Here is a 57504-nt window from a genome sequence, read left to right as displayed (position 1 = left end):
GCGGCAAAGTGATGCGGGTGCCGGCGTCCAGTTGCACTTCGCAACCCTGGCTGTCGACACGGCTGACGTTGCCCTTGAGAAAACCCATTTTCGGCGTGCCGAGAAAACCGGCGACAAACAAGTTGGCCGGTTGGTGATAGAGGTCCAGGGGCGAGCCGACTTGCTCGATCTTGCCGCCGTTGAGCACCACCACCTTGTTGGCCATGGTCATGGCTTCGACCTGGTCATGGGTCACGTAGATCATCGTGGCTTGCAGGTCTTTGTGCAGGCGCAACAGTTCCAGACGCATCTGTACCCGCAGTGCCGCGTCGAGGTTCGACAGTGGTTCGTCGAACAGGAAAATCTTCGGGTTGCGCACGATGGCCCGGCCGATCGCTACGCGCTGACGCTGACCACCGGACAGTTGCTTGGGTTTGCGCTCCAGCATCGGCCCCAGCTCGAGAATGCGCGCGGCTTCGCTGACTTTCTTCTCCACTTCAGCCTTGGGCACGCCCGCCAGATCGAGGGCGAACGACATGTTCTTGCGCACGCTCATGTGCGGATACAGGGCATACGTCTGGAACACCATCGCCAGATCGCGCTTGGCCGGGCTGACCTCAGTGATGTCGCGGCCATCGAGTTCGATGGTGCCGCCGCTGACTTCTTCCAGGCCGGCGATCAGGCGCAACAGGGTGGATTTGCCGCAGCCCGACGGGCCGACGAACACCACGAATTCCTTGTCGTACACTTCCAGGTCGATGCCTTTGATGATGGAAAAGCCTTCGAAGCCTTTCTGCAGATTCTTGATTTTCAGGTTGGCCATGGTGGTGGGCCTCCACTGTTGGTTATTTGGTTGAACCTGTAGGAGCGAGCTTGCTCGCGATGAACTCACAGGCGACACGTTTGTTGAGGCAGCCCGCGTTAACGTTTACGTCCATCGCGGGTAAGCCCGCTCCCACAATGGGCATTCATTTCACGGCGCCGAACGACAGGCCGCGCACCAGTTGTTTCTGGCTGATCCAGCCGAAGATCAGGATTGGTGCGCAGGCCAGGGTCGACACCGCCGACAACTTGGCCCAGAACAATCCTTCGGGGCTGGAGTACGAGGCGATCAATGCGGTCAGTGGCGCGGCTTTCGATGAGGTGAGGTTCAGCGACCAGAACGCTTCGTTCCAGCACAGGATCAGCGACAACAGGACGGTAGAGGCCAGCCCGCCCTTGGCGATCGGCAGCAACACGCGGACCATTTCCTGCCACAGGGTCGCGCCATCCAGCCGAGCGGCTTCGAGGATGTCTTTGGGGATGTCCTTGAAGTAGGTGTAAATCATCCAGACCACGATCGGCAGGTTGATCAGGGTGTAGATCACGATCAGCGCGATGCGCGTATCCAGCAGACCGAAGCTCTTGGCCAGCAGGTAGATCGGCATCAAGACGCCCACCGGTGGCAGCATCTTGGTCGAGAGCATCCACAGCAGCGTACCTTTGGTGCGTTGGGTTTCGTAGAACGCCATCGAGTAGGCCGCCGGCACCGCAATCAGCAGGCACAGCGCGGTGGCGCTGAACGAGATCACCACCGAGTTCCAGGCGAAACTGAAGTAATCACTGCGCTCGTTGATGTGCAGGTAGTTCTCCAGGGTCGGGGTGAAGATGAACTGCGGCGGCGTGGCGAACGCGTCGATTTCGGTCTTGAAACTGGTCAGCACCATCCAGAAGATCGGGAAAAAGATCAGGATCGCGATGGCCCAGGCCAGGGTGCCGAGCAGCAGGCTTTGCAGGCGACGGGATTGTTGAAGGGTCATGGCGCGGGCCTCAGGCTTTATCTGTCAGGTTTTTGCCGATCATTCGCACCAGCACGATGGCCGCGATATTGGCGATCACCACCGCAATCAAGCCGCCGGCGGAGGCCATGCCGACGTCGAACTGCACCAGCGCCTGGTTGTAGATCAGGTAGGCGAGGTTGGTCGAGGCGTAGCCGGGGCCACCATTGGTGGTGGTGAAGATTTCGGCGAACACCGAGAGCAGGAAGATGGTTTCGATCATCACCACCACGGCAATGGGCCGGGCCAGGTGTGGCAACGTCAGGTGCCAGAAAATCGCAACGGGCCCGGCACCGTCCAGGCGCGCGGCTTCCTTCTGTTCCTGATCGAGGGACTGCATGGCAGTCATCAGGATCAGGATCGCGAAGGGCAGCCATTGCCACGAGACAATGATGATGATCGACAGCAGCGGGTAATGCGCCAGCCAGTCCACCGGTTGCGCGCCGAACAGTTTCCAGACGTAGGCGAGCATGCCCGACACCGGATGGAAGATCAGGTTTTTCCAGATCAGCGCTCCGACCGTGGGCATGATGAAGAACGGCGAGATCAACATCACCCGCACGATGCCTCGGCCGAGAAATTCACTGGCCTCCAGCAAGGCACTGATCAACACGCCGAACACCACGCTGATCAGCAGCACGCTGCCCACCAGCAACAGGGTGTTGGTGGCCCCGGGCAGGAACCCCGAGTCCGTCAGGAAGTAGGTGAAGTTCTCCAGCCCGACGAATTCGTTTTCACCCGGATTGAGCAGGTTGTAGCGAATCATCGAGAAGTACAGCGTCATGCCCAACGGCACGATCATCCACAGCAGCAGCAACGCCACCGAAGGGCTGACCAGAAACCAGCCTGGGTTGCTCAACCGGCTTTTACGCAGCGGTTGAGGGATTTCCATGTGAGCTTTGGCAGTTGAGGTATTCATGGTGATCACGACCGTTTGGGTGCAGATACATGTTCAGGAAAGAACAACATTCCTGACATAGACGCGAACCCTGTGGGAGCGGGCTGGCCCGCGATGGCGATTGAGCCGTCGACATCAATGTTGAATGTGCCGGCCTCATCGCTGGCAAGCCAGCTCCCACAGGTTAAGTGGCGGTTACTTGGGATAACCGGCGCGCTTCATCTCTCGCTCTGTGGTTTGCTGCGCCGCCGTCAGGGCCTGGTCGACCGTCATCTGACCGATCAGCGCCGCGGAAAACGACTTGCCGACCTGGGTGCCAATGCCCTGGAACTCGGGAATGGTCACCAACTGAATGCCGATGTAGGGCACCGGTTTCAGCGTCGGCTTGCTCGGGTCTGCGGCTTTCAGTGACTCCAGCGTCACCTTGGCAAACGGCGCGGCACTCATGTACGCCTCGCTGTAGGTCGAGGCCCGGGTGCCTGGCGGCACGTTGGCGATGCCGTCTTTTTCTGCAACCAGCGCACTGTATTCCCTGGAGGTTGCCCAGGCGCTGAAGGTTTTCGCCGCATCCTTGGCCTTGGAACTGGTCGGGATCGCCAGTGCCCAGGAGTACAGCCATGCCGAGCCTTTGTCGGTGACCTGATGCGGGGCGTAGGTGAAGCCGACGTGATCGGCCACTTTGCTTTGGGTCTTGTCGGTGACGAACGAGCCGGCGACGCTGGCATCGACCCAGATCGCGCATTTGCCGCTGTTGAACAGCGCCAGGTTTTCGTTGAAACCGTTGCTCGATGCGCCCGGCGGGCCGGATTTCTTCATGGTGTCGACGTAGAAGTTCAGCGCGTTTTTCCACTCGGCGCCGGTGAATTCCGGCTGCCATTGCTCATCGAACCAGCGCGCGCCATAGGCGTTGGCGAGGGTGGTGATCAACGCCATGTTCTCGCCCCAACCGGCCTTGCCGCGCAGGCAGATGCCGTACTGCTCTTTATCCTTGTTGGTGAGTTTGCCGGCGAACTCGCCGATCTGTTCCCAGGTCGGGCGCTCGGGCATGGTCAGCCCGGCGTTCTTGAACAGGTCGGTGCGATAGTAGGTGATGGAGCTTTCGGCGTAGAACGGCAGTGCGTACAACGAACCCTTTACCGACAAACCTTCACGCACCGAGGGGAACACATCGTCGAGGGCATAGCTCGCCGGCAGGTCCTTCATCGGTTCCAGCCAACCCTTGGCGCCCCACAGTGCCGCTTCGTACATGCCGATGGTCAATACGTCGAACTGCCCGCCCTGGGTGGCGATGTCGGTGGTCAGGCGCTGACGCAGGACGTTTTCTTCAAGCACCACCCAATTGAGCTTGATCTCCGGATGTTCGGCCTCGAAGGTTTTCGAGAGCCTTTGCATGCGGATCATGTCGCTGTTGTTGACGGTGGCGATGGTCAGGGTCTGGGCGCCGAGGCTGACGCTGCTGAGGGTCATGCAGGTGAGGGCAAGCAGAGCTTTTACAGAAGGTTGCATCGTGCACTCCTTTTCTGCTCCCGAGGGGGGACAGAAGGACGGTTATTGTTTTTGTGTCTTCCGCTTGTAGGAAGAATCTGCGCTGATTACAGCCTTCAATTCACGGCGAAACAAATCATCCGTCGCACTTGAATCGATACTTTTTTGCACTGGGGTTTAGAGCGGTAGACGCAGGGAAGGGCTTTTCAGCGGTGAAGTGATATCGAATCCGTACAGGTTTTCGACACCAGGCAGGTCAAAACCTGTGGGAGCTGGCTTGCCAGCGATGGCGGTGGATCAGTCGATAGAGATGTTGGTTGCGCAGGCCTCATCGCTGGCAAGCCAGCTCCCCCGGGGACGGGTGATGTCAGCCGTGGTTTTGCTCGGTCAGACGCTGTACCACCAACCGCCGGTAATGGGACGGCGTCATGCCCTTGAGCTGTTGAAAACGCCGGTTGAAGTTGGAAATATTGTTGAAGCCCGATTCGAAACAGACGTCGGTCACCGGTTTGTCGCCGTCGGCCAGCAACTCGCAGGATTTACTGATGCGCAGGCGATTGACGAATTCGATGAAATTGCGCCCGGTGGCCTGTTTGAACACCCGGCTGAAATAGGTCGGTTTCATGCCCAGGTGCTCGGCGACTTCTTCAAGCGGCAACTCCCGCGCGTAGTGGGCAAAGATGTAATCCACCGCGCGGTTGGTGCGGTCGATGTTGTGCTCGTCAGCCAGTTGCGGCGTCGTGGCGCCGGACAACAACTGATAGTCGTCAGTGGCTGCGAGCAATCCCAGCAGAATGAAAAAGTGCCCCAGCCGCGTCACGCCCTGCGTATCGGCGATGCGTTGCATCAGGTCCATCGCCTGGCGGATGGTGTGCTTGCAACGAAATTCGATGCCGTACTGCGCCCGCTCCAGCAGCGGGGCGAGGGTCTTGAGCTCGGCGAACACCTGATAGCCGCTGTCGAACAACTCATCGGTGAAGTTCACCAGCATGTCGCGCTTGGGCACCACTTCGTCTTCGGCCACCTGGCTGATCCAGTTGTGCGGCAGATTCGGGCCGGTCAGGAACAGGCTTTCGGGGTAGAAGTTGCCGATGTAGTCGCCGATGAACACCTTGCCGGAGCTGGCGACAATCAGGTGCAACTCGTATTCCTTGTGGAAATGCCAGCGTACCAGCGGGCAGGGAAACCCGTGCTGGCGGTAGATGATGGACAACCCGTTGTGGTCATCCATCAGCTCATAGGAAGGGTCGGTTACTCTGGCAGTACGAGTCATGTCGGCACGCTTTTCTTGTTAACGCACCGTGATCATGCCCTTTGCGCAGTGGCAAATGCCAGTTTGCCGCAATATGACGTCTAGCGAGACCTTGTGGACTCATGGAGCGCGTGGCCGTAAACGGCTTTCATGCTGCTGGCGCTCCAGCAATAGCGGACGATGTCGGATTCTTCGAAAAAATCGGTGCTGATGATGCAGCAGCGCGTGCCCCGGCTTCGTGTGGTGCTGAACCATTCGTAGATAAAAACCATCGTAGGGGCTTCTGCCAGCGTTATTACGTCCTGTCTATGTTGGAGCGCCGTAGGTCATATAACTTTTTCTGGAACGCGATTCTTTGCCTCAATCCATTGCGCCATGTACTGGGTGCTCTTGTGTTGATGGTGGCGCAACATGCTGCCGGTAAAGTTATCCCGGCGGATCTGCGCCAGATACCGTTGGCAATACTCCAGCTTTTCAATCAGGGCCGGGCCATGGGTGGACTGCTGGTAGCGGCTGGCGAGCAGTGCCTGGGCCTGGCACTGGGCTTGCTGCCAATCAGACTTGTCGGTGTGCAAGCGCACCGCGTTACTGGCGAACTCGCGGGCGGTTCGGCACACGGCTCCGGGCCAGGCTTGCGAGCCGTGCATGGCTTCGGCGCCTGTTGGCGTGGTGACAGTCGGCGTACCGCAGAGCATTGCATCAACGATTTTGCCTTTGATTCCCGCGCCAAAACGCAGTGGCGCCAGGCTCACCCGAGCCGCCGACATGACCTGCAACGCATCTTCCGCCCAGTTCATCACGTGAAAGCCCTGGCCGGCATTGTGCAGCGCGGTTGCCTTGGGCGGCGTGTAAGCGCCATAGATATGCAACTGCGCGCCAGGCAACTGCTCGCGGATCATTGACCAGATGACGGTTTTCAACCAAAGCACCGCATCCCAGTTGGGCGCATGCCGAAAGTTGCCAATGTGCAGGAAGTGCGCACGGTCTTCGAACGGTACCGGCAGCTGGTTCGGCAGATCAACCATCAGCGGGCACCAATGCAGCAGGCTTCGCGGAAGGTTGAACTGCTCGACCAGCAACTCGATTTCCACCTCGGAGATCATCAGGTTCAAGTCACAACGATAAATCGCGGCGATCTCCCGTTTGGCCAGATCGGTATCGGCCATGAACTCGAACTCTTCGCGCAACGCCGGTGCAAACAAGTCCGTGAAGTCATTGGCGTCATCACTGGCCTTCAATCGCGCCTTGAGTCTTTGATGCCGGGCATCGCGCAGACTTTGCAGGTCGGACGTTTCCAGCACGCGCAGTGCCTGGGGACAATGTTTCTCGACGCGCCAGCCAAACTGCTCTTCCATCATGAAGCGATCGAACAGCACCACATCCGGGGCCAGTTCGCGGACGAACGTGTCGAAGCTGCTGTTATTCAACTCGATCGGCACCTCACGAATACCCAGCGCCGTCAGGTCAGCCCGGTGTTCGCCGCTGCCGGCCGGGCTGCTGAAGGTGATGTCCCAACCCTGCTGCAGGAATGTCTCAAGGATCTGCATCATGTGGCCGCCGGCTGCGGAGGAGCGGGGCTCGGGCCAGACGTAACCAATGACCAGGACTCTGGTTGCGCGAGGTTCACTCATGTACGGGGTTTCCTTGGAGCGTGCAGGGGGCAGACAAATTTACGAGGGGGCGGTATTAGACCATGGCCGGTAGCAGGTTCACTCGAGAATGCTCTTGACCTTGTCCCGCAACTGATCGATGGAGAAGGGTTTGCCAATCACATGCATCCCTTCGGGCACTTCGATGCTTTCGGCATAACCGCTGGCAAACAAGACCGGTAGATCGTGGCGCAGCATGCGCGCCTGAGCGGCCAGTTCTCGGCCATCCATCACTGGCAGGCCGACATCGGTCATCATCAAGTCAATGTGCTGGTCCTCGTCATTGAGAAAATCCAGCGCCTGCTCACAGCCATCGGCTTCAAGAACTTTGAACTCCAGCTCCTCCAGCACATCGACAATCAGCATGCGCACGATGGCATCGTCTTCGACGACCAGGATGATGGAGGAGTTGGCAGGCATGGCGGACATCTCGAAAAGTGGGGAGGGTGGCCAGTCGATCGAAATCGCCGGCCTCTTGCATGAGTAAATGGCGACTGCCGACAAGTTCCCGACAGGCTGTAAAAAGAGTAGTGAGACAGTAGCGGTAAGGATAACCGCTCCTGTAGGGCCAAAGCAGCTGAGAGGTAGGATTTTGCGCGAAAATGCATCAGAAAATTGGATCAATGCGCCGGTTATGGGGCAAACTCCTTGGTTTTCACCAGTTGGACAAGGCTTGACTATGACCTCTGAGTCTTCAGTTGATGAGCAACGGTTCCGCAAACTCCTGAGCCGCAACATCAGCCTGCCGCTGGGTGTTGGTGTTATCAGTGCTGTGTTCTTCGTTTCGTTGATCATGTACCTGCTGTCGACGATCCAGTGGGTCGAACACACGGACCGGGTGATCAATAACGCCAATGAAGCGCTCAAGCTGACGGTCGACCTGGAAACCGGCATGCGCGGTTTCCTGCTCAGCGGTGACGAGAAATTTCTCGAGCCCTACGAAACGGCAAAGCCGAGAATCGAGGTCGTACTCACGACCTTGCTCGATTTGACGGGCGACAACCCGGCCCAGACCGACCGTCTGCACCGGCTGCAGGCCTTGCAACAGGAATGGGCCAACTATGCGCAAAGCATGATCGATTTACAGCGATCCAGCGGCGATTACCGCGGCGCGGTTCGGGCTGGAAAAGGCAAGCGCTTGACCGATGAGATCCGCAAGCAATTCGAAGACGTGATCGACATGGAGCAGCAACTGCGCACCACCCGCAACGATGAGGTGAGGCGCACGACGGTCTGGAGCATCGGACTTTACCTGTTGTTCATCGCCGCCATCAGTGGCTTGCTGGCTTATATCGGCCGGCGCGACCTGCTCAATCTGTCCACCAGTTACAGCGCCAACCTTGCCGCGCAGCAGGCCAGCGCCCGTCGCCTGGAACAGCAGGCCTGGCTGCGCAATGGCCAGACCGAGCTCGCTGAGCAGGTACTGGGGCAACTGAGCCTGAATTTGCTCGGGCGCAACATCCTGCAGTTCTGCGCGCAGTACCTGGGCAGCGCCGTGGCGGCGCTGTATGTCCGTGAAGAACACGGCGGCCTCAGGCGCGTGGCGTCCTACGGTTTTTCGCGTGAGCAGGAAGCCATCGATCAGCAGATCTACAGTGACGAAGGCATTGTCGGCCAGGTGGCACAACAGGCGCGCCTGATCCGCCTCGACAACGTCCCGAGCGACTACTTCAAGGTTACTTCCGGCCTCGGCCAGGGCTTGCCACACAGCGTGCTGGTGGTGCCGACCAGCGACGACGACCGGGTCAATGGCGTCATCGAACTGGGTTTCCTGCGCCCACTGAACGACCGCGACATCGAATTGCTTGAGTTGATAGCGGCCAACATCGGCACCTCCATTGAGGCCGCGCGTTATCGCCAGCGCCTGCAGGAAGTGTTGGCCGAAACCCAGCAACTCAACGAAGAGCTGCAGGTGCAGCAAGAAGAGCTCAAGACCGCCAACGAAGAACTCGAAGAACAGTCGCGGATCCTCAAGGAGTCCCAGGCGCACCTGGAAACCCAGCAGGTGGAGCTGGAGCAGACCAACGAGCAACTCGCCGAACAGGCAACGATTCTGGCCGAGCAACGCGACGCCATGGACCTGAAGAACACCGAGCTCAATCAGGCCCAGCATCAACTTGAAGAGCGCGCTGAAGAGCTGCAGCGCTCCAGCAAGTACAAGTCGGAATTTCTCGCCAACATGTCCCACGAACTGCGCACGCCGCTCAACAGTTCGTTGATCCTGGCCAAATTGCTGGCGGAAAACCCTCAGGAGAACCTCAGCGCCGAACAGGTCAAGTTTGCCGAATCGATCTATAGCGCCGGTAATGACTTGCTCAACCTGATCAACGACATACTCGATATTTCCAAGGTCGAGGCCGGCAAACTGGAGATCCGCCCGGAAAGCACCAGCGTCGCACGTCTGGTGGACGGCTTGCGCGGGATGTTCCAGGCATTGGCCACGGACAAGCAGCTGGAGTTTCACGTCACGCTGGAAGACAGCGCTCCCGCGTTGATCTTCACCGACCGCCAGCGCCTGGAGCAGGTGATCAAGAACCTGCTGTCCAACGCGGTGAAGTTCACCGAAAAGGGCAGTGTCAGTCTCAGCGTTGCCTCGGCGCCCAACCACGGCATTGCCTTTAGTGTCCGCGACACCGGGATCGGCATCGCCGATGATCAGCAGGAAAGCATTTTCGAAGCCTTTCGCCAGGCCGATGGCACCACCAACCGCCGCTACGGTGGCACCGGGCTGGGCCTGTCGATTTCCCGCGACCTGGCCGCCTTGCTGGGCGGCTCCATCAGCGTCAGCAGCATGCCGGGGCAGGGCAGTGTATTCACCCTGGTCTTGCCGCAACAATACGTCGAACCGGGTGAGGACCCCGTCGAACCGATGCGTTCGGTAGCGCTAGCGCCAGCCCCGCCTGCGGCGCCGGCCGCGTTGGCGCCGCGGGTAATCGAAGACATCCCGCGCTTCGACGATGACCGCAACAGGGCACCGTTCGCTACCCGCTGCATTCTGGTGGTCGAGGACGAACCGAACTTTGCGCAAATTCTCTACGATCTTGCCCATGAACTGGGTTATCAGTGCCTGGTGGCCCATGCTGCCGATGAAGGCTACGACCTGGCCCGCGAGTTCACTCCCGACGCGATCCTGCTGGACATGCGCCTGCCCGATCATTCCGGCTTGACCGTCCTGCAACGCCTGAAGGAGCACGCGCAAACCCGGCATATCCCGGTGCACGTGATTTCCGTCGAAGACCGGGTCGAGGCGGCGATGCACATGGGCGCCATCGGTTATGCGCTCAAGCCGACCACTCGCGAAGAACTCAAGGACGTCTTTGCGCGCCTGGAAGCCAAGCTGACCCAGAAAGTCAAACGCGTGCTGCTGGTGGAGGACGATGATCTGCAGCGCGATAGCATTTCCCGCCTGATCGGCGACGATGACATCGAAATCACCGCCGTCGGCCTGGCTCAGGATGCACTGGATCTGCTGCGCACCACGATCTTCGATTGCATGATCATCGACCTCAAACTGCCGGACATGCTCGGCAATGACCTGCTCAAACGCATGTCCACCGAAGACATCTGCTCGTTTCCGCCAGTGATCGTCTATACCGGGCGCAACTTGACCCGGGACGAAGAAACCGAGCTGCGCAAGTATTCGCGCTCAATCATTATCAAGGGCGCGCGTTCGCCGGAGCGCTTGCTGGATGAGGTCACACTTTTTCTGCACAAAGTCGAATCCCGGCTGTCCCATGAACGACAGACAATGCTCAAGACCGCCCGCAGCCGCGACAAGGTGTTCGAGGGGCGCAAAGTGCTGCTGGTGGACGACGACGTACGCAACATCTTCGCCCTCACCAGCGCACTGGAGCAAAAGGGGGCAGTCGTGATCATTGGCCGGAACGGCCTTGAGGCGATTGATCGATTGAATGAAGTCGAGGACATCGATCTGGTGTTGATGGACGTAATGATGCCGGAGATGGATGGCTTCGAAGCCACCATCGAGATCCGCAAGGACCCGCGCTGGCGCAAGCTGCCGATCATTGCGGTGACGGCCAAGGCGATGAAGGACGATCAGGAGCGCTGCCTGCAGGCAGGCGCCAACGATTACCTGGCCAAGCCCATTGACCTGGATCGTCTGTTTTCGCTGATCCGTGTGTGGTTACCGAAAATGGAACGTATCTAGTGGAGCGCCATTATCCAGGGGAGCGAAACAGCGAAATCGAATTGCGCTTGTTGATCGAGGCGATCTACCTGAAGTACAGCTATGATTTTCGCGATTATTCCGGCGCTTCGATCAAGCGCCGGGTCACTCATGCGCTGAGCCAGTTCGAGTGCAATACCATTTCGGCCCTGCAGGAAAAGGTCTTGCACGATCCGAAGGCGTTCATGCAGTTGCTGCAGCTGCTGACGATTCCGGTCAGTGAAATGTTCCGTGATCCCTCGCACTTTCTGGCCATACGCAAGGAAGTGGTGCCGCTGCTCAGGACTTACCCGTCGATCAAGGTCTGGATCGCCGGTTGCAGCACGGGTGAAGAGGTCTATTCGATGGCGATTTTGCTGCGCGAAGAAGGCCTGCTGGACCGCACCATCATCTATGCCACCGACATCAATCCGCGTTCGCTGGAAAAAGCCAAGCAAGGCATTTTCTCGATGGAGAATGTCCGGGCCTACACTTCCAACTATCAGCACGCAGGTGGTCAGCGCTCCTTCGCCGATTACTACACGGCAGCCTATGGCTACGCGATATTCGACAAGTCGCTGTGCGAGAACGTGACGTTCGCCGATCACAGCCTGGCGACCGACAGTGTGTTCTCGGAAACTCAATTAATTTCGTGTCGTAACGTATTGATTTATTTCAATAAAAAACTTCAGGATCGCGCATTCGGTTTGTTTCACGAGTCACTGTGCCACCGTGGATTTCTGGTGCTGGGGAGCAAGGAAACCCCGGATTTTTCGGCCTATGGCAATCAATTCGAGCCCTTGGTCAAACTGGAACGGATCTACCGTAAATCATGAACAACGCCATGGGCTTGCCTTCCATAGAAGCAATCGTGATCGGCGCCTCGGCAGGCGGGGTAGAAGCGTTGCTCAATATCCTCACCCCGCTGCGTAAAGGCTTTGGGTTGCCGATCATTGTGGTGCTGCACTTGCCGGATGATCGTCGCAGCCAGTTGGCGGAAGTCTTTGCCCGACGGGTAGCCTTGCCGGTGCTGGAGGCCGGCGACAAAACCCAGGTCGAAGCCGGAACCCTGTATTTCGCCGCGCCCGGTTATCACTTGTCAGTGGAGCAGGACCGCAGCTTTTCCTTGAGTCTTGAAGAGCGCGTGCATTATTCGCGGCCCGCCATCGACTACCTGTTCGAATCGGCCGCCGATGCCTATGGGCCGAAACTGCTCGCCGTGTTGTTGACCGGCGCCAATCGCGACGGGGCCCACGGTCTGGCACAGGTCAAGCGATGTGGCGGGCTGACGGTCGTGCAAGACCCGGACGAGGCGCAGGTCGCGACCATGCCCCTGGCGGCGCTGGACATTCACCAGCCTGACCACATTCTCACTATTCACGGCATCGGCCGTCTGCTTGTCGAGCTGGAACACATCGCATGCTAAGTAATATTCAGGCCAAACTGCTGATCGTCGACGATTTGCCGGAAAATCTGTTGGCACTTGAAGCGCTGATCAAGCGTGAAGACCGCATCGTCTACAAGGCGCTTTCCGCCGACGAAGCCTTGTCGCTGTTGTTGCAGCACGAATTTGCCATGGCCATTCTCGACGTGCAGATGCCTGGCATGAACGGGTTCGAACTGGCCGAGTTGATGCGTGGCACGGAAAAGACCAAGCACATTCCCATCGTGTTCGTCAGCGCCGCCGGTCGCGAGCTGAACTACGCGTTCAAGGGCTATGAAAGCGGTGCCGTGGACTTCCTGCACAAACCGCTGGACATTCATGCGGTCAAGAGCAAGGTCAATGTGTTCGTCGAGCTGTTTCGTCAGAGCAAGGCGATGAAGCAGCAGGTCGAGCAGCTGGAACAGAGCCGGCGCGAACAGGAAGCGTTGCTCAACCGCTTGCAGAGTACCCAACTGGAATTGGAGCAGGCCGTGAGGATGCGCGATGACTTCATGTCCATCGTTGCCCACGAAGTGCGCACGCCGCTCAATGGCCTGATCCTCGAAACCCAGTTGCGCAAGATGCATCTGGCCCGTGATAACGCGGCCGCTTTTACCCTCGACAAGATGCACGCGATGGTCGACCGCGACGAACGGCAAATCAAAAGCCTGATCCGCCTGATCGAAGACATGCTCGATGTGTCGCGCATTCGCACCGGCAAGCTGTCGATCCGACCGACACGCTTCGATCTGTCGGAACGGGTTCGCCATGTATTGCAGAACTTCGCCGCGCAGATCGAGGCCGCCGAGTCCTCGGTGACGCTGGTGGCCGAGCAACCGGTGATCGGCAACTGGGATGAGTTTCGTATCGAGCAGGTCATTTCCAACCTGCTGACCAACGCCTTGCGTTACGGGGCCAAGAGCCCGATCACCGTGAAGGTGTACAGTGAGAACGGTGAAGCACGGGTAGAAGTGCGTGATTTCGGGATCGGCATCAGTGAAGAGAACCAGCACAGGATTTTCCAGCAGTTCGAGCGCGTCACGGCCAAACACGCCGTCGCCGGGCTCGGGCTGGGATTGTTTATTTCCGAACAGATTGTCACCGCCCATGGCGGTAGCATTACCGTCGAAAGCCGGATTGGCGAAGGCGCCCTGTTTCGCGTTTGTCTGCCGCTGTAGGAAAACGGCGCGATAAACGCAACCTCTGATCGACCTCACGGTCGTATCAGCAGCTATTGACCGAACAAAGGCTTCCCATGAGTGAAGATGCACAAGACGTCGTATTGATCGTCGAAGATGACCCCTCGATTCTGATGATACTCACCGCCTACCTGTCGGGGGAGGGCTACCGGGTACTGCAGGCCGAAAACGGTGAGCAGGCCTTCGAGATCCTCGCCAGCAAGCCACACCTGGACATGATGATCACCGACTTTCGCCTGCCGGGCGGAATCTCCGGCGTGCAGATCGCCGAGCCCGCGGTCAAGCTGCGACCGGAACTCAAGGTGATATTCATCAGTGGCTACCCGCAGGAAATCCGTGAAACCGACAGCCCGATCACGCGCACCGCGCCTATTCTCGCCAAGCCGTTCGATCTGGATGTGCTGCAGGAAATGATGCAGGACATGCTGTCCTGATGGCGGCAGGCGCTGCCCTTTGGCAACGCCTGCCAGGTGAGCTCTTCAGACGCTGATCATCTCCCGCACCTTCGCCGTCAACAGGTCGAAAGTGAACGGTTTGGTGATCATCTGCATACCGGGGTCAAGAAAACCGCCGCGCACCGCCGCGTGCTCGGCATAGCCGGTGATGAACAGGACCTTGAGCCCGGGCCGGTGCTGTCGGCCGATCTCCGCCAATTGTCGACCGTTCATGCCAGGCAAGCCGACATCACTGATCATCAGGTCGATACGCTGCGGCGAGTCAAGAATCGGCAACGCGCTGTCCGCATCGCCGGCCTCGACGAAGGCATAGCCCAGCTCACTCAACACGGTACTCACCAACACGCGAACCGCCGGGTCATCTTCGACGATCAGCACGGTTTCGCCATTCTGCGCGAACAGAGGATGTTGGCGATCGACCGGACTGACCTGGGGCAGGTCGCCCCCGAAGCGAGGCAGGAACAGGCTCACCGTGGTGCCTTCGCCTACTTCGCTTTGAATGGCGACGTGGCCCCGGGATTGTTTGCTGAAGCCGTAGATCATCGACAAGCCCAGGCCCGTGCCCTGGCCGATGGGCTTGGTGGTGAAAAACGGATCGAAGGCACGGCTGATGGTGCTTTGCGGCATGCCACAACCATTGTCCGTGACACTGAGCATCACGTAGTCACCCGGCTTGAGGTTGCTGTGGGCTTCGGTGAAGCCGGCATCCAGTTGCTGGTTCGCAGTCCGCACCACCAACTTGCCGCCGTCGGGCATGGCATCGCGGGCATTGATGACCAGGTTGAGCAGGGCGCTCTCCAGTTGATTGGGGTCGGCCTCGGCCACCCATAGACGCTCGCTCAGCTGCATTTCCAGGCGAATGCTTTCGTTGATGCTGCGTTGCAGCAATTCGCCCATGGAGATCACCAGGTTGTTCATCTCCACCGGCTTGGAGTCCAGCGACTGGCGGCGGGAGAACGCCAACAGCCGATGAGTCAGGCCCGCCGCGCGATTGGCTGACGTCACGCCAAGGTCGATCAGGCTGTCCAGATCTTCGGTGCGGCCACGGGCCAGGCGCCGGCGCAGCAACTCCAGGCTGCCGATGATGCCGGTCAGCATGTTGTTGAAGTCATGGGCGATACCGCCTGTGAGTTGGCCGACCGCCTCCATTTTCTGCGACTGGCGCAACACTTCTTCGTTGTGACGCAACTGCGCGGTGCGCTCTTCGACTTGCTGCTCAAGGGTTTCGAGGGTGTTCTGCAGGCGCAGCTCGCTCTGGCTCAAGTCGACCAGCCGGTCCCTGGCTTCATATTGTCGTCGACGTCCGCGCAGGGCCGTGGTCACCAGGCTGATCAATGTCTCCGGATGAAAGGGTCGCTCAAGGAAGGTGACGTTGCCCAATTGCGGGCCAAAACGTGAGGCAGGGTTTTGTTCCGGGCCACCGTGATGGGTCAACAATACGATTGGCAGGTCCGACCAGGCTGGCTGCTGCTCGATCAGGCCCAGCAAGGGTTCCAGATCGATGCCCAGCAAGGCCTCGGCGGAAATCAGCAGCAACCCCGCACCTTGTTCCAGTTCGCGGCATAGCTCGACCAGACCCGCACTGATAACGCCGTCGAAACCCGCTTCACGGAGCAACATCAAGGCGATCTGGCCGTCACGTCCCAGCGGCGCGAGGATGATCGCGCGCTCGGAGGTGGCTTCGACCGCCGTCATGGGCTTTCTTCCCCGAGCAGCGGGTTGCTGGCGCCCATATAAGTGGGAACGCCGCGCAAAACGCCCTGGAATGATTCCAGCGGCTCGCCGATGGTCATGCCGTGGCTGCTGATGCGGTATTCACGGATGGTCGATTCATGGCTGCCGGTGCGTTTCTTGATCACCGAAATCGCCCGGCGCACCTTGCCCACGGCTTCGAAGTAACGCAGCAGAATCACGGTGTCCGCCAGATAGGTGATGTCCACCGGGGCTTGCATGTCGCCAACCAGCCCATGCTGGGCGACGGTCATGAAGGTCGCGGCGCCCTGACGATTGAGGTACAGCAGCAGCTCGTGCATGTGCAGGACCAGGGCGTTCTCTTCGGGCATGGCCGCCTGGTAACCGTTGATGCTGTCGATGACCACGGTCTTGATGTTGCGCTCGTCGACACAGCGACGAACCCGGTGGGAGAACTCGCCGGGGGACAGTTCAGCGGCATCGACTTGTTCGATCAGCAAGTTGCCGCTGCGCTGCAGCCCCTGCAAATCGATACCGATGTTTTTCATGCGCTCAAACAGCAGACCCAGTTCCTCGTCGAAAATGAACAGGGCGGCTTTTTCACCCCGGGCCACGGCAGCGGCCGCGAAGATCATGGAGATGAGGGACTTGCCGGTACCGGCCGGACCGAGAATCAACGTGCTGGAGCCGGTTTCGATACCGCCGCCGAGCAGGGCGTCCATTTCCGTGATGCCGCTGGTCAATTGCTGGCGCAGGTAGCGCCCGCGGTGTTCGGCGGCCACCAGGCGCGGAAACACATGCACGCCATCACCCATGATGGTGAAGTCATGAAAGCCACCACGGTATTTCTGGCCTCGGTACTTCACCACCCGAATACGCCGCCGTTCGGCGCCGTAGTTGGGGGTCAGTTCCTCCAGGCGAATCACGCCGTGGGCCACGCTGTGCACGGTTTTGTCGAGGGACTCGGTGGTCAGGTCGTCGAGCAGCAACACGGTGGCGTCGTAGCGCACGAAGTAGTGCTTTATCGCAAGGATCTGCCGGCGGTAGCGCAATGAGCTTTGCGCCAGCAGGCGGATTTCAGACAGGCTGTCGAGCACCACGCGGGTTGGCTTGAAGCGTTCGACCACTTCGAAGATCTGCTTGGTGGCTTCGCCCAACTCCAGGTCAGAGGAGTACAGCAGCGACTGCTGGTGCTGGGCATTAAGCAGGCTTTCCGGCGGCGTCAGTTCGAAAATATGCACGTTTTCACCCAGTTCCCAACCGTGGGAGCGGGCGCCCTGGCGCAGTTCGCGTTCGGTTTCGGACAGGGTGATGTACAACGAGCGTTCGCCGGCCTGGGCGCCGGCCAACAGAAAGTGCAGGGCAACGGTGGTTTTGCCGGTGCCCGGTTCACCCTCCAGTAAAAACACGTGGCCGCGAGAGAGTCCGCCATCGAGGATGTCATCCAGCCCTTCGATACCGGTGGCGGCTTTTACACTGATCAACTCGTGGGATATAGACAAAAAATGCCCTCTCTTGACTAGGGGAACGAGGCAGTGGGCGCTGAGTGCCACTATGGTCTGCCTATTCACTTGACCTTTGGTCGAGACGAGCGTTCAACAAAATTTACGGCGGGATATCAGAGACCCTGCTGCAGGGCCGGATCGTCCGGATTCATTTGTTCGAGTTGTGCCAGCAGGATCTGCACGTTCTGCAGTTGTCCGCTTTCCTTCCAGTAGTTGATCAGCAGCACTCGCGCCCTGCGATCGTTCGGGTGGCGCTGGACGATCTCCTGCAATTGCTTCTGCGCCGCTTCGAGCTCCTGTTCACCGTGCAGGGTAGTGGCCAGGTCATAGCGGTAGTCCTTGTTGTCCGGCTCGAGCTCCACGGCTTTGGACAGCCCCAGCAGGGCGAATTCACTCTGGCCATGATTGAGCAGCCAAAGCCCGAGGGCATGCTGCAAATAGGCCGAATCGGGCTGCGCCTTCAATTGCCTGGCCAACAGTTGCTGGGCGGCATCGCTTTGTCCCAGTTTATCGAGCACGTCAATCTGCATGACCAGCGCCGGCAGGTTGTCGGGGGCCAGGCGCAGGGTGTTATCAAGCGCCTGCTGGGCTTCCTTGAATTCGGCATTGTGTAAATGCAGGCGAGCCAGTTGGTAGTCATTCTCGGCACTTTCCGGCGCGTTTTTGAGTACTTGCTCCCAGGCATCGATGGCTTGTTCCAGCGGCCCGAAATACAAGCCGAGGTCATCCGGTGACAAGCCCAGCAAGGCGTTGACGACGGCAAACCGCACATTCTGGTCGCTGTCCTCCAGCAACGGCCCGAGCAACAAACTGCGCTGGCCGTTGGGCACCAGTCCGCTGATGCTCTTGATCGCGGCGATGCGCACATCGGGCGACTCATGTTTCAAGTCGGCGTCCGCGAGTTTCAGAGCCACCGAACTCGGATAGTTGGGCAGTTCGGCATGCAACCAGATGCGCCGCTTGGGCGACAAATCGGGGCGGCCCAATTGTTGGTACAGCACGCGAGCGGCGCCGGGCTGGCCGGCACGGGCCTGGGTCAGCGCTTCGCTGTAACCGCGCTTGATCGCTTCAGGCACCACAGGGGTCGTGCTGCGCTGGTACAGCCATGCGAGGCCGACGACAAACAAGGCGCAGAGACTGATAAGCAGATAACGGCGGGAGTGGGGCATTCAGAATCCGGGAGCTGGCAAGCTTTTGCAAAGTCAGCAGCTTCGGTCAGGCGAGGCTCCGAGTCAAACCCTGACTGACCTGGAAAACAGCGGATCGCGTTGGTTCGGAAAGCTGTCGAGCCCGCGCAGCTGTGACTAAGCTTGCTGGACAACGGTCAGCGGGCGTGGCAATGCAAGCGCTTCTCCAATACTTCAAGGCGATACTCAACCCCGGTCCCGGGGTGCTGCTGTTTGCCTTGAGAACCATCGCCGCGGGGCTGCTGACGCTGTACCTGGCCTTTCTGTTCGACCTTGATCAGCCCAAGTGGTCGGTCATGGCCGTGGTCATCATCAGTCAGCCATTGGGCGGTATGGTGCTGGCCCGTAGTTTTGGCCAGGTCATCGGTACGACCATGGGCGCGGTGGTGGCGGTGGCCACCATGGCGATCTTTCCCCAGGCGCCCCTGCCTTTCATTGCCACCCTGGCCTTATGGCTCGCGTTCTGTACCGCCGGCGGCACTTTGTTGCGCTACACCAGCTCCCAGGCGTTCGTCCTCAGTGGCTACACCGCCGTGGTCATTGCGCTGCTGGCGATACCGGATCAGGACGGCACGTTTCTGCTGGCGGTCACCCGAGTCACCGAAACCTTGTTGGCTGTTGCCTGTGTGTGCGTGGTCAGCCTGCTCACCGCGCGCCCTGAAGCCGTGGCCCGGGATTACTTCGCCAAAATCGATCAAATCACCAAACTGCTGGCGACCCATGCCAGTGCGGTCATCCGCACCGAGGAAAGCGAGGCGGACTTTCAACGCCGGCAAATGCAACTGCTGGGTCAGATCAGCGCCCTGGAGGGCGTGCGCCGGCATCTGTACTTCGACGCGCCTCGCCTGCGCAGCGCCAACGGGCTGGTGCAATTGCTGGGCAATCAGTTGGTGTTGCTGACGGCGCGGCTGACCGCCTTGCGTCACCAGCGGCAATTGCTGACAGAACGTTGGGAAGGGGAGTTGCCCGAGGAAATCCAGCGGCTACGCGAGGAGGAACTGGCCTTTCTCGATGAATTGGCTCAACAGGGACGCTCGCTGTCCAGCGAAAAACGCCACCCTTTCACTACGTTGCGCCAACGCTTCGACGAACTGGCCTACAGGGCCGAACAAATGACCGAGAGCATGCCGGCCACCTTGCGCTCGCTGGCCTGGTCACTGCGCTGGGAACAGGCGCGGATGCTGCAGCAACTGGAACAGGTACTGGAGCTCAGCGATGCCATCCAGAGCGGGCGGCCCGCCAGCAGCGTCTTTCGCGGGCAGGAGAATCCACTGCATCTGGACTTTACCCTGGCGACCATGAATGCCATCCGCGCATTCACCGCGCTATTGGTGGCTGGCCTGATCTGGATCGAAACCGGCTGGGACGGGGCGCGGGCGGGCATGGTGCTGCTGGGTATTCTCTGTTCGCTGATGTCGACGTTTCCACGGCCGCTGCTGGTCGTTCAAAGCTATGCCCGAGGGTTTGGCCTCGCGTTGCTGGCGTCGGCGCTGCTGCAGTTCCTGTTCGTGCCGATGATCAGTAACTTCGAGATGCTCGCGTTGCTGCTGACGCCCTTGCTTTACGCGGTCGCCGTGGGGCTGTCCAGTCCGCCGACCACCGGCACCGGTATGGGGTTGGGGTTGACGACATTTCTGCTGCTGGGCCCGTTGAATGTGGGGCTTGGACAAAATACCGCCATCCAGTGGTTCGAGTTCGCCGGTGCCTACACCTGCGCAACGGTACTGGGATTGAGTGTCTACGCGCTGATCTTTCCGTTCCGGCCGGTATTGCGGATGCGCCGGTTGTTCAAGGAGAACTGCGAGCAGGTGTACGCCTTGCTGAAAGTCCCGGCCACCGATGAAAACCAGTTTGCCTTCGAGAGTCGCATGGTGGATCGCCTGACTATGATGCTGGGATTGCTGCCGGCGGCCGACGACCAGGCATCGCGGGACCTGTTTGAGGTCAGCCTCGGCTGCATGGCTTTGGGTATCGCCCTGAACCAGCTGCGCCAACAGGGGCAGGGCAACGCGTTGCTGACGCCGGCGCTGCAAAGCCAGCTGTTCGCCACGGTGCGTGAAACCGGGAGGCTGGTCGCCGGGCGCGCCGGCATTCGGGCGGATCGCGTGATCGCCAGCCTGCACTCCTTGGGCGATGAACTCGACACCCTGCACTCCAGCGTCCATGAACACCTGTGGTCGGTGTTTCGCATGCGCGTGGCGCTGCTGATCGTGGTGTCATTCCTGGAGCGCCATCGCCGTCACTTTGAACCGGTCATCCCACAAGGAGTACCTGCACTTGCCCATTGATCTGGAAATAGGCGGTGTCTACCTGCCGCCCATCGCCCAGGCGCTGCTGCTGGGCCTGCCGATTTTCCTCGCGCTGGACTGGGTGCTGCGGCGCCTGGGGGTGCTGCGCTTTGTCTGGCATGAAGCGTTGTTCGAGGGTGCGTTGTACGCCTGCGTGTGTGCGACGCTGATTTTGCTGATGGGAGCCTGACGCCTTGAAGAAGATCCTTTCACACTTGACGACCGTGGCCGTGGTCGTGTTGGCGTTCGTTCTCGGCTGGTTTGCCTGGGAGCATTACACCCGCGCCCCCTGGACCCGGGACGCCAGGGTGCGTGCCGATGTGGTGACCCTGTCCGCCGATGTCTCGGGGCGCATCGTCAGTCTCGGCGTGCAGGACAACCAGCATGTGGACAAGGGCCAGTTGTTGCTGGAAATCGATCCGGCGCGCTATTCCCTGGCAGTTGAACACGCCAGACGCTCGGTGGAGGTGGCGAAAGCATCGCTGGGCCAGTCTGAAGCGACCATCGTCTCCAGCGAGGCGTTGCTACACCAGCGCCAGAGCGAAGAGCGGCGGCGGCGAACCCTCAAGGAGCGCTCGGCGATTTCCGGTGAGGAGTGGGAGAAGTCCAACACCGAAGTCGCGGTGGCGCAGGCTGACTTGCTGCGTAACCAGGCCAACCTGGGGCTGGCGCAGGCCAACGTGCAACTGGCGATTGCGGCATTGACCCAGGCCGAACTGGACTTGAAGCGCACGCGGGTCGAATCGCCAGTCAGTGGCTACGTCACCAACCTGCTGACCCGCGAGGGTGACTATGCAGCGGTGGGCGGTCCGTTGTTGGCACTGGTGGACAGCGACAGCTTCTATGTCAGCGGCTACTTCGAGGAAACCAAGTTGCCGCGCATCGCCGAGGGCGACCGGGTCGACATTGAATTGATGAGCGGTGAAAAGTTCGGCGGCACTGTGCAGAGCATTGCCTTCGCGATCGCCGACCGGGAAAACCTGCCCGGTGGGCGGCTACTGGCCAACATCAACCCCAGCTACACCTGGGTCAAGCTGGCGCAAAGGGTACCCGTGCGGATCAGGATCGATGAGGGCTACGCCGGCAAAGACAAGCTGCGCGCCGGGACCACGGCCACCGTTACCATCGAGGAAAATCACAAATCTCAAGGGGACCGCTAACTTCGCGGACATATTCGGACCCGGTGGGAGCGAGCCTGCTCGCGATAGCAATCAGTCAGTCACCCTTGATGCTGGATTTGCTGACGTCATCGCTGCGATGCGGCGACCCGACAAGCCCGCACCCACACAGGTTCCGCAGCAGGTAATAAACGCCAGGCGCTTACCGGGATTCTTCCATCCGAGTTCCCCGGGATTAACTGAAGAACCAAAAAAAAGCCCCGCGACCGAATGAGACGCAGGGCAAAGGAATTGGTTGGTTGCGGCCAACCAAAGGAGCGCTTGAAAAAGGTTACTTGCTGGCGACCGTTTCCGGCTGCCAGCCACCGCCGAGTGCCTTGTAGATCGCGACGATGCCGCGGTACAGGTCGACTTCGGCCTGGGCCTGGGTGTCTTCGGCCGCCAGACGCTCACGCTGGGCATCGAGCAACACCAGGAAATCGGCGGTGCCTTCGCGGTAGCGGATCTCGGCGAGGTCGGCAGCGGAACGGCTCGATTCGCTCTGGCGAATCAGCGAAATCAACCGTTGTTGGCGTTTGCCGTAATCGCTGAAGGCGTTCTCCGATTCTTCCAGGGCCAGCAAGACTTGTTGCTCGTAGCTCGCCAGGGCGCCTTCGGCGTCGGCGTCGGCACCGCGCAATCGGGCCTTGACGCTGCCCAGATCGAACGCCGCCCAAGTGATGCTCGGGCCAAGCGCCCAGGCGTTGGCCGCCGAGGAACCGATCTGCGAACCTCGCCCGGCGGTGAAACCAAGGAAGCCGCTGAGGCTGACCCGCGGGAACAGATCAGCCTTGGCCACGCCGATGCGCGCCGTGGCCGAAGCCAGTTTGCGTTCGGCGCTGCGAATGTCCGGGCGACGTTGCAGCAGTTCGCCCGGATCACCAATGGGCAATGCCTTGGCAATGGCCGGCAATTCCTTGGGGCTCAGGTCGACGCTCAACTTGTCCGGGCGTTGACCCAGCAGGGTGGCGATGCGGTTTTTCTGCCGAACCTGTTCGGCCTGCAATTGCGGCACGCTGGCTTCGACCGACGCCAACCGTGCGTCGGCGCGTTCCACGTCGAGCTGATCGCCCACGCCGGCATCACGCAGGCTGATGGTGATCTTGCGCGACTCCTGCTGGTTCTCCAGGTTGGCCAGGGCGATTTTTTCCCGCAGCTGCGCGCCGCGCAGCTGGCCGTAAGAATCCACCAGTTCGGCAATCATGGTGACTTGCAGTTGATACAGATCGGCCTCGACCGCTTGTTGCTCGGCGTTGGCCGATTCCAGGTTGCGCTGGATGCGGCCAAACAGGTCGATCTCCCACGCCATGTCCAGGCCCAGGTCATAGCGTTCGCTGTTGACCCGATTGGTGGTCTGGCCGGGAATCTGCCCCTTGGCCAGGTCACTGCTGACCCGGCTGGTGATGGTCGGCATGGCGTCATTGCTGATGTCATCGCGTATCGCCCGCGCCGCTTTCCAGCGGGCGAAGGCGACGCGCAAGTCGCGGTTGCCTTTCAGGGACTCGGTCACCAACTGGTTGAGGGTCGGGTCCTCGAACTGCTGCCACCAGATGCCTTCGAAACGGGAACGGTCGAAGTTCTTCTGACCGGCCGCGCCATCGGTGGCGGTGGTGATATGGGCCGCCTCGGTGGCCGGGGTCTTGTAGTCCGGGCCCACGGCACAGGCGCTCAGCGCCAGTACCAGGAGACTCGGCAGGAAGGCTTTCAGGCTCATTAATGCGACTCCAGTTGCGACTCAAGTTTGAGGGCCTTGGCCGCTTTGCGCGCTTCACCGCGCTCGACAAAGTTGCGAATCAGTACGTAGAACACCGGTGTCAGCAACAGACCGAAGAAGGTCACCCCGAGCATCCCGGAGAACACTGCCACACCCATGGCATGACGCATTTCGGCACCGGCACCGCTGGAGAACACCAGTGGCACCACACCCATGATGAACGCGAAGGAGGTCATCAGGATCGGCCGCAGACGCAGGCGGCAGGCTTCCAGTACCGCGGCCAGTGGGTTGAGACCTTCCAGCTGTTTATCCTTGGCAAACTCGACGATCAGGATCGCGTTCTTGCACGCCAGGCCCACCAGTACGATCAAACCGATCTGGGTAAAGATGTTGTTGTCGCCACCGGACACAATCACCCCGGTGATGGCCGACAGCAGGGTCATCGGTACGATCAGGATCACCGCCAGTGGCAGGCTCCAGCTTTCGTATTGCGCCGCGAGCACCAGGAACGCCAGCAGTACGCAGAGCGGGAACACGAACAGCGCGGTGTTGCCGGACAGAATCTGCTGGTAGGTCAGGTCGGTCCATTCGTAGGTCATGCCGTTTGGAAGTTCATCCTTGAGCAGTTTCTCGATGGCTTTCTGGGCCTGGCCAGAGCTGTAGCCGGGGGCTGCCGCACCGTTGATTTCAGCGGTGATGAAGCCGTTGTAGTGCATCACGCGGTCCGGGCCCGAGGTGTCGCTGACCTTGATGAAGGTCGCCAGCGGGATCATTTCGCCCTTGTTGTTGCGTACTTTCAGCTGGCCGATCTGATCCGGTTCAAGACGGAACTGCTGCTCGGCCTGAACGTTGACCTGATAGGTACGACCAAAGCGGTTGAAGTCGTTGGCATACAGCGAACCCAGGTAGATCTGCAGGGTGTCGAAGATGTCGCTGACGGCCACGCCGTGGGTCTTGGCTTTTTCCCGGTCGATGGCAGCATCGACCTGCGGCACGTTCACGGTGTAGCTGGTGAACAGGTTGGCCAGTTCCGGAACGCTGTGGCTCTTGGCAATGATGTTCATGGTTTGCTTGTACAGCTCGTCGTAGCCCAGGTTGCCCCGGTCTTCGATTTGCAGGCGGAAACCACCGATCGTGCCCAGGCCCTGTACCGGCGGCGGCGGGAAGATCGCAATGTAGGCACCCTGGATGTCGGCGAACTTGGCGTTCAGCGCGGCCGCGATGGCGCCCGCCGATTCGCTTGGGTCCTTGCGCTCGTCAAACGGCTTGAGCGGGGTGAACACGATGCCGGCGTTGGGGCTGTTGGTGAAACCGTTGATCGACAGGCCCGGGAAGGCCACCGAGTTGGCGACGCCGGGTTGCTTGAGGGCAATCTCGGACATCTGCTGGATCACTGCATCGGTGCGATCCAGGCTGGCGGCGTCCGGCAACTGGGCAAACGCCACCAGGTATTGCTTGTCCTGCGCCGGGACGAAACCGGTCGGGGTGCTGGAGAAACCGAAGAACGTCAGGACCATCAGGCCGGCGTACAGCAGCAGGGCGATGCCACTGCTGCGGATCACGCGGCCAACGGTGCCGACATAGCCATGGCTGGCCTTTTCAAAGAAGCGGTTGAAGGGGCGGAACAGCCAGCCACCGAACACCTTGTCCAGGAGTCTGGAGAAGCGGTCTTTCGGCGCATCGTGACCTTTGAGCAATACGGCGGCCAATGCCGGCGACAGGGTCAGCGAGTTGAAGGCCGAGATCACCGTGGAAATCGCAATGGTCAGGGCGAACTGCTTGTAGAACTGGCCGGTCAACCCGGAAATGAAGGCCGCCGGGATAAACACTGCACACAGTACCAGCGCCGTGGCGATGATCGGCCCGGTCACTTCACGCATGGCGCGTTTGGTCGCTTCGACCGGGTTGAGTCCCAGTTCGATATTGCGCTCGACGTTCTCCACCACCACGATCGCGTCGTCCACCACGATACCGATCGCCAGTACCAGGCCGAACAGCGACAGGGCGTTCAACGAGAAGCCGAACAGGTGCATCACGGCGAACGTACCGATCAGCGACACCGGCACCGCCACCAGAGGAATGATCGAGGCGCGCCAGGTTTGCAGGAACAGGATCACCACCAGCACCACGAGGATCAGCGCTTCGAACAGGGTGTGAACCACTGCTTCGATGGAGCCGCGCACGAAGATCGTCGGGTCATAGACGATGCTGAAGTCCATGCCTTCCGGGAAGCTTTTCTTCAGCTCCGCCATCTTGTCGCGCACTTCGTTGGAGATCTCGATGGCGTTGGAGCCCGGACGCTGGAAGATCGGGATCGCCACCGCCGGCTGGTTGTTGAGTTGCGAACGCAAGGCGTACTGGCTGGAGCCCAGCTCGACGCGCGCAATGTCTTTCAGGCGCGTGATTTCACCGTTCTCGCCGGAGCGAATGATGATGTTCTCGAACTCTTCTTCGGACACCAGGCGACCCTGGGTGTTGACCGACAGCTGGAACGCGGTGGCGTTCGGTGCAGGCGGGGCACCCAGTGCACCGGCGGCGACCTGACGGTTCTGTTCGCGGATCGCGGTAACCACATCGGTAGCGGTCAGGTTGCGCGAAGCGGTCTTGTTCGGATCGAGCCAGACCCGCAGCGAGTAGTCGCCCATGCCGAACAATTGCACATCACCGACACCGCCCAGACGCGCCAGCTCATCCTTGATGTTGAGCAAGGCGTAGTTGGACAGGTAAAGCATGTCGTAGCGTTTGTCCGGCGAGGTCAAGTGCACGACCATGGTCAGGTCGGGCGACGCCTTGTCCACGGTGATACCGATGCGCGTCACTTCTTCGGGCAGTTTCGGTTCGGTCCGGGTCACGCGGTTCTGCACCTGCACCTGCGCGTTGTCCAGGTCGGTACCCAGGGCGAAGGTGATGGTCAGGGTGATCTTGCCGTCGGCGGTCGACTGCGAGGACATGTACAACATGTTCTCGACGCCGGTGATCGCTTGCTCCAGCGGAGCGGCCACGGTTTCACCAATGACCTTGGGGTTGGCACCGGGGAAGTTGGCGCGGACCACAACGGTCGGCGGCACCACTTCCGGGTATTCGCTGATCGGCAACTGGAACAGCGAGATGGCACCGGCGATCAGGATCAGCAGCGACAGCACTGCGGCGAAGATCGGCCGTGAAATGAAGAATTGGGAAAAATTCATCGGAGTCGTTATCCCTTAACCGCGTGGAGTCGCAGCAGCCAGCTTCACAGCCGTACCCGGCGCGACCTTGGCAGGCGCGATTTGAGGCAGGTTGCTGGCTTCCAGCGCTTGACGTTGTTGTGCCAGGGCCGCGAGGGTTTGCTCGCTGGCCATCGGGATCACTTCAGGGGTGACTGGCGAACCAGGTCGTACCCGCTGCAGGCCCTTGACGATGATGGTGTCGTCCTTGTTCAGGCCGTTGCGCACGATGCGCAAGCCTTCGATCTTCGGACCCAGCTCGACTGCGCGGTAGGCCGTTTTGTTGTCGGCGTCCATCACCAGCACGAACTTCTTGCCCAGGTCGGTGCCGACCGCTTCATCGTTGATCAGCATGGCGTTGTAGGTGCCGCTGCCAACCAGCTTCAGCCGTGCATAAAGGCCCGGGGTGTAGCTGCCGTCGCTGTTGTCGAAGACGGCGCGACCACGGATGGTGCCGGTTTTCGGGTTGACCTGGTTGTCGACGAAGTTCATCTGGCCCAGGTGCGGGTTGCCGTCTTCGTTTGACAAGCCCATGTAGACCGGGGTGGTGGCGCCGCGTTTGCCCTGGCGGGCGAGCTGGGTGTACTTGAGGAACACGCGCTCGTCAGCGTCGAAGTAGGCGTAGACCTTGTCGGTGGAAACGACGCTGGTCAGTGGCGTGGTATCGGCGGTCACCAGGTTGCCGGCGGTGATTTCCGCACGGCTGACACGACCGCTGATGGGCGCGGTGACGCGGGTGAAACTCAGGTTCAGTTTGGCCAGGTCCAGTTGCGCTTGAAGCGCACCGACGGCGGCGCGGGCTTCTTGAGCGGCGCTGGTGCGCGAATCGGCCAGTTCGGCGGAAATCGCGTTGCTGGTGCGCAGGCGCTCACCACGCTGGGCTTCGTTTTCGCTGCGGGTGGCATTGGCGCGGGCCTGGGCGACCAGCGCTTCGAGGCGGCGGACCTCTGCCTGGAATGGACGAGGGTCGATCTGGAACAGCAGGTCGCCTTTCTTCACCAGAGCGCCTTCGGTAAAAGCCACTTCGTCGATCTGACCGGAAACCCGTGGACGAATCTCGACGGTTTCCGGCGCTTCCAGGCGACCGGTGAATTCGTCCCACTCGTTGACGGGTTGCTCCAGCACCTTGGCCACGCTGACCTTGGCAGCGGGTGGGGCGGCGGCAGTTTGCGGAGCCTTGCCGCAGGCGCTCATCACCACGACGGCCAACAGGGCCAATGGGAAGCGCAAATGTTTGAGTGACTGTTCCATGGATGCATCCGCCAATGTATTGAGATTGGCGAATGATGCGCGGCAGGTCTGGAGCGGACGAATCGAACGGGGCGAAGATAACTATCATTCGGAATGATAGGAGAGCCTCGGTCAGCTCTCTAGCCTGCGCTTCAAGTCAGGTACCGATCAATTCGGTTGATGGCAATTCTGTGTTGCCACAAACGCAACAGTCTGGCCTGGCACCGGGTCGCGCCGATCGCTGGCAAGCCAGCGCCTGCAGAATTGGCGTCGTTCACATGAATGGTGATCGGCAGGGTTATCGTAGGCGCTGGCTTGCTAGCGAAGGTCTCAGATGCCTTCACAAAGCATTCAAGCCAGACTATCCGGATCGCCAAAGAACATTTTGACAGGGCTCCAGGACGGTGTTTTGAGGTCGGAAAAATCTGTCGATGCCGCCGCATGCCCCGCCTGTGCGAGCGATTGCGAATGGCGATTTCTGACAGAGACCAAGAGGGTTGCGGATGGTTTTCAGTGTGCCGCCCAACCTGAATCGGCAGCAGTCGGGCGTCGATCTGTTTATCTGACACCGAGCCACCGAGGGAGCGCAACGTCCCCTCGGTGGCCAGGCTTCAGTCAGTCACGGAACCCTGCGGTATTCTCCCGGCGAAACTGTCCACCAGGCTCGCCACCACCATCTCTCCCATTCGCGTGCGGGTCTGCAGCGTCGCACTCGCGCGATGGGGCTGCAGTACCACTTTCTCGTTGCCGAACAATGTCTCGGGGACGTTCGGTTCATCGACAAACACATCCAGCGCCGCACCGGCGATCTCACCAGCGACCAGCGCCGCCACCAGATCGACCTCGTTGACCAGCTTGCCGCGCGCCACGTTGATCAGATACCCGTCCTTGCCCAGCGCCTGCAACACCTCGGCATTGATGATGGCTTCAGCCTTGTCGGCAGCGGCCGCGAGAATCAGCGCATCACTGTTGCTGGCCAGTTGCTTCAGATCGGCAATGAAAGTGTGGTTCACATCGTTCATCGGCTGCAGATCGGTGTAACTGATCGGGCAGCCGAACGCCGCGGCCCGGGTCGCCACTGCACGGCCGACCCGGCCCATGCCGACGATCCCTATGCGCATGCCCGACACTTGACGCGCCAACGGCAACGGGGCCAACGGTGTCGGGCTATGGGGCCATTGCCCCGAACGCACATAACGATCACTGGTGCACAGACCCCGGCATACGGCAATCAACAATCCGATGGCCAGGTCGGCGACGTCTTCGGTCAGTGCGCCAATGGTCGCGGTTACGCGGATCCCGCGATCCCTGGCGTAAGCCAGGTCTACCGCATCGGTGCCGACGCCATTGACCGCCACCACTTCCAGTTTGGGTAACTGCGCCATCAGTGCCTGGCTGATGCCAGTATGGCCGCCGGTGATCACGCCGCGAATGTTCGCCCCGTGTTCCTGCAAGTAAGCCTGCTTGTCGGTCTGTTGGAAGTAGCGTCTGACGGTAAACAGCTCATCGAGCCGCGCGTTGATTTCAGGGATCAGGATCGGGCTGAGCTGCAAGACTTCTGGCTTCATGTAAACCTCGCGTAGCGGAATAAAAAGGCCGGTTTAACCACGACCGGCAAACGGCATGGCGCTGGCCATGACGGTCATGTTCAGGACGTTCGCCTCCAGCGGCAGACCGGCGATGTAGCGCACGGCATCGGCCACATGCTTGACGTCCACCATCGGCTCCACGGCGATGGTGCCGTTGGCCTGGCGCACGCCTTTGGTCATGCGCACCGACATGTCGGTCAGGGCGTTGCCGATGTCGATCTGGCTGCAGGCGATGTTGAATTCCCGGCCGTCCAGGGCCAGGGATTTGGTCAGCCCCAGCACCGCGTGTTTGCTGGCGGTGTAGGCGCTGCTGAAGGGGCGTGGGGTATGTGCCGAGATCGAGCCGTTATTGATGATGCGTCCGCCCTGTGGCTGTTGCCGGCGCATCAGCCCGAAGGCACCGCGGGCGCAGAGGAATACGCCATTGAGGTTGGTGTCGATCACGTTCCGCCACTGTTCGAACGTCAGCTCATCCAACGGCACCGCAGGAGCGTTGACCCCGGCGTTGTTGAACACCACATCGAGGCGTCCGTATACCTCGGTGATGGTGGCAAACAGTGCATCGACACTGGCCGGGTCGCGCACGTCAGTGGGCACCGCCAACGCGTCGTGTCCCTCGCTCTGTGCCCGTTCGACCAATGCCTGCAATGGCTCTGGCCGGCGTCCGGCCAATACCAGGGTGAATCCGTCTGCCATCAGCGCCAGGGCCACGGCGCGGCCGATTCCGCTACCGGCGCCGGTGACCAGAGCCACTTTCAAAGGACTGTTCATGTTGTTATCTCCATTCTCGATTCGCGAGGGCGTGTGCCGGGTTCAAGGTCGCTGACCGACATGCATTTCAAGTTGGCCGATGCCGTCGATCCCGGCATTGATGACGTCGCCTGGTTGCAGCAGATCGACGCCTGCCGGGCTGCCGGTCATGATCAAGTCACCGGCCCGGAGCGCTACCGATTGCGAGATGCGGCTGATGATTTCACTGACCGACCAGATCTGGCTGTCGAGGCTGTCGCGCTGGCGCTCTTGGCCGTTGACGTTCAGCCACAAATCGCCGTCCGGGTGTCCGGCGCGAGTCACTGGCACGATGGCGGTCATCGGCGCGGCGCCGTCGAACACCTTGGCACCCTCCCACGGCAAACCATTGCTTTTGGCCGCGCGCTGGACGTCACGACGGGTCAGATCAAGACCGACGGCATAGCCCCAGACATAGGCCAACGCCTGACTCTCCGGGATATTGGCGCCGCCTTCACCGATGGCCACGACCAATTCGATTTCGTGGACGAACTCTTCGGTCAATGGCGGGAAAGTCACTTCACCCGCCGCATCCACCACGTTGCTCGCCGGTTTCATGAAGAACACTGGCGGCTGGCGGGACTGGCCCTGGGTGTCTGGCCAAGGGTAGTTGCGGCCGACGCAAAATACCCGGCCAATGGGAAAGCGCTGCTGGCTGCCGGCAACCGGCAAGGTCACGGGCAGATCCGGGGTAAACACATACTCGGTCATCATCATTTTTGTAGTCGTCCTGTTTGAAGCGTCAGCGTACGGCGGCAATCTTTTGCAAAGTTGGACGAAAGCCGCCTCGTGTTGGAGAAAAACGGTTTCCTGGCTCAGCGCGCCTTGAGTTCGATGCGATACAGGCGACCGAGCAGCAATGAATAAGACAAGGTGCCCATCAACGCCACGCCACCAATGAACCAGAAGGCGTAGGCAAACGAACCTGTCGCGTGGACGATGCCGCCAATCACGATCGGGGTGACGATCCCGCCGATATTGGCGGCCAGGCTGGTGACCCCGCCGGTCAGGCCGATCAGTTCCTTGGGCGCAACTTCCGATACGGCCGCCCACGACGACGAAGCGATTCCCTGAGCGAAGAAGGCTATGGTCAGCACGGCAATGCAGATCACGTTCGAGTCGGTGAAATTCACCAGCACAATCGACATACCCAGCATCGATCCGACCACCAATGGCAACTTGCGAGCGAAGGACATTGAGTAACCACGGCGTATCAGCAAGTCGGAGACGATGCCGGCCAGCAGAATGCCGACCGTTGCACCCACGAACGGCAGCACCGCGAAGATCCCGGCCTTGATCATGGTCAGCTTGCGTTCTTCGATCAGGTACGTCGGGAACCAGGTCAGGAAGAAGTACAACGCTGAGGTGCTGGCGAACTTGCCGATGCAAATCGCCCAGATTTGCCGATAGCTGAACAGCTCGGCGATCTGCCTCCAGTTGAACCGGGTGCGCTCCTGACTGCTCTTGACCAGTCCACCCCCGGCTTCGATGTACTTCAGTTCTTCCTGGCTGACGTTCTTGCAGCTCAGCGGATCGCGGTACACGTAGAGCCAGATCACGCCGAACACAATGCCGAGTATCCCGGTGCTGTAGAACACATGGCGCCAGTCATAGGTCGTGGCCAGCCATAACAGTGCGCCGGTAAACAGAGCCGTGCCCAGATATTGGCCGCACACGTAAATGCTGCTGGCCAGGCCCCGTTCGCGGGCCGGGAACCATACCGTCACCGCACGGCTGTTGGCCGGAAACGCTGGAGCTTCCATGGCACCGACGGCCAGGCGCAGCCCGAACAGCGAAGCGAATCCTGTGGCAAAGCCTTGGCACACGGTGACCGTCGACCAACTGATCAGCGACACCCCGTAAGTGAATCGGGAACCGAAGCGATCGGCAATGAACCCGGCAGGCACCAGGGCGAGTGCGTAGGTCCAGGCAAACGCGGAAAAGATCAGGCCCATTTCGATCTTGTCCAGGCCCAGGTCCTTGGCCATGAACGGCGCGGCAATCGAGATGTTTACGCGGTCGATGTAGTTGATGATGGTCGCAATCAGCAGCAATGACAGCATGAACCAGCGCCGACGCGTTGGCAGTCGCTGAGGCAACAGGGCGTCACGGGCGCCAGCGCTCACCGACGGCGCGGTGGACGGGGATGTTTGCGAGTTCGACATGAGTAGACCTTTTTATTGTTAGAAGAATCGAGATGTTCGCGCGCAGCCGAAGCCGGTGCCTCCAGTGTCGGGGCAGAGCAATCGCTACTTGAATGAGAGGCGCGGACAGCTGCTGTCAGGCGCTCAGATACGCCTTCGGACAGACTCGGTCGGGGGAGGGTTGGCGAGGGAAAAAAACAAGCTCATCACGTGCGCACCTTTTGATTGTTTTTGGAAGGGTCGGGCTGCATTGCCTGTCACAGTGGTCGTACAACCTCTCTAAATCAATGGAGGCGTTAGATCGTTTGTTCTCCTGAAAACATCGATTAATGCAGGTGTCCAAGAAAAATCAAATCAGCTCATTTCCACAGTTCTGCCTCATATGCTTCATAAGGTATTGTTTTTTAAATAATTAATATTTTGTGTGTGCTCATGGCTTTTTGGACGGACGACACATCACTCACAGATACAATTAATTCCCTGTATTCTGTTGTCATCCTATGACGTGTTGAAGCCAGCGGTGTCTGCCTTCACAATCACCGCAGTCGCCGCCTGCATCGCGACGCGACGACAACCTGTCCACTTACCTGTCGAGGATCCTCAGGAAATGTCGTCACCGAGTCGAGTACCCACCTACGTCATGCAGCAACGCAGCGAATTGACGGATTTCTACATCCGCGACAAAAAGGGACGGCGAGCCGAAACCAGTCCGCATCGTCACGAGTACTTTCAGATCCAGGTCAACCTCGGTGGAGATACGGTGCAGCACATCGGCAACGTCGAACGTCCGTTTCCACGCAATACACTGGCCTTCATCCTGCCTCATCGCGTGCACGTGATTCCGCATCCGGCCGACAGCAATTTCATGGTGATCAATTTCTCCCAGACCTTCCTGCTGCCGCATTTGCAGTGCGACCCGATGGATCTGGAGGAAGTCTCGATTTTGCTGGCCCCGGAGTTGTCACCGTTCCGTTTCCAGGAACATCTGGATTTCATTCTGGCCGATGAGGACTTCAACAAAGTCTGTGCCCTGATCGAACAGATGCGAGTCCTGGATGAGAACCGTCAGTTTGGCACTCGTGAGATGCTCAAGGGGTTGTTGCTGCAACTGGTGGGGAGTGTTTGTGCCTTGTATGCCGAGCCGCTCAAACGGTTGGCCGAAGAGAATGCCGCCGAAGTCAGCCGACGCAATGCGCTGAGCAGGATGTCGGAATACTTGCGCAAGAACATCGCCGACCCCGATCTCAACCTGATCAAGGTGGCTGCTGCGACTTACCTGTCTCCGACCTATCTGACGCACTGGTTGCGCAAGGAAATCGGAAAGACCTTCACTGAGCTGGTGCTCGAGCGCAGGATGCACGCGGCGCGCAATTATCTGCTCAATGGAACACGACCGGTGGGGGAGGTGGCGAGGTTGTGCGGCTTCGCTGACGAGGCTTATTTCTCCCGACGCTTTCGCCAGATACATGGCCAGCCACCTGGACAATTCAGACGCCAGCAACTCAATCCCGATACTCCACAATCACCGTCCAACACATGATCGACAGCTGTGGGTGATGTGGCGGTAGATACCGAGGTCGATCCGGGCGCACCGGATTGTCCGAAATCAGACGTTCACCGCAGCATCTCCCAGGCAAATGCAGTCTCGACAAATGCCTCCAGACACCTTGTCTACCAGGATCTCGATAGAGAAGTGCCCGAAGCGCTTGGGCAGCCAGATGGCACGTGCCCCGGAGGGTGATTGCGGGTTCGCGCGTGCCAATGGCTCTGCGTTTTTATCTTCTGGCTGAACGCCGGCGACCATCGGTTCGTCATAGGCCTTCTTGAGGTCCGGTATATGCCGTTAACCTTCTGTCATTAAGCAGTTGTTTTGAGCCGGGTGGACTTCCGTTACAGACTATCCGGATCGCCAAAGAACATTTTGACTAGGCTCTAGAACAACATTTTCAGGCAGAAAAATTTCAAATACGCCCCCAATGTTGCCCCCACTTGAACCGGGTGTGCGAGCGATCGCGACTGGCGATTTTCTGACAGAGATCCAGTTGGATTCGGATGGCTCTCAGTGGATCTCCATATTAGGTTGGATTGCTTGGCCTCGGATTTGTCCCGCATCGGCACGTGAGGTTCGATGTCATTTTCCTCCACCATCCAGGCCAACATCGGCGCTGTACCGTACGCGGTATCGCCGATGAGGCGTTGCGGCTTGATGTCGAACTGCGCTTCAACCCGATCGATCATCGTCTTGGTGCTCTCGATGTTGGCGCTGATGCGATTTTGACCCCCCCCTGGGTCAAATTCGCATCAGCGCCAACACGTTGCACCCCATGGTGGATGTCATGACGCCAAAGATTGGTGCTAAGTAGCGATTGCTTGCTCGTCGTCGACCCGGAGTTCGCCCAATACTGAGCGCACTGGACGAGGTGCACCGAGATGCAGATAACGTAGCTCATCCATCAAGGCACTCCAAAGTGAAGGGCCGCCCTTTTCCAGCACCCCCGCGCGCAAAGACGCTTCCTTGCTCGGATGCGTATGCCGAACGCCCCAGGCAGCCATATGTGCGAGCAGAGGTACAAGCTGTATTGCCGCTTCCGTGAGGCTGTAAATTCCTTTCTGCTGATGTTTCGGATCCGGACATCGTGTCAGCAGGCCAGACGCGGTCAAGTGCTTCAGCCGACTTGCGAGGATGTTCGTGGCGATGCCTTCCTGGTTTTGCTCCAGCAGCGCGCCATAACTGCGTCTGTTCTCAAACATAACATCGCGGATAACGATCAGGCTCCAGCGGTCGCCGATCTGCTCAAGCGTCAGGTTGATCGGGCAGCCCGATCGTCTTGTCTGTTGCACTGCTATTCCCCTTGAATTTCTACTTGCATTATGCAAGTAGAGCAAATATTATTCAACCACTTGCACGTTGCAAGTGGTAAGAGAATCGAACATCTGCGCTTTTCAACACGGGTGACAGAGGCAATTCGGTGCTGCGTATGGCCGAAATGACGATAACAGCGACATAGCACGATGAGCTGGCGTTTCGCTGAAGATCATTACAGTTGTACGGACCAACATACCCCACCACACAGCCGTGGGAGATGGCGAAATTTAATCCGCCTACTCTCCCCTCAACCCAACAGATAACGAAGAGAGGACAAACCAATGAGCACCGAAGAGAGAAACAGGAATTTCGTGTTGGAAGCGTTTGATACGCTGTTCAACAAGCGCGACTATGCCGCGGCCGAACGCTTCTGGTCGCCCGACTATATCCAGCACAGTGCCTATATCGCGCCCGGTCGCGAAGGCCTGTTTGATCTCGTCAAGGCAGCGCCCGCCGAGTTTCGCTACGAAAATGGGCTGGCCGTGGCCTCGGGCGATTATGTCGTACTTCATAGCCGCTTCTCAGGATTCGGCGCCCCGACAAACTGGATCGTGGTCGACATAGTTCGCATCGAAAACGGCCAGCTCGCCGAACACTGGGATGTTATCCAAGACGAGGCCACGCGCGACGGTTCGAAAAGTGGGCTCCCGATGTTTGGCGATAGCTTTCCGAACTGATCCTACTGCGCCGCCCCTGGCGGCGGCCGCCAATTTTTCCTGAGGAAAGTGACCATGACTGATGCAAAAACATTGCTGTTAGACCTGCTTGCCGTTGTCCCCGACGGCAAGAAATGTGCTGAGCTGTTCGCCGAGGACGGCGTGCTGGAACTCCCATTCCTCCATTCGCTCGGTATTCCGACCCGCCATCAGGGGCGCGAAGCCATTGCGAAGCTCTATGATTTTGTCGGCGGCAACCTTTATCCCGGCTTCAGCTTCAAACCCGAAAATACCACGGTGCTGATCGACACGAAGGATCAGGTGTACGCCGAATATCTGGCGGAAGCGCGCGCGGCGTCGACCGGACGTCTCATCCATCACTTGTTCACGGGATACCTCGTTGTCGAGGGCGGCAAAATCAAGTTGCTTCGCGAGTCTCTTAATACGGTGGCGGCGGCACAGGCACTCTACCCAAACGGCGCTGCTGACATGCCGCCACCAGAGGCGGAGATTTTCTCGGTTCCTCCGGGATATGAAAGCTAGGGTTGTCGAGGCCGCTGAGGCAGCGCATACATCGAAGCGCACTTCATCGCCTCATTTGACCTGAACAACACCACCGAGGAAACACTCATGCCAATATTCCACGCCCACATTCCGGCCCAAAAATTCTCTAGCGAAGAGAGACGCGCGCTGGCGGATGCCTTGAATCTCGCTCTTCATGAAGCCATGGATACGCCCAAGGATGACCGTTTCGTCATCATCAGTGAGCACAAGGACGATGAGCTTTTCATCCATCCGACTTTTCCTGACATGAAGAGATCTGACAAGCGCATGGTCGTAACGGTAACGATAGGCACGAGCAGAACAGTGGAGCAAAAACGCAAGCTCGCGGAGTTGGTCACCCGTTACGCGGTAGAAAAGGCGGGCGTCAGTCAGGACGATATCAGCCTGATCATGTATGCCGTTCCCTTGGAGAGCATGAGCTTTGGCGGTGGCAAGCTGGTCTCTGACATTGACCTCTCCATGCCTTGGGTAAACAAGTAAGAAATACGAAAGCCGCCCCCGTTCTTTAGAAACGGCGCAGCAGAATTGACTCGAAACGAATGTCTCGTTCGTTTCTCAGGAGTGGGGCTCATCTGGCTCCGATCCGACACCATGTTCTGGACGGGGATCGGGATGAATGCAGCCATCACTTCGACCATGGTGTTGCGCACGCGCACCGGGCCGGAGGCACTGTAGGTGCCCGATCCTGCGCGGAGGTGGGCCGACCGACTATTTCGAAATCGGCGCGGAGCAGCTCTTCACGCTTGAGCGACCAGGCAATTGACCTCGCATCGAGTGACCGAGGCAAAAGGGTGGAAGGCATGAACTGCCGCTGCGCATAGGGTTTACGGCGCCGCCTGACCTCTTTCTACAAGGAGAACTTCCATGTTTCGACGTATCGATATCGCGTTCGAAGCCGAGGGCGGCGTCACGCTGCGCGGCTGGCTCTATATTCCCACCGGCGGCACCGCCCCCTATCCTGCCATCACGATGGCGCATGGTTATGCCGGCGTGAAGGAGCACGGCCTGGAGCCATTCGCTGAGAAATTTGCCTCCAACGGCTTTGTCGTCCTCCTGCACGATCACCGCAACTTCGGCGCCAGCGAAGGCACGCCGCGCCAGGATATCGACCCATGGTGTCAGATCGCTGATTGGCGGCGTGCGATCAGCTTCCTCGAAGACCAGGACGCCGTCGACGCGACGCGCATCGGCTTATGGGGCACGAGCTATTCCGGCGGTCACGCACTCGTGCTTGGCGCAACCGAACGCCGCTTGCGTGCGGTCGTCGCGCAGGTGCCGACGATCAGCGGCTTCGAGCAAGGACTGCGCCGCATTCCGCCCGATGCTGTCGCCGCCATCGAGGATGCCTTCACGGCGGACGAGCGCGCGCAAGCCCGCGGCGAGCCGCCGCGTAGACAGGCAATCGTCAGCGCCGATCCGGCCGTCCCAGCTTCGTACCGTACCAAGGAAGCCATCGAGTTCTATCTGCAGCCCCTACCCGACGGCGCCTGGGAGAACAGCGTCACGGTGCGCTCGACGCGCGCTGCGCGCATGTACGAACCGGGCACGTGGATTGCGCGCGTGTCCCCCACGCCGCTGCTGATGATCGTCGCGCTGCAGGACGCGATCACGCTGACCGATCTTGAGCTGGCCGCCTACGAACGCGCCCTTGTGCCGAAGCGCCTCGTGACGATTCCCGGCGGCCACTTCGATCCGTATATCACCAGATTCGATCAATCCAGTGCTGCCGCGCTGGACTGGTTCAAGGAACACCTCGCGTAACCACAACTTGCGACAACGCGGGAGCCCAACTCATCTCTCCCTATGTGAGTGCGCCGTTCAAGGTGCTGGGCACGGATGGCTTCGGCTGTTCAGACACCCGGCGCGCCCTGCGGCGTTACTTCGAGGTGGACAGCCAGGCGATCTGCCTGACGGCTCCGCAGGTACTGGTGGAGCAAGGACGCCTGGCCGCAGACACGGTCGCCAAAGCCCGTCGTATCATGGACAGTACGGATAATCGCCATGCTTGACCGCCGTGGATAGCCAGGATTGACCTGGGTGGTGTTTCAACTCAGCTACCTGTGGCTGTGGCTGTGGCTGTGGCTGTGGCAGGTGCTGTCATATGGCCTTGAGGGTTGGCGTACCTTGCTGGTCGCCACCCATCTGGCTCAGCAGCATTGCCTGCAGCTCTTTTGCGGGCCGTTGTGAGTGCCCGGTCATCCGGCGTTTAAGTGTGTGACGGCTTGAATCAAAGACTCTCAGGGTCGCCAAAGAACATCTGAATCCGCGAGCGCAACCAGCGCTCACCCGGATCATTGTCCTGCGACCCGCGCCAGGCCATGTGCAACTCGAAGCTGCGCACCGGCAGCGGCGGGTCTTCCGCGCGCACGCCGCCGGCAGCGGTCAGTGCGTCGGCCGTATAGTCCGGCACGGTGGCGACAATATCGGTGCCGGCGAGGAGGGTGCTCAAGCCGTTGAATTGCGGGACGGCGAGCACCACGTGACGTTTGCGCCCGAGCTTTTCCAGCTCCTCATCGATAAAACCGCTGAGGTCGCCGGCGAACGAGACCAGCGCATGGGGACGCGCACAATAATCATCCAGGCTCAGCGGCCCCGGCACGGTGTCGGCACGCAGCAGTTTGGGCTGACTGCGGCGCAACACTTTACGCTTGGCATTCGCGGGCAGGTCGGTGGTGTAGCTGACACCGATGGAAATTTCGCCGGATGCCAGCAACCCCGGCATCAGGATGTAGTTGACCCGGCGCACCACCAGGACGATCCCCGGCGATTCGGCACGCAGGCGTTTGAGCAGCATCGGCAGCAGGGCGAATTCGACATCGTCCGACAGCCCGATGCGAAACACTGCGGTGCTGGTGGCCGGATCGAAATCGGCCGCACGGCTGACCGCTGTGGAAATTGAATCCAGCGCCGGTGAGAGCAGGGCGAAGATTTCCACGGCCCGGGCGGAAGGCTCCATGCTGCGGCCGGTGCGCACAAACAACGGATCATCAAACAGCCCGCGAAGACGCGAGAGCGCGGCGCTGATGGCCGGCTGGCCAAGGAACAGCTTCTCCGCAGCGCGAGTCACACTGCGCTCGTGCATCAATGTTTCGAATACGATTAACAGGTTCAGGTCGACACGACGCAGGTCATTACGATTCATCTGGAGTCCTGGCAGAGTCAGCAAACTTGACGTGAGCGGCCATATGAGAACAATGGCCAGCGAGAATATTACGGGGAAAGGCTGGTACTCTGCACCGAGTAATTCAGTTTTCCTACAAATGCGGCTTCGGTTTCTCACGACATTTGACAATGTTGCCGCTGCTGCGGAATCAATGACAGGCATGTCGACTATTAATAGCCACTGATAGTCTTGGGTTAAAAGCCCAGCTAGAGTTCAAGGCATTAGAGGTTTATTTGGCGAGGTTTGCGATGTCCCGCACGATCCGTTTTCACAAGTTTGGTCCAGCCGAGGTGCTCAAATGCGAAGAGCATGCGACGGCTCTGCCTGCACCGGGCGAAGTGCAGGTGCGCGTCGAAGCCATTGGCATCAGCTGGTATGACACGCTGTGGCGTCAGAACCTGGCCTCGTCCCACGCTCGCCTGCCTTCCGGTATTGGCCAGGAAATGGCCGGTATCGTGACCGCCGTCGGCGAAGGTGTCGATGACCTGGCCGTGGGTGACAAGGTCGCCAGCTTCCCCGCCCAGAGCCCGAACGACTATCCGGTCTACGGTGATCTGATTGTGCTGCCGCGCACATCGCTGACCCGCTACCCCGACGTGCTCAGCCCGATTGAAGCCAGCGTGCATTACACGCCGCTGTTGATCGCCTATTTCGCTTACGTCGATCTGGCACGGGTCAAACCCGGACAATTTGCCCTGGTGACCGACGCCAGTCACTGTGCCGGCCCTTCCTTTGTACAGTTGGGCAAAGCCTTGGGCGTGCGAGTGATCGCTGCCACCAAGAGCGCGGAAGAACGTGAAAACCTGCTGTCGCTGGGTGCCGAGAAAGTCATCGTCACCGAAGAAGAAGACCTGCTGATTCGGGTCAACAAGATCACTGACAATCGTGGTGTCGATGTCGTGTTCGATGGTCTCGGTGGTCCGCAGATGTCGCTGCTTGGCGATGTCCTGGCGCCTCGGGGCAGCCTGGTGCTGTACGGTCTGCAAGGTGGCAACCAGACACCGTTCCCGGCTTGCGCGGCGTTTCAGAAGAACATTCAGTTCTTTGTACACTGCATCGGCAACTTCACCGGCAAGCCGGAACTGGGCATCATCCAGGACCAGGTCGCACTGCAACGTGCCTTGCGTGACATCAACCAATTGACCGCGGACCGTGTTCTGCTGCCGCTCAAGACTCGGGTCTTCCCGTTTACCGAGGTGGTCGAGGCACATCGCTACATGGACGAATGCCCATGCCGCGAACGAGTCGCCCTGCAGGTCGAACCGGCCTGACGCTCCCGCAAAAGTCCGTGCCTTCACGGACTTTTTGCCTTCAGCACTTTCCGACATGACACCCCCCATTGGCCTGCCAATGGGCCGGTTCAGCAACTGAACTGGTTTTTGCTGTCTATCTGTAGCTTCTAATCAGCATCTAAGCCTTGATAATTGAATGATTACTTTCATCTCAAGGAATGAGTCATGGCCAAGTATCCGATCGATACTTTTCGATGCACAGCATTGCCACTAATTAAAAAAACACTGCACGGTTACAGGGTTGCCGAACATTCGGGGGCAACTTCTTTCTTTATTTCTTGTAATAAACGTCTGTGGGACGCTGTCGGACATTTCCTAGCATGTCGAGCGCCAACGGATGAAGCCTTGCCAGCAGGGCTTTTCGTCAATGCAGAGGGCGTTCGCCGCGTTGGCAACGACCCAACCTTCTGCATATTGGCTTGAAAACTTAAGTGTTAGCATTTGGCTATCATTCCCGATAATTCACTCATCTCCAGGCAACCCCTTGCGCTGTGCGCGCAGTTATTTGCGCGGCTTCGGACTTATAAGCATCAGGTAAATAAAGATGACCAACATCCATGAACAAGCCATGAACAATGTCTATCAACAAGTATTGCAACGCTTACTGAGTTTCTTTTCCCGTGCCGAACGCACCGCATTGCAATTATTGATCCAGCGCCTGGCGGTGGCTGCCGGAGGCATGGAGCAAATGGGCAGCTACAAGGTACTGGCTATCCAGTCCGGTTCCCGCGACTGTTGCTACACCCTGGCGTTACTGCGTGCGGCACAGCTGACCATCGCCACGCGGGCGCCGGCGACATTCCAGTTGCGGGTGGCGACGTTGCGCTTGAACAGCACCAGTTCAGCGGCCCTGGATAACATCGACCGCACTTACAGCGCGTTGTTCGTCCATGACGACCCGAGGGTTGAACTGTTGATGGTCGAAAACCGCGAAGTCCTGCCCTTCGACCCTGCCGCGCCCATATCGAAGGCCGGTCGCGAGTCCAACCGGATGAACCTGTTGATGATCGGCCATCGCCGCACCTCGGACGAGCCGCTCGAACTCTGGGATGACGGTTATCTGGCCACAGGCGAGTTCTATGGACAAATCGCCCGCTGGAACCACGGTGTCGACGCCTTGATCAGCGGCGACTCACCACGCCAGCAGAAGCAGTTCATCGAGGGATTGAACCGCGCGGCGACCAAGGCCGGCATCGGATTGACGAGCCACCCCGATTCCGAGTTCGGCTGCCTGTTCGCGCGACTCGACGAGCTGGGAAGTGACTGCTACCAGGCGTTTTATGGCGAACACGGCCAGGTGCCCTGGCGTCCGGCCGAGCAGTTTGAAGCTTGCCGGCGCAGCACATTCATCAGTATTCACGACATATTGGTCGGTAATCTGGAAGAACGTTGGCCGTTGTTGTCGGAGTTTCTTGGTTTCAAGGCGGACACGTTGACGAGGCAACTCAACGACTACGAGTACGCCAGCCCGGGCATTGCCGCGCATATTGAAGGCTTGCAAGCCTGCTACGTGCAGGGTCAGACCTACGAGGCAGGCGTCGCCCGATACCTGCAACGCACCTTGGTGATGATGCATCGCCGACAACTGCCGGAACGCCTGTGCGAGCAAGCGGTGGAGGCGTTCGGCAACCCGGCGGCGCTGGACGAATTACGCGCGCAAGCGGCGGCCGAGGCTCAACTCAGTCTTGGTTTGAGCGAGGCGCAACTGGTGTGCCTGTTGTTTGCGCCCTTCACCGAGAATGGCGCCAGGCTTGAGCACTTCCTGCGCCAGTGCCATCCAGGCATGCTCGTGGCCTTGCCTGATCTGCACCGGGCCATGCAGGGCCAGCCGGTCGCCGAGCAGATCATGCAATGGATGATCGACGTCAGCGGCTTGCCTGTCAGCCTGATCGGCAAGCTTTACCGCATGGCGCCGGTGTCCAGTCAAGGGGGCGGGGCAGCAGAGTGGGCGGACACCGATGCGCAGGCCATTGAAGGACCTGACGACGCCCCACTCTCGGGTGAATGGTCGGCAGGTCGCTGAAGGTGAGCTTCAAACGCTTTGAAACAGGCTTTTGCCCATGAAAGGTCCGCGCGAAACCGACTTTGCTTATCAGGCGGTGTACCGCTATCTGACCAGCCTGATCAGCGAGCATGCCACTGATGCACGCGTGCGCCTGCCATCGTTGCGCCAATTGGCGCAGCGTCTGAACGTATCGATCTCGACCATTCAATACGCTTACTCGCTGCTGGAGAAGGAAGGGCGCGTCTATTCATTGGCCAAGTCCGGCTATTACGCTACGCCGGTGCCTTCCATCAGTACCCTCTACAGTGGCAGCGACCTGTTGGAAATGGTCTACAGCCACGCGCGGCGCCCCGGCACGCTGAACCTGAGCGCCGATGAGCCCGCTTTGCTGCAGCCACTCGACAGCCCCCTGTTGCTACTGGAAAGGGAGTTGCTGCGGCAGTATCCGCGCCAGCCGCAAGCGTCTTCACAACCGTGCGGCGAACTGGAACTGCGTACCGCACTGGCTGCGCGTTATACCTCTTCGCCGGTGCGCTGCTGGCATGCCGATGAGGTCTACATTGGTGCTGATCTGCGGGGTGTTTTGGAAATACTGATCACCGTGTTGTCGCTCAGGGGCGCGACGGTGGTGGTCGAGTCGCCGTGTGACTGCGCCTTGCTGCGCCTGTTGCAGGATGCCGACGTGCGAGTCATCGAATGGCCGCTGCTGGCCAACGGAGCGCTGAATCTCGAACACCTCGAAGCGCTGCTTGAAACCGAGCCGGTAAGACTGGTCATGGTGTCCTCCGGGGTGAACATGCCCCGGGGCAGCCGGGCGCCCGACCATAATCGCCAGGCCGTTGCGCAGTTGTTGGCGCGCCATGACTGCCAGGTGCTGGAAAACGATTGTTACGGCGAGCTGGGGTTCGAGCCTGAAGGTCTGCATTTTCGCGATCTGCTGCCGGCCGAACGACTGATCGTGTTTTCCTCCTTCGAAAAAATCATCGGCCCGGAGGCGCCCTTCGGTTATCTGCTCTCACGTCACCTGGGAGCCGAATTGCAGCGGCACTTTCTGTTGCGCGCCTTCCGCCTTTCACCGATTCGCCAGAAAGCCATTGCGCGCCTGTACAGCAACGGTCGAATCGACCATCACTTGCAGGTGCTGCGGCGCCGGCTCAAGGACAGCAAGGCGCTGATGACCCAGTTGCTGCAAGAACGACTGGGCGATGCACTGCACTTCGTCGAGCCTCAGGGCGGCTCGACCATCTGGGTGAGTTCGCTGCGCCGCGTCGATGTGCGTCGGGTGTTTCAGCGCCTGCTCAAACATCAGGTGGTGATCGCGCCAGGCGAGCTGTTCAGCCTCCAGGGATTGCATGCTCAACATCTGCGGCTGAGTCATACCTTTGCCAGCGAGCATGACCTCGCCGGAGCACTGGGCCTGCTGGGGGATGCCCTGCGTCTGGAAGCCATTGACTGAGCGAGGTTTGAAAACATCGGCCACACTCATGGATCGATCCCATCGCACTATGGTCAAACTGCCAGTAAACTGCGCTCCTATCCCTAAACCACTCTATTCCAGAGGTTTTGCATGACACTCAGTCCTTTTGCGGGTAAACCGGCACCGGCAGAACTGTTGGTCGACATCCCGCGACTGGTAACGGCTTATTACACGGGCCAGCCTGATGCTTCGATCTCCACCCAGCGCGTCGCCTTTGGCACGTCCGGGCACCGGGGCAGCTCGTTCGACCTGAGTTTCAATGAATGGCACGTCCTGGCGATCAGCCAGGCGATCTGCCTGTACCGCGAAGCCCAGGGCATCGACGGCCCGCTCTTTGTCGGCATCGACACCCACGCGCTCTCCACCCCGGCCGGCGCCAGCGCCCTTGAAGTGCTCGCCGCCAACGGTGTGACGGTGATGATCGCCGCAGGCGATGAATACACCCCGACCCCGGCGGTTTCCCACGCGATTCTCTGCTACAACCGTGGCCGTACTTCGGGGCTGGCCGACGGTATCGTGATCACGCCGTCCCACAACCCGCCGCAAAGCGGTGGCTACAAATACAACCCGACCAATGGCGGCCCGGCCGATACCCACATCACCAAGTGGATCGAAGCCAAGGCCAACGAGCTGCTGGCCAACAAGCTGGCCGGCGTCAAGCGCATCAGCTACGAACAGGCCCTGAAGGCCAGCACCACCCATCGTCATGACTACCTCAATACCTATGTCGCCGATCTGATCAACGTGATCGACTTCGATGCCATCCGCGATGCCAAGCTGCGCCTGGGTGTCGATCCGCTGGGTGGAGCAGGGGTGCGCTACTGGTCGGCGATTGCCGAGCACTACCGTCTGGACCTGGAGGTGGTGAACAAACAGGTGGATTCGACCTTCCGTTTCATGACCGTCGACTGGGATGGCCAGATTCGCATGGACCCATCGTCCAGCTACGCGATGCAGGGCCTGATCGGCCTGAAAGAGCGTTTCGACGTGGCATTCGCCTGCGATCCCGACCACGACCGCCATGGCATCGTCACGCCGTCCGGCGGCCTGTTGGCGCCGAACAACTACCTCGCGGTATCGATCGACTATCTGTTCCAGAACCGCCCGCAATGGCGTGCGGATGCGGCCGTGGGCAAAACCGTGGTCAGCAGTGGCTTGATCGATCGCGTGGCCAAGCGCCTGGGCCGTCGCCTGTACGAAGTGCCGGTCGGCTTCAAATGGTTTGCCGATGGCCTGTTCGATGGTTCCCTGGGCTTTGGTGGTGAAGAAAGTGCCGGTGCCTCGTTCCTGCGCAAGGACGGTAGCGTCTGGTGCACCGACAAGGACGGCCTGATCCCGGCCCTGCTGGCGGCAGAAATGACCGCTCGCACCGGTCGCGATCCAAGCCAGGCCTACCGTGCCTTGACCGATGAGCTGGGCGAGCCGTTCTCGGTGCGGGTCGATGCCAAGGCCAACCCGGAGCAAAAAGCCCTGCTGAGCAAGCTGTCGCCGGCGCAAGTCACCTCGACCGAACTGGCGGGTGAGCCGATCCAGAGTATCCTCAGCCACGCCCCGGGTAATGACCAGGCCATCGGCGGCCTGAAAGTCATGACCGAGAACGGCTGGTTCGCGGCGCGTCCGTCGGGCACCGAAGACATCTACAAGATCTACGCGGAAAGCTTCATCGGCGACGAGCACCTCAAGCAACTGGTGGCCGAAGCTCAAACCTTGGTGGATGGCGCCATCTCCGCCAAGTGATTGAGGGGCCTGTGGTGAGGGGGCAAGCCTCCTCGCTACACTGATTCGGACAAAAAAAGGGGCAACCATCACGGTTGCCCCCTTTTTTTGTCTGGCGTTTACTGGATCAGGCCAGGTCCACCAACACGATTTCACTGTCCTCGATGGCCGTCACACGCAATACGGATTCTTGCGCCACCGCGACACCGTCTCGAGCTTGTGCACGCAAGCCATTGACCTCAATGACTCCCGTTGCCGGCACCAGGTAGGCACGGCGACCGTTGTCCAGGTGATACTCGGCGGTTTCGCCGGCCTTGAGGTTCGCTGCTACCAGCCGGGCATCGGCACGGATGCGCAGGCTCTGATCGTCGCCCGCCTTGCCGCTGGCCAGGGTCACGAAACCTTCACGCTGGCCTTTGGGGAACGGCTTGGCGCCCCAGGACGGCGCCAGGCCGGATTCGTTGGGGATGATCCAGATCTGGAAGATTTTGGTCGGTTTCGCTTCCAGGTTGTACTCACTGTGGGCAATCCCGGTGCCCGCGCTCATGACCTGTACGTCACCGGCTTCGGTACGGCCCTTGTTGCCAAGGTTGTCCTGGTGGGTAATGGCCCCTTCACGGACATAGGTGATGATTTCCATGTCGCGATGGGGGTGTTGCGGGAAGCCGGTGCCAGGGGCGATCACGTCGTCGTTCCAGACCCGCAGGTTGCCCCAGTTCATGCGTTTGGGGTCATGGTACTCGGCGAACGAAAAGTGGTGATGCGCATCCAACCAGCCATGGTGAGCGCCACCGAGCGAGTTGAAAGGTCTGAGTTCAAGCATGATCGTCTCCTGAAAGGTTCGTCATGGGGCGGCAGGCCGGGGCCATGAAGCGAGACCGGTGGTTGATGACAGGCATCATCCAGCAGGCAAGGATCGAAAAAAAGCGTAAAAAGTGCTGCATAACAATCGATTTACTTGATAGGAAATCGCCTCGAAACATTATCATCCTGCTTTCAGTTCTTCGCATAAGCCAATGAGTCATAAGCATTTCACTAGAACTCAACGGCAAATGAAGACACCATAGCCCTCAACAGCCTCAGACCCTGGAGTCCGTCCGCGTGCCGCAACACACCCCCGATCTTCCGCCTGAACTTCGTCCTCTGGCCGAGATGCCGCTGCTCAAGCGCCTGGCCGCCCGGTTCTTCGGCCATGGCCTGACACGCCTGCGCGCCCAGCACCGTGCGTCCTGGTTGCATGGCCAGGCCGACGGCTTTCGCAGCGGCCATATGGCGGGGGTGGAATACGGCTATAAAGAGGGCAAGCTCGAAGGGTTGGAAGAAGGTCGGCAGGTCCTGTTGATTCGCGACTCGCGTTCGACCGAGCATCGTCCGCCCGGCATCGACGAACACCTGTTCGACGACTGGCGCCTGCCATTGAGCGCGGAATTGAAGAAACGCATGAAGGCCGACGTCGCGCGTTTGCTCCCGGCACACGCCCAGCCCAGCGCCGCCCAGTGGAAGATGATCTTCAGTGACACGCCTTCGACTTCAGTGATCGCGGGGGCCGGCGCCGGCAAGTCGACGACCCTGGTGCTGCGGATCGTGCTGCTGGCGCATTATCTGGGCTTTGAGCTGAGCTCGATGACGGTGGTGACCTTCACCCGGGAATCACGCAAGGACTTCATCAATAAGTTGATCGAACTGTTCGCGCTCTGGGGGCATACGCTCAACCTCAAGGACGCTCGCGACCTGGTGCGCACTTTCCACTCGCGGATCCTGCCGATGGTCCGCAGCTTGCCCGGCTTCGAACGCTTGCAGGCCTTTGAAAATCTCAGCTTCCGCGGGCAAAACGGCGAGGAGGACGTCGATAGCAATCCGTTCGACCTGCGCATCAATGATGCCCAACGCCAGCACCTGAACGCCTGTTATCACGCCTTGCACACAGGCGATGAGCGTTTCCGTGAACTGATCAAACCCTTGTCACGCCACGCCTTGCAGCTCAGGGAGCTGGAGCGCGATCATCCGGACGTGCAAAAACGCATGGCCGTGACCGAACTGGCCGCCAAACGTGATGAGGAGCTGTGCGACTTCGTCGAGGATTTGTGGTTTCGCGCGGGCGCCTGGCCGATCAAAGGCATCGAGCCCAATCGCCAGACCTTCGATATCAACGGCTCGACCTTTCATTGCCACGGCTACATTCCGTCCCTGGACGCCTGGGTCGTACTGGGTTTCGATCCTCGGGAAAACCCGCAGGTCAGCCGTCCGAACGCCAAGCTGACGGTCCGTGCAGAATGGGCTGTAAAGCGCACCCTGTTTCAAGCTTTCTGTCGTAAGCCGTTGATTTGGCTGGATAGTTACGAGTCATCAAGGCGCGTGTTGGCCTCGTTGGCCGGCGATGCCAGTGCCGGGCCGGGCTTTGATTACAAGGTCAAGGGCGAGCTCGCGTCCGCGCCATTGCTCGATTGTTTCGTCGCGGCCGCCGGGTTTATCGAGAACCTGGGCCTGGATGTACCGAACGCCGTCAGCCAGATGACTTTTGCCAAGGACGATCCGGACCGGTTTTTCTTCGAGGCATTGAGTCTGTTCTGGCGAGCGCTGGAAGATCATCTGCTCGAGCAGAAACCGCCAATCATGACCTACAACCGGATGTTCGCCTTGTTCAGCGAACATTCCCCGGAAAACCTCAAGCTCCTCAGCGACGAGCTGCTGCGGCCGCTTTCACACCTGATGATCGACGAGTTTCAGGACGTCTCGCCGCAGATCGTCTCGTGGATTCGCGCCAGCCTGGCCGAAATCCGCAGTCGTGGCCCGGCCATGCACGTCGGGCGTGGTGCGCAGCGCTCGTCTTTGCTCTGCGTGGGGGACGACTGGCAGTCGATCTACGGTTGGCGCGGCAGTTCGCCGAGCTATTTCATGGAGTTCAACAAGGAGTTTTCGTCGCCAAGCACCACCCGGGTCATGCTCAGCGACAACTATCGCAGCCACCAACACATCATCGACGCCGCCGAACACATCGTCCGCGCCGCGCCAGCGATCCCCGGCAAGAAGGCCAGGGCCAGCGGCGCGCCCAGGGAGTTGTGGCCGGTCAACGTGCTGGATCGTGACGATCAGGGCATGGCCAAGCGCTTGATGGAGCACTACCGCAAGGGTGATTCAATCTTGATGCTCTATCGAAAAAGCAGCGATAAGTTATTGATAGAGCAGCATATTCAACCTGTAGTTAATGTAGATTCTAGCTTGCCGTACGAAGCCCGGCGGCTGAAACAGCTGACCTATCACAGCGCCAAGGGCTTGCAGGCCGATGCCGTGTTTTTGCTCGGCGACTGCCAGCACTTGACCAGTTCACCGTACAAGAATCAGGTCTACCGCATGGCGGGTCTGGGCAAGGTCGGCGACAGCGAGCCGTATGACACCGCGCAGAAAGACGAGATCCTGCGGCTGGCTTACGTCGGCATTACCCGGGCCGTCAGCCATTGCTACTGGTACGTCGATGCCCAGGATACCCAGGCGGTGAATATGCCCAAGGCTTCAGACCGCATCGGCAAGGGCAAGGCGTTTTTTGTCGATCACCGGGACTGCAAGAGCTCAGCCTGAGGCTTTAAATCCCGGCCAACAAAAAGCCCACAAAGTGTGGGCTTTTTCGTGAGGTTCGGCCTTCAGGCATAGCTCCGGAGGGCCACCGGGGGAATGAACGCTTCGAGCTCATCCTCGACGGCTTCGATTATTCGCTCTACATCGGCTGCATTCATGACGGTTGCACAAGGTATACCGGCAATGGCGATCATGGTCTCGCCAGTGGCTCGATCGAACAGGCGGGCAATCATGCTGCCCGGGGCATCCATGCTCGCCTCGAAACCCATGGGATGAAAATGCCAGCGCATCAGCTGGCAGGCGTTTGGAAAGGTGACCTTACTGAAGCCTTTATTCATATGTTGCCCGCCTTCTTCATCGAGCGCTTCCATTAGCTCATGGTAGGTGGGAAGAACCTTCGTTGGTTCAACCGGTGACAGACTTTAAAAGTAGCACCCGGATGTGAAAATCATGTGTTTTTTTCAGTCTGTTTGGCGATTGCCGGTTGTTTTCTTGATCCAGAGCAAGATCCTGGCTGATCTTCTGATGAAGGGTGCTGCCGTTGCTCATTGAAGCGGCGGCAGAAGTTCGGCAAGCTCGTTGCTTTTCGTCGAGATGCCTATGCACGCCGAGGATGATGGCCCGCAGCAAACCCAGGCCACGGGCGAAACGGTCATGCGTTATCACCTACGCTGGAAACACCGGGACCTGGATGGCGTCATGGCGCTGTACCACCCCGATGTTCAATACAGCGACTTTTTCCAGAACCGGGTCATGGGCCTGGACGAACTGCGCGAATACGTACGCAACAGCATGCCAAGGGACCCGGATGAGGCGCTGGAACACTCCGATCGCATTCGCCTGGACGGCAACACCGCGTTCATTCAGTACCGCATCACCCTGCGCGGCGGTGAAGGCCTGGTGTCGTTCCGCGCCAGTGAAGCGATCACCGTGCGCGACGGACTGATCTGGCGGGTCAACGAATACGCCTCCCTGGTGCACGAGCAGCCCGCCAGTAAAACCACCGGGCCACAACGGCCCGCGGTCAGTCGACTCGGCCTGTCGCCGCGTCAGCTGAGTTTCATGGCGGACGACTTGCAGCAGTACTTCCAGCACCAGCAACCCTATCTCGACCCTGAACTCGACTTGCAGCGGGTGGCGAAGGAGTGCGGCTACAGCCGTAATCAAATCTCCTATCTGCTCAATCAGGTGCTGGGCCAGAGCTTCTATCGCTACGTCAACCAGGCACGCCTGCAACACCTGCTCGCGGCACTGGACAGCGCCACACCGCCGGTGCGCATCGACGAACTGGCCTTTGCCGCCGGGTTCAATTCGCTGTCGGCGTTCTACAGCTGTTTCCGCCAGCACACCGGCCAGTCGCCCAAGGCCTACGTCAAACAAATTTCTTTGCGTGCACGCGCGCAAGACAGCCTCTGAGCCCACGCACTAGGATCACCGCCATCGAAGTTTGAGTGGCGGAGTCTTGCATGCCGGCGTGGCGCACTATCAGTTTGTGGATGGACCAACTCGACGAGCCGTTACTCGCTCGTCCGGCACTGGATCAGGATCTGGATCTCGACGTAGCGATCATCGGCGCCGGATACACCGGCCTGTGGACCGCGTACTACCTCAAGCGCCAGGCACCGGAGCTGAACATTGCCATCATCGAGGCGCAGACCGCCGGTTTTGGCGCCTCGGGGCGCAATGGCGGCTGGCTGATGGGCAATCTGCTGGGCGAAGACCGGTTGCTGGCCCCTTTGTCACCGCAACAGCGCAGGGCGTCCTATGACCTGCTGCACCGCATTCCTGACGAAGTGCAGATCGTCCTCGAACGTGAAGGTATCGACTGCGATTTCCGCAAGGGCGGGGTGCTTTACTGTGCCGCCCGCTACCCGGAGCAAGAGTCGAGCCTGCGCCAGTATCTGGACTCGCTCCACCGCCAGGGCCTCAATGAAAACGATTATCGCTGGCTCAGTGCCCGGCAGTTGGCGCAACAAATCCGCATCGCCAAGCCCTATGGCGGAATCTACGCACCGCACGTCGCTACCCTGCACCCGGCCAGACTGGTACGCGGCCTGGCGCGCACCGTCGAGCGCATGGGCGTCAGGATTTACGAAAACAGCCCGGTCACCCACTGGCAGGCGGGTAGCCTGCGCACCGCGCAAGCCTCGGTTCGCAGCCGCTGGGTGGTGCCGGCGGTGGAAGGCTATTCGGTCACGCTGCCGCCGCTCGGGCGTTACCAATTGCCGGTACAAAGCCTGATCGTCGCGACTGAGCCTTTATCTGCGGCCACCTGGGATGAAATTGGCCTGAGCAACGGCCAGGCGTTCAGTGAAAGCAGCCGTCAGGTCACCTACGGCCAGCGCACGGCTGACAACCGTTTGATCTTCGGCGCGCGCGGCGGCTACCAGTTTGCCGGCAAGTTGCGCCATGACTTCAACCTGACCAGTAGCGAAATCGAGCTGCGCCGTTACCTGTTCAGTGAGCTGTTCCCGCAGCTCAAGAACGTGCAGATCACCCATGGCTGGGGCGGCAACCTGGGCATGTCACGGCGCTTCAAGCCGCACATGCTCTGCGACCAGGCCAGTGGCATCGCCTTGTCCGGCGGCTATGGCGGGGAGGGCGTGGGCGCCAGCAACCTGGGCGGGCGAACCCTTGCCGACCTGATCCTGCAGCGCGACACCGAGCTGGTTCACCAGCCGTGGGTCATCCCCCGGCGCGGGCTCGATGCGCTCAGGGCCTGGGAGCCCGAACCCTGCCGCTGGCTGGGCTACAACGCGATCATCCGCAGCTTTGTCCATGAAGACCAGACCCTGGCCAACCCGGCCACCGCGCCCTGGCGGCGCAAGCTTGCCAGCGGGGTCGCGGGGTTCATGGAAGGTTTCATGCACTGACCGACGCGATCTTCATCTACAGGCTTCATCGAAAGGTACTCCCATGAGCATCACGCAATTCAAGAACACCGCAACCCTCACTCTGCAAGCGTCCAGCCCGGTCGCCGTGCCGCTGGGCTTGCCCGTGGCCGTCGCATCGACCACCAGCGTCGAACGCGACGACGGCGTCGAAACCGGGGTTTGGGAATGCACGCCCGGTCGCTGGCGGCGGCAGATCGTCGCCCAGGAGTTCTGTCACTTCATCCAGGGCCGCTGCACCTTCACCCCGGATGACGGCGGCGACACCCTGCACATAGAAGCCGGCGATGCACTGATGTTGCCAGCCAACACCCTCGGCATCTGGGACATCCAGGAAACCGTGCGCAAGACCTACGTGTTGATTTTTTGAAAATAGAAAGTTGAAAGCTGATCCCTTGATTGCCTGCCAAACAAAAACAACCTCTACAGGAATCGACTCATGATCCGAAAGACACTGACCCTTGCGCCGCTGATGCTCGTCGCTTCAATCAGTCAGGCCGCCGACACCGTCAAGATCTACAACTGGTCGGACTACATCGCACCGGACACCACGAAAAATTTCCAGAAAGACACCGGCATCGCCTTCACCTACGACGTCTATGACAGCAATGAAACCCTCGATGGCAAGTTGATGACCGGCAAATCCGGTTACGACGTGGTGTTTCCGTCCAACCACTTCATGGCGCGGCAAATTGAAGGCAAGGCGCTGAAGAAGCTCGACAAGAGCCAGTTGCCGAACTGGAAAAACCTCAATCCGGTGTTGCTCAAGGCCTTGCAGACCAACGATCCGGGTAACGAGCATGGTTTTCCGTATCTGTGGGGCAGTACCGGGATCGGCTACAACATTGCCAAAGTCAAAGCAGTACTGGGCGACAACGCCCCGGTGGATTCCTGGGACCTGATCTTCAAGCCCGAGAACATGGAAAAGCTGCAGAAGTGTGGCGTGGCCATTCTCGACAACGGCCCGGAGTTGCTGCCCGCCGCCCTGAACTACCTGGGCCTGCCGCATCACAGTAAAAACCCGGAAGACTACAAGAAGGCTGAAGCACTGCTGTTGAAAGTACGGCCGTATGTCAGCTATTTCCACTCGTCCAAATACACCAGTGATCTGGCCAACGGCGACATCTGCGTGGCCGTCGGCTTCTCCGGCGACATCCTGCAAGCGGAAAACCGCGCCAGGGAAGCCAGGAACGGTATCGACATCGGTTATTCGATTCCCAAGGAAGGCGCGGCGATCTGGTTCGACATGGTGGCCATGCCCGTCGATGCCCCGGATGAAAAGGCCGGGTATGCCTTCATGAACTACCTGCTGCGCCCGGACGTCATGGCCGATATCAGTAACTACGTGCACTACGACAATGGCAACGAACAGGCCGACAGCCTGATCGAACCGGCGATCAAGAACGACACGAAGGTCTATCCGAGCCCGGACATGATGGGCAAATTGTTCGCCCTCGAAGCCATGCCGCTGAACATCGACCGGGTTCGCACCCGTGTATGGAACAAGATTCGCACCGGTAGCTAAGGGGTTCAGGCCATCGGGACAGGAGGTCCCGGTGTGCAATCAGCCAACCGGCTCGGCCTTGCAACTCATCTCCGCCGAGCCCGGCATCAGCAACAAGGCGTCATCGCCCTCGTACCAGAAGCTGTAGCTCCCTCTGAAATCCTTGCCGCTGTATCGGGTGCCAATTGTGCTCGGCTGCTGGTTCAAGGTGACGGAGGTGTTCGCCCACTTCAGGTACACGACCCCCGGGTTGACAGTGAAGAAGGTGGCCGCGATCAGCGCATTCAATCCCGCGCAACGAAAGGCCACAGGGCCTTCAGTCAGGCGGCTGGGATCCTTGGTCCTGGCAATGGCTGAGCCCTGACGCAGCTGAAAGGCGCGCTCGGCATAACTGCGGATCGTGCACGTCTTGGGCTCGCGATCCGAGGCGCACTGATTACGGGCGTCGAGCCAGAACTGCTGATCGATTTCGACCTTGTTTCGTGGTGGTACGGCGTGGTCGTCTGTCAGCACCAACAGATACAGGCGCTGCAGTTCGATGTCCATTTGCGCCAGTTGCGGGTCGCGACAGATGAGTTTTTCGATGGATGCCCTGGACGTGGCGCAATCGAAACTGGTCTTGAATACCCGCGAAGAAGTGGCGGCACTTGCGCACAGGCTGGTTGCCGCGCACGCGCTGGCGGCGAGGAGAGCGGCCAAAAGGGGCGTGGGCATTTTCATTTCGGCTTCACCTGGATCATGACGTGATGCCTGCGCAAACATTCGCTCGCACGGGGTGTATCGCAGTGTAAGGCAGGTATGGAAACCTGCCACACCAAGGGGGATAAGCAGGGGACGTGATCAACTATAACGCGCTACTCAGTCTTCCCGGCGGATCGTGGACACGTCATTGGCGTTGACTCTGACCTTGGCTCCGGAAATATCCTCGAACTCGAAGAAGCCGTCCTTGGTCTTGGTTTTCGGCATGTCCTTGGTCAGGTACTGAGTGCCGTTCTGCAGCGTCACTACCGTGGGTGTCGAGCAACCGGCCAAGGCCAGAAAGGCCGCGATTGCCAAGGGCAGGCCCAGCGTCTTGATGTTCATAACCACCTCTCATACTTCAAATGAAACAGTGCGACTGTCGCGAACGACTGCGCTTCTTAGGCGGTTGGTGCCATGGAACGGCAGAAAGTTCGACGCCCGTTGAAAATTACCTGGCGGCGTCGCCTTTTATCCCTTTTCGTTTGCATCGGACAGGGCGTAACTGGTATCTGTACGCATAACCAGTATTCGCTCGCCATGGCCCTTTTTCCCGTGACTGCAAACCCTCTCGACGATCCGTTCTATTACCTCAACAACTTCATGCAGGTGCTTGATTGGCTTGAACATCGCTATGCCGATGTACTGAGCGTCGAGGAGCAGCGCTTCATTCGCGAGTTCAATGGCCTGCCGCGTGAGTCTCGGGGGCTGCTGGTCAGAATGGTCATGCGCAAGGGCATTCACTTCAGGGCCGGCAAGCTGCATTACCCCGAGATCGGCGACATCGCCAGCGCCGTCGAACCGTTACTGGCGCTGGGCTGGGTTGATGAGCAGGCACCGTTGACCCTCGAAGCGCTGTTCGAGGTCCTGCTCAAGGCCGAAATCCTGCAATGCCTGGGCAGTGCCATCGATCAGCCCAAGGGCAAAAAAGCCGACTGGCTGCCGGTGCTGAGCGAGCAATTCGCGCAACTCCAATGCTTCCGCGACTGGTGCCCGACACTGGACGATCGCCTGTTCAGCCTGACCATCATGGGCCTGTGCGATCGCCTGCGCCTGATGTTTTTCGGCAATCTTTATCAGGACTGGTCGGAATTCGTCCTGGCCGACCTTGGCATCTTCACCTACGAAAAAGTCGAGTTCTGCGCCGATTCCCGTGGCTTGCGCAGCCGCGAGGACGTGGACGCCTGCCTGTTCCTGCACGAGCAACAGCAGCAGTTCGAGGCCGGCGAGGCACTGGCAGAGGTTGTCGAGCGGATCAACGGCCTGACGCTGAGCAATCCCTGGCTGCAAAGACGTCGAGACAAGCTGCTGTTCCAGATCGGCCAGCACTGTGAACGCATCGCCGATTTCTCTACCGCGTTGAGCCTGTACCGTCAGTGCGCCTATCCCGGCGCGCGCCTGCGGCTGATTCGGGTACTGGAGCGCTGCGAGGAGTATGAGCTGGCCCTGGACCTGGCGACCCAGGCCGGGCAATCGCCGCAAAGCGCCGCCGAACAGCAACAATTGCTTCGTCTGCTGCCCAGGCTGCGGCGCAAACTCGGCGGGCCGGCAATGAAACGGGCGTCGCCTCGGGAAATGTTGCGCCTGGACCTGCAATTGCCCAGGGTCGATCCGGCCTTGTCGGTGGAGTACCACGTCCAGGCGCACTTGTCCGAAGAGACGGCGCCGGTCCATTACGTTGAAAACAGTCTGATCAACTCGCTGTTCGGCCTGTTGTGCTGGCCGGCGATCTTCGCGCCGTTGCCAGGGGCGTTTTTCCACCCGTTCCAGCGCGGCCCGGTGGACCTGCTGAGTGAGGATTTCCACAGTCGACGTGCTGATCTGTTCCAGGCTTGCCTGGCGGAACTCGATGACGGGCGTTACCGGCAGACCATTCGTGAACGCTACGCGCAAAAGTGGGGCGTGCAGTCGCCGTTCGTGTTCTGGGGTGTGCTCAGCGAGGAACTGCTGGAGCAGGCCCTCGACTGCCTGCCGGCCGAGCACCTCAAGCATTGGTTCAACCGCTTGCTGCTGGACATCAAGGCCAATCGCGCCGGCATGCCGGACCTGATCCAGTTCTGGCCGCAGCAAAAGACCTACCGCATGATCGAAGTCAAAGGCCCCGGCGATCGTCTGCAGGATAACCAGCTGCGCTGGCTGGAGTTCTGTCATGAGCATCAGATGCCGATTGCCGTGTGCTACGTGCAATGGGCGGAGCAAGACGTTTGAGCTATAGCATCGCGGTGCGGGCGCTGTG

The 57504-nt window shown here is 59.7% G+C and carries 50 protein-coding genes and 3 pseudogenes (2 of these 53 only partly in view); 27 read left to right on the top strand and 26 right to left on the bottom strand.

Annotation, left to right across the window (positions count from 1 at the left end; translation table 11 throughout):
* The 8 genes and pseudogenes from ACVWYU_RS04670 to ACVWYU_RS04635 all read right to left on the bottom strand — a co-directional run.
* Window positions 1-802, bottom strand: the 5' portion of a protein-coding gene (locus ACVWYU_RS04670) for an ABC transporter ATP-binding protein (RefSeq protein WP_457372050.1). The gene continues 302 nt to the left of window position 1, outside the view; the window shows 802 of its 1104 coding nt (coding positions 1-802); its start codon is at window positions 800-802; its stop codon lies off the left edge, out of view.
* Window positions 803-947: 145 nt separating this feature from the next.
* Complete coding sequence (locus tag ACVWYU_RS04665) at window positions 948-1778, bottom strand: carbohydrate ABC transporter permease (protein ID WP_007936731.1); 831 nt, start codon at window positions 1776-1778, stop codon at window positions 948-950.
* Between the two features lie 10 nt (window positions 1779-1788).
* Window positions 1789-2688 (bottom strand): carbohydrate ABC transporter permease, encoded by a 900-nt coding sequence (locus ACVWYU_RS04660; RefSeq protein ID WP_236693137.1) that lies wholly within the window; start codon window positions 2686-2688, stop codon window positions 1789-1791.
* A gap of 201 nt (window positions 2689-2889) precedes the next feature.
* Complete coding sequence (locus ACVWYU_RS04655) at window positions 2890-4200, bottom strand: ABC transporter substrate-binding protein (protein WP_390956205.1); 1311 nt, start codon at window positions 4198-4200, stop codon at window positions 2890-2892.
* A 346-nt stretch (window positions 4201-4546) separates the two neighbouring features.
* Window positions 4547-5452 carry an AraC family transcriptional regulator gene (locus tag ACVWYU_RS04650; RefSeq protein WP_457372049.1) on the bottom strand — a complete coding sequence of 302 codons (906 nt, stop codon included), beginning with the start codon at window positions 5450-5452 and terminating at the stop codon, window positions 4547-4549.
* An 80-nt stretch (window positions 5453-5532) separates the two neighbouring features.
* Window positions 5533-5694: pseudogene (locus tag ACVWYU_RS04645) on the bottom strand (phospholipase); the annotation flags it as partial.
* A 63-nt stretch (window positions 5695-5757) separates the two neighbouring features.
* The gene (locus tag ACVWYU_RS04640) at window positions 5758-7062 is read right to left on the bottom strand and encodes a glycosyltransferase (protein WP_457372048.1); all 1305 of its coding nucleotides are present in this window, start codon (window positions 7060-7062) and stop codon (window positions 5758-5760) included.
* Between the two features lie 78 nt (window positions 7063-7140).
* On the bottom strand, window positions 7141-7500 hold the full coding sequence (locus tag ACVWYU_RS04635; RefSeq protein ID WP_390956202.1) for a response regulator: 360 nt from the start codon (window positions 7498-7500) through the stop codon (window positions 7141-7143).
* Window positions 7501-7759: 259 nt separating this feature from the next.
* On the opposite strand from ACVWYU_RS04635, the gene ACVWYU_RS04630 reads away from it, so the two are divergent.
* The 5 genes from ACVWYU_RS04630 (at window position 7760) to ACVWYU_RS04610 (ending at window position 14301) form a co-directional block, all read left to right on the top strand.
* The gene (locus tag ACVWYU_RS04630; RefSeq protein WP_457372264.1) at window positions 7760-11248 is read left to right on the top strand and encodes a response regulator; all 3489 of its coding nucleotides are present in this window, start codon (window positions 7760-7762) and stop codon (window positions 11246-11248) included.
* On the top strand, window positions 11248-12081 hold the full coding sequence (locus ACVWYU_RS04625) for a CheR family methyltransferase (RefSeq protein ID WP_090321434.1): 834 nt from the start codon (window positions 11248-11250) through the stop codon (window positions 12079-12081). Before ACVWYU_RS04630 ends, ACVWYU_RS04625 begins: the two co-directional genes overlap by 1 nt.
* Complete coding sequence (locus tag ACVWYU_RS04620; protein ID WP_457372047.1) at window positions 12078-12671, top strand: chemotaxis protein CheB; 594 nt, start codon at window positions 12078-12080, stop codon at window positions 12669-12671. Before ACVWYU_RS04625 ends, ACVWYU_RS04620 begins: the two co-directional genes overlap by 4 nt.
* On the top strand, window positions 12665-13846 hold the full coding sequence (locus ACVWYU_RS04615) for a hybrid sensor histidine kinase/response regulator (RefSeq protein WP_390956200.1): 1182 nt from the start codon (window positions 12665-12667) through the stop codon (window positions 13844-13846). The genes ACVWYU_RS04620 and ACVWYU_RS04615 overlap by 7 nt, the downstream gene beginning before the upstream one ends.
* Before the next feature lie 77 nt (window positions 13847-13923).
* Window positions 13924-14301, top strand: a complete 378-nt coding sequence (locus tag ACVWYU_RS04610) for a response regulator (protein ID WP_090321444.1) — start codon at window positions 13924-13926, stop codon at window positions 14299-14301.
* 45 nt (window positions 14302-14346) lie between these two features.
* Here the strand turns inward: ACVWYU_RS04610 and ACVWYU_RS04605 are convergent, their stop codons facing one another.
* From ACVWYU_RS04605 to ACVWYU_RS04595, 3 genes are all read right to left on the bottom strand, one after another.
* Window positions 14347-16017: a response regulator gene (locus ACVWYU_RS04605; protein WP_247255868.1), complete on the bottom strand. Its 1671-nt coding sequence runs from the start codon at window positions 16015-16017 to the stop codon at window positions 14347-14349.
* Window positions 16014-17516: an ATPase domain-containing protein gene (locus tag ACVWYU_RS04600; RefSeq protein WP_457372046.1), complete on the bottom strand. Its 1503-nt coding sequence runs from the start codon at window positions 17514-17516 to the stop codon at window positions 16014-16016. Before ACVWYU_RS04600 ends, ACVWYU_RS04605 begins: the two co-directional genes overlap by 4 nt.
* Window positions 17517-17632: 116 nt before the next feature.
* Entirely contained in the window at window positions 17633-18688 is a 1056-nt protein-coding gene (locus ACVWYU_RS04595) for a tetratricopeptide repeat protein (RefSeq protein ID WP_390956198.1), read from the bottom strand.
* Between the two features lie 170 nt (window positions 18689-18858).
* Between ACVWYU_RS04595 and ACVWYU_RS04590 the strand changes: the two genes are divergently transcribed.
* From ACVWYU_RS04590 to ACVWYU_RS04580, 3 genes are read left to right on the top strand one after another with little or no spacing between them, the layout of a single operon-like run.
* A complete protein-coding gene (locus tag ACVWYU_RS04590) occupies window positions 18859-20994 on the top strand; it encodes an FUSC family protein (protein WP_457372045.1) in 2136 nt (711 codons plus the stop codon).
* The gene (locus tag ACVWYU_RS04585; RefSeq protein WP_047528674.1) at window positions 20984-21184 is read left to right on the top strand and encodes a DUF1656 domain-containing protein; all 201 of its coding nucleotides are present in this window, start codon (window positions 20984-20986) and stop codon (window positions 21182-21184) included. Before ACVWYU_RS04590 ends, ACVWYU_RS04585 begins: the two co-directional genes overlap by 11 nt.
* A 4-nt stretch (window positions 21185-21188) precedes the next feature.
* Entirely contained in the window at window positions 21189-22154 is a 966-nt protein-coding gene (locus ACVWYU_RS04580) for an HlyD family secretion protein (RefSeq protein ID WP_457372044.1), read from the top strand.
* A gap of 289 nt (window positions 22155-22443) precedes the next feature.
* Here the strand turns inward: ACVWYU_RS04580 and ACVWYU_RS04575 are convergent, their stop codons facing one another.
* The 7 genes from ACVWYU_RS04575 to ACVWYU_RS04545 all read right to left on the bottom strand — a co-directional run bounded on the left by ACVWYU_RS04575 (window position 22444) and on the right by ACVWYU_RS04545 (window position 32844).
* Window positions 22444-23865 carry an efflux transporter outer membrane subunit gene (locus ACVWYU_RS04575; RefSeq protein WP_457372043.1) on the bottom strand — a complete coding sequence of 474 codons (1422 nt, stop codon included), beginning with the start codon at window positions 23863-23865 and terminating at the stop codon, window positions 22444-22446.
* Window positions 23865-27053, bottom strand: a complete 3189-nt coding sequence (locus ACVWYU_RS04570; RefSeq protein WP_090321465.1) for an efflux RND transporter permease subunit — start codon at window positions 27051-27053, stop codon at window positions 23865-23867. The genes ACVWYU_RS04575 and ACVWYU_RS04570 overlap by 1 nt, the downstream gene beginning before the upstream one ends.
* Before the next feature lie 15 nt (window positions 27054-27068).
* Entirely contained in the window at window positions 27069-28322 is a 1254-nt protein-coding gene (gene mexE / locus ACVWYU_RS04565) for a multidrug efflux RND transporter periplasmic adaptor subunit MexE (RefSeq protein WP_457372042.1), read from the bottom strand.
* 590 nt (window positions 28323-28912) lie between these two features.
* On the bottom strand, window positions 28913-29869 hold the full coding sequence (locus ACVWYU_RS04560) for a 2-hydroxyacid dehydrogenase (RefSeq protein WP_457372041.1): 957 nt from the start codon (window positions 29867-29869) through the stop codon (window positions 28913-28915).
* Between the two features lie 33 nt (window positions 29870-29902).
* Window positions 29903-30661, bottom strand: coding sequence for an SDR family oxidoreductase (locus ACVWYU_RS04555; protein WP_457372040.1), 759 nt, complete (start codon window positions 30659-30661; stop codon window positions 29903-29905).
* Window positions 30662-30703: 42 nt separating this feature from the next.
* Window positions 30704-31396 carry a fumarylacetoacetate hydrolase family protein gene (locus ACVWYU_RS04550; protein WP_457372039.1) on the bottom strand — a complete coding sequence of 231 codons (693 nt, stop codon included), beginning with the start codon at window positions 31394-31396 and terminating at the stop codon, window positions 30704-30706.
* A gap of 98 nt (window positions 31397-31494) precedes the next feature.
* Entirely contained in the window at window positions 31495-32844 is a 1350-nt protein-coding gene (locus tag ACVWYU_RS04545) for an MFS transporter (protein WP_457372038.1), read from the bottom strand.
* Between the two features lie 586 nt (window positions 32845-33430).
* Here ACVWYU_RS04545 and ACVWYU_RS04540 point away from each other — a divergent pair.
* Window positions 33431-34363, top strand: a complete 933-nt coding sequence (locus tag ACVWYU_RS04540) for a helix-turn-helix transcriptional regulator (RefSeq protein WP_090321482.1) — start codon at window positions 33431-33433, stop codon at window positions 34361-34363.
* A gap of 74 nt (window positions 34364-34437) precedes the next feature.
* Here the strand turns inward: ACVWYU_RS04540 and ACVWYU_RS04535 are convergent.
* The 3 genes and pseudogenes from ACVWYU_RS04535 to ACVWYU_RS04525 form a co-directional block, all read right to left on the bottom strand.
* Window positions 34438-34657, bottom strand: a pseudogene (locus ACVWYU_RS04535) (VOC family protein); the annotation flags it as partial.
* A gap of 242 nt (window positions 34658-34899) precedes the next feature.
* Window positions 34900-35088, bottom strand: a pseudogene (locus ACVWYU_RS04530) (IS5/IS1182 family transposase); the annotation flags it as partial.
* 90 nt (window positions 35089-35178) lie between these two features.
* Window positions 35179-35664, bottom strand: a complete 486-nt coding sequence (locus tag ACVWYU_RS04525) for a winged helix-turn-helix transcriptional regulator (protein ID WP_457372037.1) — start codon at window positions 35662-35664, stop codon at window positions 35179-35181.
* Window positions 35665-35970: 306 nt separating this feature from the next.
* Here ACVWYU_RS04525 and ACVWYU_RS04520 point away from each other — a divergent pair, with 306 nt between their 5' ends.
* The 6 genes from ACVWYU_RS04520 to ACVWYU_RS04495 all read left to right on the top strand — a co-directional run bounded on the left by ACVWYU_RS04520 (window position 35971) and on the right by ACVWYU_RS04495 (window position 39096).
* Window positions 35971-36366: a nuclear transport factor 2 family protein gene (locus ACVWYU_RS04520; RefSeq protein ID WP_457372036.1), complete on the top strand. Its 396-nt coding sequence runs from the start codon at window positions 35971-35973 to the stop codon at window positions 36364-36366.
* Window positions 36367-36420: 54 nt separating this feature from the next.
* Window positions 36421-36888 (top strand): nuclear transport factor 2 family protein, encoded by a 468-nt coding sequence (locus ACVWYU_RS04515; RefSeq protein ID WP_457372035.1) that lies wholly within the window; start codon window positions 36421-36423, stop codon window positions 36886-36888.
* 87 nt (window positions 36889-36975) lie between these two features.
* On the top strand, window positions 36976-37389 hold the full coding sequence (locus ACVWYU_RS04510; RefSeq protein ID WP_457372034.1) for a tautomerase family protein: 414 nt from the start codon (window positions 36976-36978) through the stop codon (window positions 37387-37389).
* Between the two features lie 384 nt (window positions 37390-37773).
* Window positions 37774-38670: an alpha/beta hydrolase gene (locus tag ACVWYU_RS04505; RefSeq protein WP_457372033.1), complete on the top strand. Its 897-nt coding sequence runs from the start codon at window positions 37774-37776 to the stop codon at window positions 38668-38670.
* Window positions 38671-38714: 44 nt separating this feature from the next.
* Window positions 38715-38918: a hypothetical protein gene (locus ACVWYU_RS04500; RefSeq protein WP_457372032.1), complete on the top strand. Its 204-nt coding sequence runs from the start codon at window positions 38715-38717 to the stop codon at window positions 38916-38918.
* Window positions 38919-38949: 31 nt separating this feature from the next.
* Window positions 38950-39096 (top strand): hypothetical protein, encoded by a 147-nt coding sequence (locus tag ACVWYU_RS04495; RefSeq protein ID WP_457372031.1) that lies wholly within the window; start codon window positions 38950-38952, stop codon window positions 39094-39096.
* Between the two features lie 40 nt (window positions 39097-39136).
* Here the strand turns inward: ACVWYU_RS04495 and ACVWYU_RS04490 are convergent, their stop codons facing one another.
* Complete coding sequence (locus ACVWYU_RS04490; RefSeq protein ID WP_457372030.1) at window positions 39137-40051, bottom strand: LysR family transcriptional regulator; 915 nt, start codon at window positions 40049-40051, stop codon at window positions 39137-39139.
* Between the two features lie 269 nt (window positions 40052-40320).
* Between ACVWYU_RS04490 and ACVWYU_RS04485 the strand changes: the two genes are divergently transcribed.
* From ACVWYU_RS04485 to pgm, 5 genes are all read left to right on the top strand, one after another.
* The gene (locus ACVWYU_RS04485; protein WP_090321486.1) at window positions 40321-41343 is read left to right on the top strand and encodes a zinc-dependent alcohol dehydrogenase family protein; all 1023 of its coding nucleotides are present in this window, start codon (window positions 40321-40323) and stop codon (window positions 41341-41343) included.
* A 186-nt stretch (window positions 41344-41529) separates the two neighbouring features.
* Window positions 41530-41787, top strand: coding sequence for a hypothetical protein (locus tag ACVWYU_RS04480; RefSeq protein ID WP_457372029.1), 258 nt, complete (start codon window positions 41530-41532; stop codon window positions 41785-41787).
* A 121-nt stretch (window positions 41788-41908) separates the two neighbouring features.
* Complete coding sequence (locus ACVWYU_RS04475) at window positions 41909-43387, top strand: hypothetical protein (RefSeq protein ID WP_457372028.1); 1479 nt, start codon at window positions 41909-41911, stop codon at window positions 43385-43387.
* A gap of 37 nt (window positions 43388-43424) precedes the next feature.
* Window positions 43425-44825, top strand: coding sequence for an aminotransferase-like domain-containing protein (locus tag ACVWYU_RS04470; protein ID WP_248914887.1), 1401 nt, complete (start codon window positions 43425-43427; stop codon window positions 44823-44825).
* 111 nt (window positions 44826-44936) lie between these two features.
* Window positions 44937-46583: a phosphoglucomutase (alpha-D-glucose-1,6-bisphosphate-dependent) gene (gene pgm, locus ACVWYU_RS04465; RefSeq protein ID WP_247257109.1), complete on the top strand. Its 1647-nt coding sequence runs from the start codon at window positions 44937-44939 to the stop codon at window positions 46581-46583.
* 106 nt (window positions 46584-46689) lie between these two features.
* Here pgm and ACVWYU_RS04460 read toward each other — a convergent pair whose 3' ends face one another.
* Window positions 46690-47385, bottom strand: coding sequence for a pirin family protein (locus tag ACVWYU_RS04460; protein WP_457372027.1), 696 nt, complete (start codon window positions 47383-47385; stop codon window positions 46690-46692).
* Window positions 47386-47663: 278 nt separating this feature from the next.
* Here ACVWYU_RS04460 and ACVWYU_RS04455 point away from each other — a divergent pair, with 278 nt between their 5' ends.
* Window positions 47664-50138, top strand: coding sequence for a UvrD-helicase domain-containing protein (locus ACVWYU_RS04455; protein WP_457372026.1), 2475 nt, complete (start codon window positions 47664-47666; stop codon window positions 50136-50138).
* Window positions 50139-50200: 62 nt separating this feature from the next.
* Here the strand turns inward: ACVWYU_RS04455 and ACVWYU_RS04450 are convergent, their stop codons facing one another.
* Window positions 50201-50473, bottom strand: coding sequence for a DUF1652 domain-containing protein (locus tag ACVWYU_RS04450; RefSeq protein ID WP_034148820.1), 273 nt, complete (start codon window positions 50471-50473; stop codon window positions 50201-50203).
* 262 nt (window positions 50474-50735) lie between these two features.
* Between ACVWYU_RS04450 and ACVWYU_RS04445 the strand changes: the two genes are divergently transcribed.
* The 4 genes from ACVWYU_RS04445 to ACVWYU_RS04430 all read left to right on the top strand — a co-directional run bounded on the left by ACVWYU_RS04445 (window position 50736) and on the right by ACVWYU_RS04430 (window position 54551).
* Window positions 50736-51551: a helix-turn-helix transcriptional regulator gene (locus ACVWYU_RS04445; protein WP_090321503.1), complete on the top strand. Its 816-nt coding sequence runs from the start codon at window positions 50736-50738 to the stop codon at window positions 51549-51551.
* A 50-nt stretch (window positions 51552-51601) separates the two neighbouring features.
* Window positions 51602-53008 carry an NAD(P)/FAD-dependent oxidoreductase gene (locus ACVWYU_RS04440; RefSeq protein ID WP_457372025.1) on the top strand — a complete coding sequence of 469 codons (1407 nt, stop codon included), beginning with the start codon at window positions 51602-51604 and terminating at the stop codon, window positions 53006-53008.
* A 43-nt stretch (window positions 53009-53051) separates the two neighbouring features.
* On the top strand, window positions 53052-53396 hold the full coding sequence (locus ACVWYU_RS04435) for a cupin domain-containing protein (protein ID WP_090321510.1): 345 nt from the start codon (window positions 53052-53054) through the stop codon (window positions 53394-53396).
* 69 nt (window positions 53397-53465) lie between these two features.
* A complete protein-coding gene (locus ACVWYU_RS04430) occupies window positions 53466-54551 on the top strand; it encodes a polyamine ABC transporter substrate-binding protein (RefSeq protein WP_457372024.1) in 1086 nt (361 codons plus the stop codon).
* A gap of 39 nt (window positions 54552-54590) precedes the next feature.
* Here the strand turns inward: ACVWYU_RS04430 and ACVWYU_RS04425 are convergent, their stop codons facing one another.
* Both ACVWYU_RS04425 and ACVWYU_RS04420 read right to left on the bottom strand, forming a co-directional pair.
* Window positions 54591-55250 (bottom strand): MliC family protein, encoded by a 660-nt coding sequence (locus ACVWYU_RS04425; RefSeq protein WP_457372023.1) that lies wholly within the window; start codon window positions 55248-55250, stop codon window positions 54591-54593.
* A 138-nt stretch (window positions 55251-55388) separates the two neighbouring features.
* Window positions 55389-55613, bottom strand: a complete 225-nt coding sequence (locus tag ACVWYU_RS04420; RefSeq protein WP_090321521.1) for a YgdI/YgdR family lipoprotein — start codon at window positions 55611-55613, stop codon at window positions 55389-55391.
* Window positions 55614-55808: 195 nt separating this feature from the next.
* On the opposite strand from ACVWYU_RS04420, the gene ACVWYU_RS04415 reads away from it, so the two are divergent.
* Together ACVWYU_RS04415 and ACVWYU_RS04410 are read left to right on the top strand one after the other, a co-directional pair.
* Entirely contained in the window at window positions 55809-57476 is a 1668-nt protein-coding gene (locus ACVWYU_RS04415; protein WP_457372022.1) for a VRR-NUC domain-containing protein, read from the top strand.
* Window positions 57473-57504, top strand: partial view of an ATP-dependent DNA helicase gene (locus tag ACVWYU_RS04410; RefSeq protein WP_457372021.1) — the 5' portion only. The gene runs 2248 nt beyond the window's last position; 32 of the gene's 2280 nt are visible here — the first part of the coding sequence; its start codon is at window positions 57473-57475; its stop codon lies beyond the right edge, outside the window. Before ACVWYU_RS04415 ends, ACVWYU_RS04410 begins: the two co-directional genes overlap by 4 nt.

The organism is Pseudomonas sp. TE12234 (genome assembly GCF_054061835.1).
This window is presented reverse-complemented; position numbering and strand designations above follow the sequence as displayed.

What these genes read in the sequence shown, in the direction of transcription:
- ACVWYU_RS04460 (WP_457372027.1), bottom strand. Translation starts at nt 47,385, where the DNA reads ATGCTTGAACTCAGACCTTTCAACTCGCTCGGTGGCGCTCACCATGGC.
- ACVWYU_RS04450 (WP_034148820.1), bottom strand. Translation starts at nt 50,473, where the DNA reads ATGAATAAAGGCTTCAGTAAGGTCACCTTTCCAAACGCCTGCCAGCTG.
- ACVWYU_RS04420 (WP_090321521.1), bottom strand. Translation starts at nt 55,613, where the DNA reads ATGAACATCAAGACGCTGGGCCTGCCCTTGGCAATCGCGGCCTTTCTG.
- ACVWYU_RS04560 (WP_457372041.1), bottom strand. Translation starts at nt 29,869, where the DNA reads ATGAAGCCAGAAGTCTTGCAGCTCAGCCCGATCCTGATCCCTGAAATC.
- ACVWYU_RS04665 (WP_007936731.1), bottom strand. Translation starts at nt 1,778, where the DNA reads ATGACCCTTCAACAATCCCGTCGCCTGCAAAGCCTGCTGCTCGGCACC.
- ACVWYU_RS04430 (WP_457372024.1), top strand. Translation starts at nt 53,466, where the DNA reads ATGATCCGAAAGACACTGACCCTTGCGCCGCTGATGCTCGTCGCTTCA.
- ACVWYU_RS04480 (WP_457372029.1), top strand. Translation starts at nt 41,530, where the DNA reads ATGGCCAAGTATCCGATCGATACTTTTCGATGCACAGCATTGCCACTA.
- ACVWYU_RS04550 (WP_457372039.1), bottom strand. Translation starts at nt 31,396, where the DNA reads ATGATGATGACCGAGTATGTGTTTACCCCGGATCTGCCCGTGACCTTG.
- ACVWYU_RS04505 (WP_457372033.1), top strand. Translation starts at nt 37,774, where the DNA reads ATGTTTCGACGTATCGATATCGCGTTCGAAGCCGAGGGCGGCGTCACG.
- ACVWYU_RS04470 (WP_248914887.1), top strand. Translation starts at nt 43,425, where the DNA reads ATGAAAGGTCCGCGCGAAACCGACTTTGCTTATCAGGCGGTGTACCGC.
- ACVWYU_RS04445 (WP_090321503.1), top strand. Translation starts at nt 50,736, where the DNA reads ATGCACGCCGAGGATGATGGCCCGCAGCAAACCCAGGCCACGGGCGAA.
- ACVWYU_RS04475 (WP_457372028.1), top strand. Translation starts at nt 41,909, where the DNA reads ATGACCAACATCCATGAACAAGCCATGAACAATGTCTATCAACAAGTA.
- ACVWYU_RS04610 (WP_090321444.1), top strand. Translation starts at nt 13,924, where the DNA reads ATGAGTGAAGATGCACAAGACGTCGTATTGATCGTCGAAGATGACCCC.
- pgm (WP_247257109.1), top strand. Translation starts at nt 44,937, where the DNA reads ATGACACTCAGTCCTTTTGCGGGTAAACCGGCACCGGCAGAACTGTTG.
- ACVWYU_RS04575 (WP_457372043.1), bottom strand. Translation starts at nt 23,865, where the DNA reads ATGAGCCTGAAAGCCTTCCTGCCGAGTCTCCTGGTACTGGCGCTGAGC.
- ACVWYU_RS04540 (WP_090321482.1), top strand. Translation starts at nt 33,431, where the DNA reads ATGTCGTCACCGAGTCGAGTACCCACCTACGTCATGCAGCAACGCAGC.
- ACVWYU_RS04660 (WP_236693137.1), bottom strand. Translation starts at nt 2,688, where the DNA reads ATGGAAATCCCTCAACCGCTGCGTAAAAGCCGGTTGAGCAACCCAGGC.
- mexE (WP_457372042.1), bottom strand. Translation starts at nt 28,322, where the DNA reads ATGGAACAGTCACTCAAACATTTGCGCTTCCCATTGGCCCTGTTGGCC.
- ACVWYU_RS04570 (WP_090321465.1), bottom strand. Translation starts at nt 27,053, where the DNA reads ATGAATTTTTCCCAATTCTTCATTTCACGGCCGATCTTCGCCGCAGTG.
- ACVWYU_RS04635 (WP_390956202.1), bottom strand. Translation starts at nt 7,500, where the DNA reads ATGCCTGCCAACTCCTCCATCATCCTGGTCGTCGAAGACGATGCCATC.
- ACVWYU_RS04485 (WP_090321486.1), top strand. Translation starts at nt 40,321, where the DNA reads ATGTCCCGCACGATCCGTTTTCACAAGTTTGGTCCAGCCGAGGTGCTC.
- ACVWYU_RS04605 (WP_247255868.1), bottom strand. Translation starts at nt 16,017, where the DNA reads ATGACGGCGGTCGAAGCCACCTCCGAGCGCGCGATCATCCTCGCGCCG.
- ACVWYU_RS04440 (WP_457372025.1), top strand. Translation starts at nt 51,602, where the DNA reads ATGCCGGCGTGGCGCACTATCAGTTTGTGGATGGACCAACTCGACGAG.
- ACVWYU_RS04555 (WP_457372040.1), bottom strand. Translation starts at nt 30,661, where the DNA reads ATGAACAGTCCTTTGAAAGTGGCTCTGGTCACCGGCGCCGGTAGCGGA.
- ACVWYU_RS04515 (WP_457372035.1), top strand. Translation starts at nt 36,421, where the DNA reads ATGACTGATGCAAAAACATTGCTGTTAGACCTGCTTGCCGTTGTCCCC.
- ACVWYU_RS04415 (WP_457372022.1), top strand. Translation starts at nt 55,809, where the DNA reads ATGGCCCTTTTTCCCGTGACTGCAAACCCTCTCGACGATCCGTTCTAT.
- ACVWYU_RS04545 (WP_457372038.1), bottom strand. Translation starts at nt 32,844, where the DNA reads ATGTCGAACTCGCAAACATCCCCGTCCACCGCGCCGTCGGTGAGCGCT.
- ACVWYU_RS04435 (WP_090321510.1), top strand. Translation starts at nt 53,052, where the DNA reads ATGAGCATCACGCAATTCAAGAACACCGCAACCCTCACTCTGCAAGCG.
- ACVWYU_RS04620 (WP_457372047.1), top strand. Translation starts at nt 12,078, where the DNA reads ATGAACAACGCCATGGGCTTGCCTTCCATAGAAGCAATCGTGATCGGC.
- ACVWYU_RS04590 (WP_457372045.1), top strand. Translation starts at nt 18,859, where the DNA reads ATGCAAGCGCTTCTCCAATACTTCAAGGCGATACTCAACCCCGGTCCC.
- ACVWYU_RS04510 (WP_457372034.1), top strand. Translation starts at nt 36,976, where the DNA reads ATGCCAATATTCCACGCCCACATTCCGGCCCAAAAATTCTCTAGCGAA.
- ACVWYU_RS04650 (WP_457372049.1), bottom strand. Translation starts at nt 5,452, where the DNA reads ATGACTCGTACTGCCAGAGTAACCGACCCTTCCTATGAGCTGATGGAT.
- ACVWYU_RS04640 (WP_457372048.1), bottom strand. Translation starts at nt 7,062, where the DNA reads ATGAGTGAACCTCGCGCAACCAGAGTCCTGGTCATTGGTTACGTCTGG.
- ACVWYU_RS04655 (WP_390956205.1), bottom strand. Translation starts at nt 4,200, where the DNA reads ATGCAACCTTCTGTAAAAGCTCTGCTTGCCCTCACCTGCATGACCCTC.
- ACVWYU_RS04490 (WP_457372030.1), bottom strand. Translation starts at nt 40,051, where the DNA reads ATGAATCGTAATGACCTGCGTCGTGTCGACCTGAACCTGTTAATCGTA.
- ACVWYU_RS04425 (WP_457372023.1), bottom strand. Translation starts at nt 55,250, where the DNA reads ATGAAAATGCCCACGCCCCTTTTGGCCGCTCTCCTCGCCGCCAGCGCG.
- ACVWYU_RS04630 (WP_457372264.1), top strand. Translation starts at nt 7,760, where the DNA reads ATGACCTCTGAGTCTTCAGTTGATGAGCAACGGTTCCGCAAACTCCTG.
- ACVWYU_RS04615 (WP_390956200.1), top strand. Translation starts at nt 12,665, where the DNA reads ATGCTAAGTAATATTCAGGCCAAACTGCTGATCGTCGACGATTTGCCG.
- ACVWYU_RS04595 (WP_390956198.1), bottom strand. Translation starts at nt 18,688, where the DNA reads ATGCCCCACTCCCGCCGTTATCTGCTTATCAGTCTCTGCGCCTTGTTT.
- ACVWYU_RS04520 (WP_457372036.1), top strand. Translation starts at nt 35,971, where the DNA reads ATGAGCACCGAAGAGAGAAACAGGAATTTCGTGTTGGAAGCGTTTGAT.